The following is a 57,671-nucleotide window of genomic DNA, read 5'->3' as shown; positions in this document are numbered from 1 at the left end:
AGTATTTTGTTCCTAAAAAAAATAAAATTCAGATAAAAAACCAATTTTCTAAAAAAATGAGAACGACACAATTAAGAAACTAAGCAGGAAATGTTTCGTTGATTGAAAGAAAACGAAGGAGAAAATGACAAATTAAATAGAATTAAATATTATAAGATTCTATTTCAACATTTTGCTTTATTAATTTTGTTTGTTTTTTTAAATTCTATCGACTTGTTGCTAATTTCTTTAACGGTGTTGACGAAGACGCTATTTTCCGTTTATCATATAGATAATAAGTGTTTTTTTATGTGCTTATTAAATAGGGTATTTAGGAGGAGTACGCATGAAAAAGTTTAGGGTTTTTAGCGGATTGGTTTTACTGAGCAGCTTGTTACTAACATTGACTGCTTGTTCAGGCGGCGGTGAGTCGAAAAAAGAAGATAAAAAGGAAAATACAGCACAATCTTCTAAGGTTGAATTGAGTGTCGAAGGCGGTAGTTACATCATCCCTGATGGGGAAAAGGTTGATGATGAAACGGGCTTTTTGGCATTGGATATCAAAGTCAAAAACAAATCTAAGGACAAATTAGATGTTTCCTCTACTGATTTTGCTTTGTATGATGAAGATGGGAAAAAAGTTTCTTCGGAGCATGTTTATGACTCGAATGATAACTTTAAAGTAATGAGTAGTGAAAGTCTGTCTGAAGATAAGAGTTTTACGGAGCCGCTAGTTTTTGAAGTGAAAAAAGATGCGGAATATGAGCTGCACTATAAACCAATGTATTATTCAGATGAAGACAAAGATGAGGGTGTTGAGCTGAAGCTGAACACAAAGAAATACAATGATGATACAAAAGCTGTTCAGGCCTTGACAGGGCAGTATATCACAAAAGTCTTTTATGGTTCTGATGAAGTGAAAGAGGAAGAGAAGAAAGCTGCTGGAAAACTTGAATTGGCTAACGATGTGGACGCGGAAAGAAAAACCTTCAAAGAAGAGAGCATCAATAGTTTGAAGGACGAATTCTCTGACTACGAGCCATCAACAGCGGAACTGGACAAAGTCATTACACAGATCCAGCAGACAAATGCGGAAAAAGGCAAAGTGACCTATAGCTTTAAGGAATTCTTCCCTGAATCCGCGGTGATTTACGTTCGTCCGGAAATGGTATTTTTAGATGATGTTGATACAGAATCTATTACGGATAAATTCGTAGAGGAAAATGAGGGGAAATATACAGACTATACTAGTGTTCGTCGCGATGCTGAAAAATATTTGCTGCAGGAATTGCCAGCGAAAATCAATGAAGCACCGATTAATACTGATGACAATATGAACGGTGAAGGCTACCAAGTGAAGCTTGAGAAAAAAGACGGCAAGTGGGAAATCAACTCAGCGAATGAAAGCCGGAATTACTATTTTAAATCAATGAAAGCGGCCTTTAGAGGCGGGCTTGATGAATAGAAAGACTGGAACGCTGGCAGTTATTGCCATAATAGCCATAACTGTTTTTGGTTTCATCAGCTACTCCAGTTATAGAAACAGTGAAGAGGCAACGGTGGAGCGCCTTGCAACGGCACTTATTGAAAAGGATACTGAGACAGTAAAACAATACATGCCCAGCTATTCCAACAAAAAAAAGATTTCAAAAAATGCACGAACCGTCTTTTATCAGCAGGTAAAGAAGATGAAAAAAGAACAGGTTGTGAAGCTGCTGAAAAAGGAAGGGCATTTCACGATTGAAGAAGGCTCTTCCTTTAGAAAGCCGGCTCAGATCTATCCAACGGCTCGTTTTCTTGTCATTGAATTGCCTAAGGGCACAGAGCTTAGAGCCTCCATTCAAGGCCAAGAAGTCTCCGGTGACTATGTGGAAGACTGGAATAAATATACCTTCGGCCCTTTCTTGCCAGGCGAATACGATGTAGTCTATGAAATGGCACATCCAAAATTTGGTGCAAAAGAAGCCAAGGAAACAGTCGACCTGAATTCAGAGGATCAGCGGTTGACGGTTAAAGAAAATAGCTTGTATGAAGGGAATCAAGCCTTTCAAAAACATTTGCTAGCCTCAGCGGTCAACTATTTTGATTCCTTTAATCAAGGGATTCGTGACGGTCTGAACGTCTCACAACTGATAGCCTCCAAGGAGCATAAGGAAGAGATGAAGACGGGCTTTGATCAATTGAAGCCCTACTTAAAGAGCTTCGATCAGCAGTTTCAGAACATTAAGATTGATTGTGATTCGATCTCGGTAAACAACGGCCAAACGAAGGTTCAATTGGACTTGTACATTGATCTTAAACGTTCGATGCAATTGGTGGAGGAAGTCGGAATCGATGAAGCGCTGTTTTCAGATAGACAAAATGCGATTGCCAGCCTTGTTTATGAGGAAGAACAGAAAAAATGGCTGATCGATGAACTGGATTTTAACACCTACCAGCAAGACCCTGAGAAATGGGAGCATGTGAAAAGTTATCACTCGGAAAATGAACAAAATGCGCATTGGGATAAGGATGGCGCCGCCGAGGTTGTTTAAAAAGTAGAAACTGCGGGTGAACGACTGCCTGCAGTTTTTTAATTGCCTTCAGCAAGTTGAATGGAATCTTTTATTTTCAAGCAAAAACAACTATAATAAGACAAGATGCTTAACTAGAGAAGGGGAAAAAAAGTGCGCTTATTATTCATTGGGGATGTTGTTGGTTCGTTAGGTCGGCAAATGCTGAGCGATTATTTACCGCGATTGAAGAAGAAATACCATCCACAGTTGACGATCGTCAATGGCGAGAACGCGGCAGCTGGTCGTGGAATTACGGAAAAAATCTATAAGAAATTTTTGCAAGATGGTGTTGATGTTGTAACGATGGGGAACCATACGTGGGACAACAAAGCGATTTTTGAATTTATAACTGACGCGAAGAAAATGATCCGACCTGCGAACTTTCCAGAAGGTGCACCAGGGAAGGGCCATCTATATGTGAAGGTGAACGACCTAGAGCTTGCGATCATCAACCTGCAGGGACGTTCATTCATGACAGATCTAGACGATCCTTTTCGTATCGCGGATCAGTTGATCACTGAAGCACAGAAGCGTACGCCTTACATTTTTGTGGATTTCCATGGAGAAACAACGAGTGAAAAACAGGCGATGGGCTGGTTCGCAGATGGCCGTGTTTCGGCAGTCGTGGGCACCCATACCCATGTTCAAACCAATGATGCACGAATTTTACCTAAGGGAACAGCTTATCTGACAGATGTTGGAATGACTGGACCTTACGATGGTATTTTAGGAATGAAGAAAGAACCGATCATTGAAAAATTTTTAACCGCACTGCCGCATCGTTTTGAAGTGATCGAAGAAGGTCGAACAGTGTTATCGGCTTGCGTGATCGACATTGATAAGAACGGTCACGGACAAAAGATTGAAACAGTTTTAATCAACGAGGATCGTCCATTTAGAGAATAGAAGCAGAGGGATAAAATGAATCTAGCAAATGAAGCCGCCGTTGAAGCGGCTTTATCTCATTTAACCGCATTATTAGGGGAAAATGAAATAATTATCCGTTTTCAACAGCTGAAAAAACGAGTAGAAGAAAACGACACACTTCAGGAATTAGAAGAAGGCATCAAAGCTGCACAAAAAGATGCGGTACAGTTTGCCCACTACGGCAAACCCGAAGCAGAACGAGAAGCATTGAAGGAAGCGGATCGTCTGACTAAAGAATTCGATCAGCATCCATTAGTCATCGCATACCGCGAACAGCTATTTGAAGCAAACGACCTGCTGCAGCACTTGACCAATATGATCCAAAAAGAGGTCAATGCCGCGATAGAAGCAGATGAAGCAACAGAGGAGGGAGCGCAATAATGCCTCAAAAAACGAAAAATACGCCGATGATGGAACAATATTTGGCGATCAAGGAACAATATAAAGACGCATTTTTATTTTACCGTTTGGGAGATTTTTACGAGCTCTTTAATGAGGATGCGATCAAGGTTTCACAGCTATTGGAGCTTACACTAACCAGCCGAAATCGGAATGCGGAGGATCCGATTCCTATGTGCGGAGTCCCCCACCATTCAGCTCAAGGGTACATTGATACCTTGGTTGAACAAGGCTATAAAGTAGCCATTTGTGAGCAAATGGAGGATCCCAAACAAGCCAAAGGGATGGTCAAAAGAGAAGTCGTCCAGTTGATCACACCTGGAACGTTGATGGAAGGCAAGGGCATCGAAGCCAAAGCCAATAACTTTTTGACCGCAGTCACACAAGTTAAAGATAAATTTGGGTTTGCTTATGTCGATCTTTCGACAGGGGAGTTAAAAACTGCATTGTTACACGATGAAGAAGCGGTAATGAATGAAGCGACAGCTCTGCAAACGAAAGAGATTGTTTTAGGCAGCGAGATTCCAGAAGCGTTGCAGAAAAATTTGGCGGAACGCCTAGGCCTCGTCTTTTCACAGCAGGAAACGATCGAAGACAATGCTGAATTCAGCTTTTTAACCGCGGACATCACCGATGAGCTAGAAAAAGAAGCGACCGGCAAGCTGTTGACGTATCTATCTGTCACACAAAAACGCAGCTTAGGACATATTCAAAAAGCTGAGGAATATCAGCCGGAGCATTTTTTGAAGCTGGATTATTTCTCTAAAACCAACTTGGAATTGACTCGTTCGATCCGAACAGGGAAAAAACAAGGGACCTTACTGTGGCTCTTAGATGAAACGAAGACCGCGATGGGCGGACGTTTACTGAAGCAATGGATTGATCGTCCATTGATTCAAAAACGCCAGATCAATGCTCGTCAAGCGATGGTTTCTTCTTTATTGAACGCGTATTTTGAACGGATGGATCTGAATGAAGCACTGACGAAAGTGTATGATTTGGAGCGCTTAGCTGGTCGGGTTGCTTTTGGGAGCGTCAATGGACGTGATTTGATTCAATTGAAGACCTCGTTGATGCAGGTGCCACAGATTCGCCAATTGCTGACTGGGATCAATCAGGGAGAATGGAACGATCTGCTGGTTGATATGGAGCCTATGGATGATCTGGTCAATTTGATTGAAAAAGCGATCACCGATGATGCACCGCTGCAAATCACTGAAGGAAATGTCATCAAAGACGGGTACAACGAACAACTGGATCAATATCGGGAAGCCATGAAAAACGGCAAAACCTGGCTGGCAGAATTGGAAGCCCGCGAGCGTGAAGCAACAGGGATCAAGACCTTAAAAGTTGGCTATAACCGTGTGTTTGGCTACTATATCGAGATTACGAAGTCTAACTTGGCCAATCTAGAAGAAGGCAAATACGAGCGGAAACAAACTTTAGCGAATGCGGAACGCTTTATCACGCCAGAATTGAAGAAGCTAGAAACCTTGATTTTGGAAGCCGAAGAAAAATCGGTTGCGCTAGAATACAACCTTTTCCTAGAAGTACGAAATGAAGTCAAACAGGCGATTACACGTTTGCAAAAACTCGCGAAAAGCTTGAGTGCAACTGATGTGCTGCAAAGCTTTGCAACAGTCAGCGAGCGTTATCAATACGTGCAGCCGACAATGGAAGTCGGTACCCATAATTTGCAGATCAACGAAGGTCGTCATCCAGTTGTGGAGAAGGTCTTGGGGCATCAAGAATACATCCCAAACAGCGTCCACATGAATCCAGATGAATTGCTGCTATTGATTACTGGACCGAATATGTCTGGGAAAAGTACCTACATGCGACAATTAGCGTTGACAGTGATCATGGCGCAAATGGGCTGTTTTGTCCCTGCGGAAAGTGCGGAGCTGCCGATTTTCGATCAGATCTTTACCAGAATCGGAGCTAGTGATGATTTGATTGCGGGACAATCCACTTTCATGGTGGAAATGATGGAGGCGAATCAAGCGTTGCGTCATGCGACACCAAACAGTTTGATTCTGTTTGACGAATTGGGTCGTGGAACAGCAACTTACGACGGAATGGCCTTAGCACAGGCAATCATTGAATACATCCACAAAAATGTTAAGGCCAAGACGCTATTTTCAACCCACTATCATGAATTGACAGTCTTAGAAGAAACTTTGCCGCAGCTAAAAAATGTGCACGTGGGTGCTGTAGAGCAGAACGGCGAAGTTGTCTTCCTGCACAAATTAATGGATGGTCCCGCTGATAAAAGCTACGGGATTCACGTAGCCAAAATCGCTGGTATGCCTACCGACTTGCTTTCCCGTGCGGCAACGATTTTATCCGCTTTGGAAGCCGATACGCCGATACAGAAAAATATGGAAGTCGTTGAAGAAACGGAGCAACTCTCTTTGTTCAACGAAGTATCCACTGCTGAATTAGGAGTTGTGGATAGTATCAAGAAAGCCAATTTACTTGAAATGAATCCAATGGAGGCATTAAACTTCCTATACGAATTACAAAAACGGATTTAACACGAAGAAAGGACGGATACGATGGGGAAAATCCAAGAATTATCCGAACGCTTAGCCAATCAGATCGCGGCCGGAGAGGTTGTCGAACGTCCAGCCTCGGTCGTTAAGGAATTAGTCGAAAATGCTATTGATGCGAAGGCGACCCAAATCGATATTCTAATCGAAGAAGCCGGACTGAAAAAAATTCAGATCGTGGATAATGGTGAAGGCATCAGTCAAGACGATGTGGAAAATGCGTTTAAACGACACGCCACCAGCAAAATCCATAATCGGGATGACCTGTTCCGCATTCGAACATTGGGGTTCCGTGGAGAAGCCCTGCCCTCAATTGCCTCTGTTTCTGAAATGACCTTGGAGACAGCGACTGCTGATGAGACACAAGGGTCTTATCTGTTCTTGAAGGGTGGCAAAATTGAAGAGCAGCGTCCTACTTCATTACGAACGGGGACAAAGATCACCGTAGAAAACCTGTTTTTCAATACGCCGGCTCGGTTAAAATATGTTAAGACACTTCAAACCGAGCTTTCGAATATTGGTGACATTGTGAATCGGATGGCACTGAGTCATCCTCAGATTGCCTTTCGACTCGTTCATGATGGACACAAGATGTTAAGCACCAGCGGCAGTGGCGACTTGAAGCAAACGCTCGCTGGTATCTACGGGGTAGCGACAGCGAAGAAGATGCTAAAGGTCGAGGCGAAGGACTTAGATTTTACCCTCAATGGGTACGTCTCGCTGCCAGAGGTAACTCGGGCAAGTCGAAATTACTTATCCGTGATCATCAATGGTCGTTACATCAAGAACTATGCTCTGAATAAAGCGATCATCAACGGCTATCAATCAAAATTAATGGTAGGCCGTTATCCAATTGCGGTGCTGGAGATCACCATGGACCCGCTTTTGGTGGACGTGAATGTTCATCCAACCAAGCAGGAAGTTCGCTTATCGAAAGAAAAAGAACTAATGGACTTGATTAGTCGAGGGATTGCGGAGAGCCTGCGCCAGATTAATTTGATTCCAGATGTGGGTGAAAATCCAAGCTTCAAACGCAAAGTCGAAAAAATCCAAACCGAACAATTGGACCTGCCGCTAGAGGAACAGCCAAAGAAAAAAAGCGACTTGAACTACGATCCGAAGACCGGTATTTTCTATGTCGAACCTAAACAACCAGAAACAATTGAAACACCGGTACCTTTGAAGGAAGAAGTCGTGGAGAAGACGATGTCCGTGCCTCTGGAAAAAGAGCCAGAGAAGGCAGCAATCGTGGAAGAAACATCTGAACCGCTTGTGGAAGAGCCACCATCAGTTGAAGAAGAAAGCTGCGAAGAAACAGTGAGTGCCGATCATCCGGAGTTTGACTTAAGTACGCAATCCGGTGAAAAGGTGATTGAACAAGCGATTACGAAATTAGAGCAGGAGCAGCCGAAGGAACGTTTTCCGATGCTGGAATATTTTGGACAAATGCATGGAACGTATTTGTTCGCTCAAAGCAAAGACGGCTTGTACATCATCGATCAGCATGCGGCACAGGAGCGAATCAAATATGAGTATTTCCGTGAAAAAATCGGCGATGTTTCAGATGATCTGCAGGAACTGTTAGTTCCCTTTGTATTGGACTATCCCAACAATGACGCCATCAAACTGAAGGAGCAGACGGAACTTTTGCAGGAGGTTGGTATTTACTTAGAGGAGTTTGGCCCGAATAGTTTTATTGTCCGGGCACACCCAACCTGGTATCCCGCGGGACAGGAAGAAAGTATTATCCGAGAGATGATCGATATGCTATTGATTACCGGTTCGGTCAGTGTCAAAAAATTCCGTGAAGCGACTGCGATCATGATGAGTTGCAAGCGATCCATCAAGGCTAATCATCACTTGAATGAAGCCCAGGCACGAGTCTTGCTGACGGATTTGGCTCAATGTGAAAATCCTTTTAATTGTCCTCATGGTCGTCCTGTATTGATCCACTTTAACAATGGTGATATGGAACGGATGTTTAAACGAATTCAAGATCCACACTAGTTAGGAGCGCGAAAAATGACAGTTATATTAGCTTCACAGTCACCTAGGCGTCAAGAATTATTGCGTTGGTTGATTGATGATTTCAGTGTTCAGCCTGCGGACATCGACGAAGAGGTCAAAGATCAATATGCTCCCATCGACTATGTAATGGAAATGGCGCGACAAAAGGCGAAGGTCGTTGCGGATATACACTCAGAAGCATTAGTGATCGCCAGTGATACGGTAGTGGTATTGGGTGAACAGATCTTAGGAAAGCCCAAAAGTCGCGAAGAAGCCTTTGGCATGTTAAACAGTATGAGTGGCGGCAGCCACTTAGTCTATACTTCTGTAGTCATTCGCAAAGGGGACCAAGTGGAAGAAAAATTAACTTCCGCTAAAGTAACGTTTTACCTTTTGACAGAGGAAGAAATCAATCGTTATCTCGATAGCGATGACTACAAGGATAAGGCCGGTGCTTATGGTATCCAAAATGGCGCAGGCGTCTTCGTTGAAAAAATCGAAGGAGATTATTACAGCATCGTCGGTTTTCCAGTTGGCGCGGTCAATCAAATGCTGAAAAATTTTGACTATTAAGAGTTAGCTAACAACACTGAGCCTTTGCTTAGTGTTGTTTTTTTGCCAAGAGCAGAGACTGCGAATTCCTTAAGAGCTGAGCATATTCTTCGTATCTTTTTTTCAGCGGGTGTATGCTCAGCCTATTCAAAGGATTCGTGAAAGAGGGGAAAATAATGGAACAAGAAGAATTGAAAAAGAAGCTCTCGCCAATGGAATATGCAGTAACACAGGAAAATGCCACAGAACGTCCATTTTCTGGCAAATACGATGATTTTTATAAAAAAGGTATTTATGTTGATGTTGTTAGTGGTGAACCTTTATTCTCTTCTAGCGACAAGTATGATGCCGGCTGTGGATGGCCAGCCTTTAGCCGTCCAATCGAAAAACGTGGAGTGGCTGAGAAAGCTGATTTTTCTCACGGCATGCACCGAGTAGAGGTACGCAGCAAAGAAGCGGATTCTCACCTCGGACATGTATTCAATGATGGTCCACAGGATCAAGGCGGCTTACGCTACTGCATTAATTCCGCGGCATTACGCTTTATTCCGTTTGAAGAGATGGACGAAGCCGGCTATAGTCAATACAAAGAGCTCGTAAACTAAGATGTACCCAACCAAGGTACATCTTTTTTGCGAGTTCTGCTTTTCGCAGTTCAATCAGTTCAAAAAGAAATTTCTAAAAAGGTCTCAACCAATGGCTCGAACTGTCTAGCAGAATCGTATGCGAAGTGAAAATAAAGCACCTTTTTCCAAAAGAAAAAGACTTCCTCAAAAAGGAAGTAGCTGCGAGTTCTGTCTTTTGCAATGTTTAGAAAAATGATTTTCAGAAAATGTATAAAATTCTAACAAAACTTGGAGAGGACATATCCTTTTATTCGCTATACTAGAACTATCTTATTTTTAGAAAAGGCGATAGCGATGAAGATGTTTAAAGAGTTAAGTTTGTTATTACTCTATTCCGTGATTGGAGAAGGCGTAAGAATGTTTTTTCATTTACCCGTGCCGGGAAGTATTATCGGGATCTTACTGTTATTCCTTTCTTTCCAGACCAAACTTTTGAAACCAACGGCGATTGAGGATACAGCGAACTTTTTATTGAATCATTTGACGATTTTATTTGTGCCGGCTGGTGTCGGTTTAATGCAATATTATGGGGCGATCAAATATACTTGGCCGATTTTGCTTGGGGCAGTGGTGGTCTGTTCCCTCGTTTCTTTAGTAGCGGTTGGGAAAACAGCGGAATTTGTCGAAAAAATCACTCTAAGAAGCAGTGATGAAAAGACGCGTCTCATTGAAAAAGTTGAAAAAATGCGAGGTGAAGCAGATGATCTCAGCGCTGGCGAATAACCCGCTTTTCGGATTAGCCTTAACCTTGCTGATTTATATCCTGATGGAAAAGCTGTTGAGCAAAGTCAACATTCCTTTTATCAACCCGTTGATCGCAAGTGTTGTTCTCATTATTGTTTTACTAAAGCTAAGTGGGATCAGCTACAAGGCGTACAATATGGGAGGAAACTTATTCACGATGATGATCACACCAGCGACAGTAGCGTTGGCCTTGCCGCTGTATCAAAATTTCGACAAATTGAAGAAATATTTTCTACCAGTAATTTTAGGAACGCTGGTAGGTGTTGTTCTTAATTGCTTATTGAGTGTCGGGATTGGTCGTCTGTTTTCGTTAAAGCAGGGAATAATTGTTTCCTTGCTGCCAAAATCGGTAACGACAGCAATTTCCGTGGATCTTTCCAGTCAGATGGGAGGGATTTCGCCAGTAACATTAGCGATTGTTGTATCTACGGGTATTTTTGGTGCTTTGGTAGGAACAAAGGTCTTCCAGCTTTTCAATATCCAAAGCCCTGTGGCAAAGGGAATTGCTTTAGGCAGTACTTCCCATGCGATCGGGACAGGCCGAGCCATTGAGATTGGCGAATTGGAAGGAATTTTGGCTGGTTTATGCATTTGCGTTAATGGCTTAGTAACGGTGGCGCTGCTGCCGCTGTTGTTTCGTTTGTTTGAAGGTCTTTAGTACCTGCTCCTTGCGCTCTTTTGCTAAAATAGAGTGTGAAGGGGTTTTTTTATGTACATAAATGCGCTGGATTTACAAAATTACGAAAAAGAGATTTATTTTGGTGTCCGTTTACTGGAGCTGTTGAATGATGGAAAAACGCATAAAAAGAACGATCTGGCTGAGACAGTCGGTTTAGACAGCCGCAGCGTTCAACGATTGTTGGAAGAGTTGAGTAAGAACTATCGCCGATTCACTGAAACAGAGTTGCCGCTATTTGAAAGAACAGGCAATCAGTATCGCTTGTTGATTGCGGATCAAACGATGGAACAAAATCAATTTTTAGTAGATTTGATTCGTCATTCCTTGTCCTATCGTATATTACATTTATTGATTGCTGGAAAAGCACGAACGATCAAGGAGCTGAGCGAAAAGCTGTATCGCAGCGAGTCCACCATTCGTCGTAAGGTGAAGAATCTGCGTAAGGAGCTGACACCGCTGGATATAGCCATTGATCGAGGAGAGGTACTTTTTCGCGCACCAGAATCGGTCGTGCGAATGTATTTATCCGTTTATTATTGGCGTTTGTTCCGCGGAAAGGACTGGCCATTTGCACCATTGCAGCATGAATTAGTGAGCACTATCAGCACTGTCATTCAACAATTTTTTCAGGTGTCCTTGAATCCGATCAAAAGGCAGCGGTTGGAATATTTGGTCGCAGCTCATCTGCTGCGAGAGGTGCAAAAGCATTCCTTAGAAAAACATTCGGACAGTCAGAAAGCTTTGAACGATGACGCGCTATTCAAGGAGTTTTATTACCAAATAAAGCCAAGTATGCCTACCTATTTCCAAAATGAAAAAGCCATGGGCAACTTGTTTTTGCATTTACTCACACGGGAGGAATACTATCATGTTCCAGCGATTACGGAAAAGATCCATCAGTTATTATCCAAGGCGCCTTTTTGTGTAATGACCGAGGTTGACGCGATGTATCGTCAATTGGAAAAGAAAATCAATGATTCAGCTACCTGGAAAAATTTTCAGGCACTGCAAGCCGAAAATTATTTGATCAGTGGGCATCTTTACCATCGATTGTTTCCAATGATTCGCTTTAACATCAATGGAAAGGCCTTTTGGACGAATATCACCAAACAGCAGCCGCAGCTTGTCGCCTTTGTAACGGAAATTTTAGCGGACCAAGGCGGCAGTGAATCTATTCTGTTTGGTCGTTATCTTTCTGTCTTGCGTCGTTTGCCGGAATTGACGATCCACCCTGTTGTTCGAATCTTCTTACAGACCGATCTGCCGGAATTTGAAGAAACCATTTTAAAAGAAGACTTGCGGCGGTTTTTGGCCAATGATTTTCAAGTCGTTTTTGCAGAATCATTAGAAAATTGTGATTTATGTTTAACAACCAGTCTGCTTATTGAAGAGGAAATACCGACACTGGCGATTACTCAAGAATTGCGAATGAAGGATTATTTCTCATTACTACAGTTATTGCAAGGATTCGGCGGTAAGAGTTTTTAACCGCCGCTTTTTGTGCTAAAATAATGAGAACATATGTGCAGAAATTCTAGGTTTCCTTCGAACCTTTCAATTATGTTGAAAGGATAGGGGATAAATCAATACTTGATTTTATTAAACAGGAATTACTGTGGATTACAGGTATAGGAAACATTCCTTACTATCAGAAAGGATTAATTATGTACGAATATATTACAGGTCGATTGACCTTCATCAGTCCAAGCTATGTGGTATTGGATGTCAATGGCATCGGCTATCAAATCGCGTTAGGAAATCCTTATCGCTACAGCAGTAAAATGGAGCAGTCTGTGACAATCTATGTGCAGCAGATCATTCGCGAGGATGCACATTTATTATACGGTTTTGAAACCTTGGCGGAAAAAGAACTATTCTTACGTCTGCTTTCTGTTTCGGGGATCGGACCAAAAAGCGGATTAGCAATTATGGCAAATGAAGATCACCAAGGTCTGATTCAGGCTATCGAGGCTGGAGACGTGACTTATCTGACGAAATTCCCGGGAGTCGGCAAGAAGACGGCTCAGCAAATGGTCTTGGATCTAAAAGGCAAGCTGGCTGAGTTGGTGGATGATCCGATGTCCTTGTTCTATGAGGGCAATGATGATACTGCGCTGGCTGAAGCGATGGAAGCTCTGCAAGCCTTGGGCTACAGTCCAAAAGAGATCAAGAAAGTAGAAAAAGTACTGGAAAAAGAAACGCTGCAAAACACCGACGATTATTTGCGGGCAGCTTTGAAATTAATGATGAAGAAATAGGAGGACGACCTAGATGGATGAAGAACGTTTGCTTTCACCGGATGCGGATGAGAGTGATAAAAGTTTAGAAAAATCGTTGCGTCCTCGTTATCTTGCACAATATATCGGTCAGGATAAGGTTAAGCAAGAGCTTACGATCTATATCGAGGCGGCGAAGAATCGTCAGGAAGCGTTAGACCATGTTCTGCTTTACGGACCGCCTGGGTTAGGGAAAACGACGATGGCAATGGTAATCGCGAACGAAATGGATGTGCAGATTCGCTCTACCAGCGGTCCTGCAATTGAACGGCCGGGAGATTTAGTCGCGATTTTGAATGAGTTAGAACCGGGAGATGTACTATTTATCGATGAGATTCATCGATTGCCGCGAGTGGCGGAGGAAACCTTATATTCAGCGATGGAGGATTACTATGTTGATATTATGGTAGGGCAAGGGCCGACTGCTCATCCGGTTCATTTTCCGTTACCGCCATTTACTTTAGTAGGTGCAACGACACGTGCAGGAATGCTTTCTGCGCCATTGCGTGATCGCTTTGGGATCATTTCACATATGGAATATTATGAGGAAACAGATTTACGGGAGATTGTCTTGCGCTCGGCGGATATCTTCCAAACAGAGATTGTGGAAGAAGGAGCGGTTGAGATCGCTCGAAGATCACGGGGGACGCCTCGAATCGCTAACCGTTTGTTAAAACGGATTCGTGATTTTGCTCAAGTGCAATCAGACGGTGTGATCAATCAATCCATTGCGGATCAGGCACTACGTTTATTGCAGGTGGATGAAGCTGGATTAGATTACGTCGATCAGAAGCTTTTAAAAACAATGATCGAACTATATCATGGCGGCCCCATCGGTTTAAGCACTTTGGCAGTAAATATTGGGGAAGAACGTGAAACAGTAGAAGATATGTACGAACCGTATCTGATTCAAAAAGGATTTATCAAACGAACGCCGCGGGGCCGTATGGCAACACCGTTGGCTTATGAACATTTCAATTATCCTTATCAAGCATAGAAGGTGAAAAGATGGCGGAAGGAAAAGCGACCAAAGAAACATTTGTGCAATCACTAGTTGCATTGTGCCAAGAAAAAAAATACGACAAAATAACTGTTCAAGATATCAGTCAGATGGCCAGCTTAAACCGCCAAACATTTTATTATCACTTCAAGGACAAAAATGATCTGCTTCATTATGCATACTATCAACGAGGATTGCAGTATCTAGTTTCTGACGAGTTGGCCTTGACCAATTGGGAAGAATCCGTTCTGAAAATGTTAAAAGAAATGCAGGTTTGTCATCAGTTTTATTTGAATACCGTAACGGCAAATCCGGAAGTACTCACAAAAGAATTTAATGAATTGGCGCAACGCTTGTTCGTTCGTCTATTTGATGAGGTGGACCAAGAGGGAGAACTTTCTCCAACAGATAAAGAGTTTTATGCTCGCTTTTTAGCTCATGGCTGCGGTGGGATTTTGGTCGACTGGTTGCTGGCTGGAGCGGATCAGCCGCCAATCACAATTGCGGCGCAGCTGTTCCGTTTTGCTAAGGACATTGAGTTTTTTGCTTATCGATTATACGAAAAAGACTGGAATGAGCGTTAAGCTCAGTCCAGTCCGTTAACGATATGTTTGACAGGTTCTTGATTTTTGATGGCAATCGCATTTTTCGCGACGATTTCCGCCATTTGGTCTCGAGCTTCCACACTGGCATTGCCGATATGCGGAGTCAAGATGACATTAGAAAGCTCTTTCAAGCCTTCGGTGACCTTAGGCTCGAATTCATAGACGTCTAAAGCGGCGCCTGCAATTTGTTTGTCTTTTAGTGCTTGAAGCAAAGCTTCTTCATCAACTAACGGCCCGCGTGCTGCATTGATTAAAAAGGCACTGTCTTTCATTTGTTTAAAGGTTTCGCTAGTAACGAGATGACGGGTATCCTCTGTTAATGGGGCATGCAGGGTCAAAACGTCTGCTTGTTGAAATACTTCTTCTTGGGATACATAGGCTGCCTGCAATTTTTCCTCTAATTCAGAAGGTGAGGGATGACGTTGATTGTAAAGGATGTTCATCCCAAAAGCGTTCATCATTTGCGCCAATGCTTGACCGATTTGTCCCATACCGATGATTCCTAAAGTTTTGCCTTTCAGTTCATGGCCCAAGAAGAAAAGCGGTGCCCACCCATCAAAACCTTTGTCGTGCATCAAACGATCGCCCTCGACGATTCGACGAGACAAGGCGATGATTAGACCAGCAGTCAATTCTGCCGTTGCGTTGGTAGAGACTACCGGAGTATTTGTTACATAGATGTTCTTTTCTTTTGCATAAGCCGTATCGATGTTATTGTAGCCTGCTCCAAAGTTAGCGATCAGCTTTAAATGCGGGGCAGCATCGATGACTTCACGATCAACTTGAGTGGACAGCGGACAGATCAGTACGTCACAATCAGCGATATTTTCGATCAATTCCTTTTTCGAAATTAACCCGCTGCCTTCATAAACGTGATACTCAAGGGCCGCTTCTTTCAATAATGATGTGCCAAGCTCAGGTAGTTTGGCGGAAAGATAAATTTTACTCATTTCCAATCCCCCATTTCATTTCAATAAATTGACTATAGCACAGGAGGACGAACATGAAAAAGATTCTATTTGTTTGCATGGGAAATATTTGCCGTTCACCAATGGCAGAAGCCATTTTCCGTGATGCCTTTCAAAAAAAGCAAAATCAGCAGTTCCAAGTGGATTCCGCAGCGACCAGTCGTTGGGAAGTCGGCAACCCGCCTCATCGAGGAACTCAGAAAATATTGGCTCAGCATGATATCTCTATTAAGGGAATGCGCGCACGCCAAGTGACGGAACAAGATTTTTATGATGCAGATTACATTATCGGGATGGACCAAGAAAATGTTTATGATCTGGAATCGATGGCACCTGCTGGAACCGAAGAAAAGATTTATTTGTATTTAGATCGCGTTCCGGGACACGATGGGGAGAGCATACCAGACCCTTGGTATACAGGAAATTTTGAAGAAACTTATGATTTAATTCAAAAAGGTTTAAACGAATGGTTAACTTTTTTTGAAAAAGGCTAGATTCCTTGTTTTTTCCCGTGAATTTAAGTAAAATCATACTACACAACCATGCTCTTGATAGGAGGAAGCTGAATGTCTAAAAACGAGAAGCCCAAAAAGAATTTAATCAAGCTGTTTTCGAATTCATCGTATCGTTTCATCTCGGATTTTTTGAATGATTCTGCTGAAAAACGCGCTCAAGAGCAAGCAAATGAGAATATTTTTCTCAAACTGAAGATGGCGGCTCTACAGAATAGTTTAGTAGTCATTCAAGTTCAAGATGAAAAAGATGAAGAAAAATTCCAAACAATTTCAGGCTGGCTGCCAAAAGTAGTAACCAATGAATCAATTGTTATCCGCACACAAGAAAATCAGCTAGTGATGCTGACGATCGATCGAATCAAGAAGGTTACAACTCTATCGCCAAGCGGAGATCAAGAAAGTATTTCGCGTTAAAAGTAATTAATACCTTTACGAGTGGGCGGACATCTGCTATACTCTGGGTGTATCAAAATAGAATAATACTGTCGCAAAGGGGAGCCCTCGGGCTGAGATTGAGGTTACTCTAAACCCTAGTACCTGTTTCGGTTATTCGAGCGTAGGAATTGTGATGAAGTAAAGATATTTACTTCTCCTTTGTGGACTGTATGTTCAAAAGGAGGAGTTTTTTTATGTATAAGACAAGAATTTTAGTGGAAGGCACAGTGGTGGCGGCTTTGTCGCTAGTATTGTCGTTTATTCCCACAACCATCGGCAGCAGTTTTACAATTTCTTTAGGGATGATCCCCTTGACATTGTTTGCATTACGCAGAGGCTTGAAGCCGGCTTTGATGTCGGCGTTTATCTGGGGGATTTTGCATTTTCCAGCAAGTCAGGTTGTTTACCTAAGTGTGATACAGGTTTTGATTGAATACCCAATTGCTTTTACTTTTGCGGGATTTGCCGGCTTGTATGCAAAGAAGGTGCAACAAAGTTTAGCTGAACAAAATATGTGGAGCGTTCGAAAAAATATTATTCTAGCTTCTCTTGTTGGAACAGGGGCAAGATTCTTCTGGCATTTTATTGCAGGTGTGGTCTTCTGGGGCAGCTATGCCTTGTGGGGAATGAACCCGTGGATATTCTCACTAGTTATGAATGGGGTCAGTGGTTTAGCGACTGCAATCGTTACGGCAATTGTTGCAGTTCTCGTTGCAGAAAAGGCTCCGCAACTATATTTGCCGAAGGATACTAAGCTCATTCAAAAGCAAAGCCATCAATAAATAAGAAAAAGCATTTGTCTGTTTAAGGACAAATGCTTTTTTGAACACTATTAACGGAAAGAAAAGACAGGATCATCATTTTCGACCTCTAAAGCCCATACTTGTTTGGCTGTATCGTAAGTAATCTCTGCGATCTGTTGTTCTTTTTTATAATTTTTTGGACTACGTCGCCATCCCTTTTCATCAGATAAGAAAATAGGGATATGATAGATTTTATTTTTCAATTCTGACAGGTCAAGGCAGAAAATTGCGCCTTCTTGTAAAATTGGATATAATTCCTTCAACAGTTCTCCATCTAGGGGCGTGACCGAGGAGCCTTTTCGGAAGAAGGACCGACGATCATTGACTTTTTCTAAGACGATTCGAGTCAGTTTGCTAGCAAGGATGCGATAAAACTCATCTAAGTAACGGTAGTAGACACGCATGGTTTCGTTCCCTAGGTTGAAGTAAACAAAATTGTTTTGCAGTTTATAGAAAAAGGGAGAATGCAGATGTGTCCGCATGTGACCAAAATAGAGTAATTCTGAAATTTCTAATGGAGTCAGTTCTTTTAACATCGCTAAATCATTAAAATCGATCCACTTGGTTCCTTTCGAATGAGTGAATGTCTTAGTAGTAAAAAACTGTTGGACTTGTTCTGGACCATTAACGATCTTCAATCCTGTATGTGGCTCGTATTCACCAGCTTCTGCGACAGGGTCTAGCAATAACAAATGTTTAGGTTGGTGAACGATGCCATCGACAAAATCGTTGGGTGAAAAACCTTTTGAAAGCACAGCATTGCTTGTGGAATCGATATAAGCAAATAACGTATCTGGCACAAATTTTCACCCTTTCTAATAGTCGTCACAATCATTTTAACCCATTAATAAAAAAAAAGCTCGTATCTTTTATTTTAAAATTAGATTACAAAGGCCTTAAAAATTGCAACATTGAAGCACTTTTTTAACAATTAAAATCATTTTAATAAATAACAACTTTCTAATGTATTTATTTCTTTTTTTAATTTTTTCTCTATTAAGTGAAAGTAGTCTCACGAGATGGAACGGAGTATGATATGATTAGCAAGAGAATGCGGGAGGATTGAGATGAAGAAAAAAAGAAATTGGCTGATTAATATTTTTCTTTTCTTATTACTGTTAGTAGGACTGGCCTTGATTTTTAACAATCAAATTAAGTATTTTTTAATGCAATATAATGGCGACCGCTATGCTGTAGCGAAAATGGATCGTGCGGAGATTGATAAAAATATGGAAGAAGAAGCATCCTTTGATTTTGATGCTGTTCAGCCAGCCAGCACGGAAGCTGTCTTGCAGGCACAATTGGATAATAAACGGCTGCCAGTGATTGGCGGGATCGCTATTCCGTCGGTGGAGATCAACCTGCCGATTTTTAAAGGGCTATCCAATGAGGTTCTTTTATATGGGGCTGGAACATTGTCTCCTGATCAAAAAATGGGCGAAGGAAATTACGCTTTAGCCAGTCATCGTGCCGACCGTCCGGGGCTTTTGTTCACGCCGTTGGAAAGTGTCAAAGAGGGCGATCTGATCTATTTAACCGATTTACACAATATCTATACCTATAAGACGACACTCAAGGTTCGAGTACAGCCAACAGAAGTGAAGTATTTAGATGTTCACCCTGATAAGCAGCAAGTTACGCTGATTACTTGTGGTGAAATTGAAGGGGTAACGCGGATCATCGTCCAGGGGGATTTGGTAGCTATGACCCCGGTCAACAATGCCACAGATACGATGCGTAAGGCATTTGAAATGGAACAAAAAACGTATTGATCGACTAGTTAGTNAAACTTCAAGGCGCGCCTTGAAGTTTTTTGTTGCAGGAAAATTTCTGCTATACTAAAACAAACAGGTTGAGCTTTAGAGCTGCAGACTAAATCAGGGAGGAAGCGATGGACCTAAAACGAGTATACGTATCAGATTTATTAATGGTTTGGGAAAAATTTCAACAGGTACAATTGCTTTTTCCCTTTTATAGTTCCCATGGAGAAGCACGTTCAGAGTATCTAGAAGCTGTAAAAAAAGGGCGGGGCTATTGGCTTCAAAACAAATCTCAATGGTTGCTAATTGAGAAAATTGATGAGGACGATGGCTGGCGAATCAATAATTTGCTGATATCACGTGAGCTTGGCTGGGAGACAGCTTTTTTATTTTTGGAAAAGGCTGCTCGACAGCAGTTTAAGCGGGCGCTCTACATAAGCCTTGAAGCAAATATAATTTTGCAGCAATGGCTAGCGGCCAAAGGCTATCAATTAGAAGCGGGCGTTTGGAAAAAAGTGCTCGTCTATCATACAGGATTGGTGTTGGGTGGCGGTGGCGCCCGTGGAGCCTATCAAATTGGTGTCTGGAAGGCCCTGCTGGAAAAAGATATCCAGTTTGAGGTGATCACTGGGACTTCTGTTGGCGGGTTGAACGGAGCATTAATTGCGCAAGGCGATTATAATCAGGCACTCGCCTTGTGGGAAGAGATCGAAACGGATAAAGTTTTGGATATAACCTTCAAAGAAGTGGAGGTACTGGATTTTTCAGCGCAGGTGGATCAGTTGCGTACCTTTATTCGAACGTCTTTGCAACAGCGCGGCGTCTCATCAGAACCGCTTAGGAGCTTATTGGAAGAACGATTAGAGGCGCAAAAAATTCACTCAGGCTGTCCGTTTTATGTCGTCACGACTAAAGTTCCGGTTTTTCAAGAGGTGGTCGTGCCGATTCATAGATGTCCAGAGAATGAAATCATTGATTGGCTATTGGCATCTTCGGCCTTTTTTCCTATGATGGCGATGGCGAAAATCAAAGGGGAGCTTTATGTCGACGGCGGCTATCGTAATAATTTACCTGTAGACATTGCTTTACAAACACCAATAACGGAATTGATTGTAGTGGATGTGCACGGTCCAGGGTTGGATAAAAAGTATCGTTTGCCAGATGAGGTGGCTGAAGTGGTTTTGACGAGTCCTTGGAGTTTAGGAGACCTATTACTATTTCAAAGCGATCGCTCGTCAGAAAATATAGATTTAGGGTACCTAGAGGCTAAACGGATATTCGGTGAACTACAAGGGTATCGATACTTTTTCAGTTGTCACGCGGATTTTGAATCCATTACCAAAGCGTTTATCCGTTTTCTAAAAGATAAAATTGCAGTAGACAAGAAGGCAATCTATCTTGAGCTGCGGAAGTTTTTTGGTCAGGATGTGCCGTTAGAAATGCTGAGTTTAGCATTTTTAGAGTTTTTCGCCTATTGGGTGAATGTCTCGCCAGTAAAGGTTTATACGCCCGAAGAATTCATCGATATTATTCTGAAGCAGTTTGAAATGCCGATCAAGTTGAACGCGAATTATTCGGTTCAGGAGCAAATTGAAGATTTTATTGAAACCCACAATGTGTTTACAGATTATTATCAGGTACTACAGATTTATCAGCAAAAAGGATCGTTAGAAACAGCTTACCGTCGCTGGCCGATCCCGACTTTGCTGGCACTTTTCTTTAGATATATCCGTGAAGAAGCATGAGAATAGAAAGTTGGAGGAAGTACAATGGCAGAATTTAATTATGAAATCGTGGAAGAAATTGCCGTCTTATCAGAAAATCCGAAAGGCTGGCGTAAAGAGTTGAATCTCGTAAGCTGGAATGAGCGTCCACCAAAGTTTGATTTACGCGATTGGGCACCAGGCCATGAAAAAATGGGCAAGGGTGTCACATTGAGCAACGAAGAATTCGCTGTGTTAAAAGAAACCTTAAGCAAGATGTAGGGTGTGATTTTTTCCAAAGAAAGGGAACAAGCAAAATGAAAAGTATGACAGGCTATGGTCAGGCAGCTCAGGCGAACGAGGCTTATGAGCTGAATATTGAATTAAAAAGTGTTAATAATCGTTTTTTAGATTTGCAGATTCGAATGCCAAAAGAACTCAATCCTTTTGAAGCAGAGATTCGCAAAATCGCGAAGGGAAAAATTCAACGTGGTCGAGTGGATGTATTTATCAATTTAACGCCGTTAAAAAGCGGCAATAAGAAGGTTTCAGTCGATTGGGAGCTGCTGCAGCAATTAGTTACTGAGCTGCAAAGTGGTGGAAGAGAACATTTTGGCGTCGTAGATTTTCCAGTGGATCAGGTGTTGATTAAGGCGATGGAGCAACCGGATTTTGTCACACTGATCGATCAGCCGACAGAAGAGGATACCTTAGAAGAATTGGTCCGAACAGTAGCGAAGGAGGCTTTTACACAATTAGCTGTCAGTCGCGAACATGAGGGGGCAGGAATCAAAAAAGTGTTGTTGGATTATGACAACAAAGTTCAGTGCTTAGTGACCGAACTAAAAGGCTTTGTGACAGAGTATGAAGCAGATTTTCAACAACGCTATCAAGCAAAGCTAGAAGAGTACCTAGGCAATACAGTAGATCAAGATCGTTTGTTGACAGAATTAGCAATTTTACTAGAACGCGGCGACATTCATGAAGAGCTGGATCGTTTGACCATTCATCTGGAAAAGTTCGCGCAACTCTTAGAAACAACAGACCCAGTAGGACGAGAATTAGATTTCTTATTGCAGGAAATGAATCGTGAGGTCAACACGATCGGCTCAAAATCAAGTCCGATTCAAATTAAGGATATTGTCGTTCAATTAAAAACAATTCTAGAAAAAATTCGTGAACAGATTCAAAATGTTGAGTAGTTGCGTGAAATTTCATAAGAAATAGCAGACAGCTTGACGATACCCCTTGAAATATTCACAAAAAAAGTGCACAATAGGCGTTAGCTAAAAAGAGCATGAAAGGGCGTTAGTATGTCTGAACGAGGACTGTTGATTGTATTGTCAGGACCTTCCGGAGTAGGAAAAGGAACGGTCAGAAAAGCCATTTTTGAAAGAGATGATAATGAGTTTCAATACTCTGTCTCAATGACCACCCGTCCGATGCGTGAAGGGGAAGTCGACGGAGTTGATTATTATTTCCGTACCAAAGAAGAATTTGAAGCCATGATCGAAGCAGGCGAAATGCTGGAATATGCTGAGTATGTTGGCAATTACTATGGCACACCGCTGACTTATGTGAACCAAACATTGGACGAAGGCAAAGATGTCTTTTTAGAGATCGAAGTGCAAGGAGCCCAACAGGTAAAAGAAAAAGTCCCCGATGGTGTCTTTATTTTTCTAACACCGCCGGATTTGGCAGAATTAAAGGCCCGGATCGTCGGACGAGGTACCGATAGCCCTGAAGTAATCGAGAAACGGATGCGTGTCGCGCGTCAAGAAATCGAGATGATGGCTCTTTATGATTATGCAGTCGTTAACGATCAAGTACCAAAAGCTGTTGATCGTATCAAAGATATTATTGTCAGTGAACATTACCGAGTTGACCGAGTCATTGGAAAATATATAAAAATGTTAAAGGAGATATAAGCTTATGATGTTAAAACCTTCAATTGATACGTTGTTAGACCATGTGAATTCAAAATATTCTTTAGTAATTTTAGCCAGCAAACGCGCACATGAATTAGACGCAGGGGCACAACCGACTTTAGATTCATTTGAATCTGTAAAAAGCGTTGGACAGGCTTTGGAAGAAATTGACGCAGGAACGGTCATTAATGATCCACATCCAGAAATCAAACGGGAACGTTTGAAAATGGAAGAAGAGGAACGTCACCTGCAGCGTGAACGCGATCAACGTGACTTAGAAGCTCGTATTCGCAACGAACAAAACTAAGCGTAGAAACCTTTCTCGCTGATGAAGTGTAAATGGGATTGTACCAAATACTTTTGGCGCAGTCCCTTCTTTTTGTGTTAGAGTACCCTACATATTTTCGTAAACTTAGACGTACATATAGAATATTTAGTACACTATTCAAGAATGGAGGCGGAAAAATGAAATTAGCACAAGTAATCGTAGATGTGCCATCACTGCAGACAGATCAGCCGTTTAGCTACTTGATCCCGCCTCAATTAGCGGTAGAAGTCGGGATGCGTGTAGAGGTCGGCTTTGGCCCACGGCATGTCCAAGGATTTGTTGTTGGCTTTGAGCAGGCCACTGAACCTCTTCCAGACAATTTGAAGCCGATTATTCGCGTGTTAGATTTAGCGCCTGTGTTAAATAAAGAGTTATTGGCATTAGCTGATTACATGAAGGAAACCACCTTTGCATTTAAGGTGACTTGTTTGCAAACGATGCTTCCTAGTGTGATGAAGGCTGATTATCAAAAACGCTTATATCTCATAGATGATGCTCCAGCAGTTCAAGCTAAGTATTTTGGTGATACAGACTCGTTAACTTGGGAAGAAGCAGAAGCTCAAGGATGGCTGAAGGAGCTAGCCGACTTACGTGAGCAAGGTATCGTTGAATTGCGTTATGAAGTTCATACGAAAAACAAAATAAAAACGGAACGCTATATCAAACGAACCTTTGAACAAGCCTCCGTCAATCAGTTAAAGGCAGAGTTACGGAAAAACTCCTATAAACAAGAGCAACTGTTGGACTATCTAGCCGCTCTCACTGATGAAGCGCTGATTTCGGTCAAGCAAATGAAAGCGGAGGATTTTTCACTAGCCAATCTGAATCAAGCAGAGAAAAAAGGCTGGTTGGCCTTTGTCGCAGTTGAAAAATACCGTGACCCATATGCCGAAAGAGAGATCAAACAAACCTCAGCATTAGAACTGAACAACGAACAACGGGCTGCCTATGAAGCGATCAGTCAAAAAAGTACCGCGCAGGAGCATCAAGTTTTTCTTTTGGAAGGTGTGACTGGCAGTGGAAAAACCGAGGTTTACTTGCAGGTTATCCAAGACGTGTTGGCAAATGGACAGACGGCGATGATGCTAGTACCGGAGATTTCTTTGACGCCGCAGATAGCGACACGCTTCAAAGCTCGTTTCGGCAGTGAAGTGGCCGTTTTGCATAGTGGTTTGTCACAGGGAGAGAAATATGATGAATGGCGCAAGCTGGAACGTGGCGAAGCACATGTTGTCGTAGGTGCTCGTTCGGCTATCTTCGCCCCTCTTGAGAATCTTGGGGTGATCATTATTGATGAAGAGCATGAGACAAGCTATAAACAAGAGGAATCTCCTCGCTACCATGCAAGAGATTTAGCGATTTGGCGGGGGAAATACCATGGCTGTCCAGTTGTTTTAGGGAGCGCCACGCCTTCATTAGAGTCACGAGCAAGAGGGCAAAAGGGCGTTTATCACCTGCTGAAGCTGACAGAACGGGCCAATTCTCAAGCAAAATTACCGACTGTAGAAATTATTGATATGCGGGAAGAAATGCAGCGTCGCTTAAATTCTTCTTTTTCAGAAGTATTGGAAGAAAAATTACGAGATCGCTTAGCTAAAGGAGAACAAAGCGTCCTTTTGCTAAATCGTCGAGGCTACTCCTCGTTTGTTATGTGTCGGGATTGCGGGTTTGTCCTGCCTTGTCCAAATTGTGATATATCCTTAACGCTCCATATGGATTCGAAAACGATGCGCTGTCATTACTGCGGACATGAAGAAAGAATTCCTCATCATTGTCCAAATTGTGGCAAGGACAAGATTCGCTACTTCGGAACAGGTACAGAGAAAGTCCAAGAAGAGCTGGAGCAGCTAATACCGGAAGCACGTGTGTTGCGGATGGATGTCGATACGACGCGGCGGAAGGGTGCACATGAAAAAATATTGAACGCTTTTGGCAATAAGGAAGCGGATATTTTGTTAGGAACTCAGATGATTGCCAAAGGGTTGGATTTTCCTAACGTCACATTGGTTGGTGTGCTAAATGCGGATACCGCTTTAAACTTGCCTGATTTTCGTTCCAGTGAGCGAACCTTCCAATTGCTGACGCAGGTCAGTGGTCGTGCAGGTCGGGGAGACAAAGCTGGTGAGGTAGTTATTCAGACCTTCAACCCGGAGCATTACACTATCCAATTGGCGCAGCATCACGACTATGAAAGTTTTTTCCAGCAAGAAATGCGGATTCGGCATCAAACAGATTATCCACCTTATTACTATACAGTGAAAGTAACTGTATCCCATCAGGAAGAGATGCGAGCAGCACAAAAAGCCTTCCAGTTAGCAGAGCAAATTCGGACACAGTTAAGTCCGCAAAGCATCCTGTTAGGACCAACGCCGGGAGCTATTTTACGGATAAAGAATCGCTATTACTATCAATTAATCATTAAATATAAAAATGAACCTAAATTACAAGCGACCTTAGAAGATATTCTGCAAGTGAGTCAAAAAGATCAGCGGCAAGGCTTATTGATCGCAATTGACAATGAACCTATGTATTTTATTTAGGAAGCTACAACGAAGGAGGACGTTTAATGCGTTACCCAATTATTATTCACCCAGACGAGCGTTTATTGAAAAAGGCTGAACCAATTGAATACATTACGGATGAGATTGTTGCTTTATTAGACGACATGTATGAAACGATGGTGGCACACGATGGGATTGGACTTGCTGCTCCTCAAATTGGAAAAAATATACGAATCGCTGTCGTTGAAGTTGAAGAAGGCGATCGCTTTGATTTTATTAATCCTGAAATCATTGAAAGCAAAGGGACGAATATCGATGTCGAGGGTTGCTTGTCCATACCAGAAACATATGGAACGGTGGAACGAGCGGATGAGGTAACGGTGAGGTATTATGATCGTGAAGGTTCAGAGATGGAAGTAACAGCCTATGGCTATTTAGCTCGTACCTTTCAACATGAAATTGATCATTTAGATGGAAAACTGTTTATTGACCAAGTAATCGAAAAGATCGAACCAGAAGATTTAGAATGTTATATGGAGGAACATGCCGATGACTAAAATTGTATTTATGGGAACTCCGGCCTTTTCAGTGCCGATTTTAGAAAGCTTGATTGAAGCAGACTACGAGGTTGTTGCGGTCGTTACCCAACCAGATCGCCCAGTTGGACGAAAAAAAATCATTACGCCAACACCAGTAAAGGAAGCAGCATTAAAGCATGATCTCTTAGTTTTACAACCAGAAAAAATCAGCGGATCGCCGGAAATGGAAAAAATCAAAGAGCTAGCACCAGACTTATTGATTACCGCGGCTTTCGGACAATTCTTACCAGAAAAATTGTTGCAAGTACCTAGATTAGGCGCAATCAATGTCCATGCCTCACTATTGCCAAAATATCGTGGAGGGGCTCCAGTCCACTATGCAATCATGGAAGGTGAAGCTGAAACAGGTGTGACCATCATGGAAATGATCAAGAAAATGGATGCTGGCGGAATCTTCAGTCAGCAAAAAATCGCGATTACGAAACAAGATGATGTCGGTACTATGTTTGAAAAACTAAGCCAAGTCGGAAAAGAATTGCTTTTAGAAACACTGCCTAAAATAATTTCAGGTGAATTGAAACCAACGCCGCAAAATGAAGAAGAGGCGACTTTTTCTCCAAACATCAGCCGTGAACAAGAAGCGATCGACTGGCGGAAGACGGCTGAAGAAGTTGATAATCAGGTGCGGGGGATGCATCCATGGCCAGTGGCCTTTACAACCTATGAAGGGACTCGGTGGAAAATTTTTCATACAACCCCCTTGGAGGAAAACACGACAGCAGCTCCTGGAACCATTGTTTCTCGTACCAAAAAGGCTTTGCACATTGCTTGTGGAAACGGCACAGTAGTGGCAATAGATGAACTGCAGCCGGCTGGAAAAGCAAGACAAACGATCCAAGCCTTCTTAAACGGCAGTGGACAGGCTGTAGCCGAAGGGCAGCAGGTGGACTAGATGGCAAAGATTCCTAAAAAATTATTGCGTTCTGTTCGTTTTACAGCGCTTGAAGCAATTGAACGAATTAATCGTGGCGGTGCGTATTCAAATCTGCTGTTAAATGAATTGATCCAGAAAAATCAAGTGGATGGTAAGGATACAGCGTTACTGACGGAACTTGTCTATGGAACCATCAGTCGTCAGCTTTTATTGGCCTATGACATCGAACCGTTTATAAAAAAAGCGAAAAAAGTTGATCCATGGGTCAGAAGCTTGTTGCAACTGTCTGTCTACCAAATGCTCTACTTAGATCGGGTGCCTGATCATGCAATCATTAATGAGGCGGTCGAAATCGCGAAGGCTAAAGGCAATCCTGGAACAGGCAAATTTGTGAACGGTGTTCTGCGGTCTATCCAGCGGGAAGGCGTTCCATCCTTAGACTTGATTCAAGATCCGATCGAACGTTTAGCAACTGAAATCAGTCTGCCAAGATTTTTAACGGAAAAATTTGTGGCAGAGATCGGTGAAGAGGAAACACGCAAGCTAGGCTTATCCTTATTAGAGCCGAGTCGTGTCAGTGCCCGAATTGATTTGCGCTTTTTGACCCGGGCTGAAGCGATTGAGGCCTTGGAAGAAGATGGGATTGAAGCTCGTATCAGTGAACTAACTCCCTATGGAATCATTGCAGATAAAGGCTTTTTAGCCGGAAGCGAGCTGTTTCAAAATGGCTGGTTAACGATTCAAGATGAGAGCTCTATGCTAGTGGCTCAGGCGTTACAAGTAGCTCCGGGTCAAAAAGTTTTAGATGCTTGCGCAGCTCCTGGAGGAAAAACGACGCATATTGCTTCTTTGCTGCAGGAGGAAGGGTCTGTAACGGCCTTGGATATCCATGATCACAAGTTGAAATTGGTCAGAGAAAACGCGGAACGTTTACGTGTGTCCGATACTGTAGTGACAAAAAAGATGGACGCTCGGGAAGCATCAAAGAATTTTGCGCCAGAAAGCTTTGACCGTATTTTAGTGGATGCGCCTTGTTCAGGATTGGGCCTGATGCGTCGGAAACCAGATATCAAATACCAGAAAAAAACACAGGATTTTGTTCAATTACCCAAAATTCAACTAGAAATTTTAAAGAATTGCGCTCCCACGTTGAAATCTGGTGGAATTATGGTATACAGTACATGTACAATTGCTAAAGAAGAGAATCAAAAAGTGATCGCGGAATTTCTAGCGGCACACCCTGATTTTGAAAAAATTGAATTAGATCTAGAAACGAAATTAGAGCCGGCGATTCATGAGCAAATGTTGGTTTTATACCCAGAAATGTTTATGACAGATGGCTTCTTTATTTGTGCAATGCGAAAAAAATAGATAAACGAGGTGGACAAAAAGATGGAGATTCAATTTCAATCAGACATCGGCAAGCAGCGTAACATGAATCAAGACTATGCGAATGTTTTTACTAATCAAGCAGGAATGTATTTGGCGATATTAGCCGATGGCATGGGCGGTCATTTGGCTGGCGATGTAGCAAGTAAAATGGCTGTTGACGGTTTAGGCGCTGCTTGGTCGACCTCGACGATTGCACAGCCAGATGAAGCTGCGCAGTGGTTTTTAAAAGAGATACAAAATGTTAACGAGGCGATTTATCAAGAAGGCGTTGCTCATCCGGAAATGCAAGGGATGGGAACAACGATTGTTAGTACAGCTCTATTGGATGATAAATTTGTTTTAGCTCATGTCGGTGACAGTCGGGCATACTTGATCCAAAACAATCAGTTGCAGCAGTTGACGGATGACCATTCATTAGTGAATGAGCTGTTGAAATCTGGTGAAATCACAAAAGAGATGGCAGCCGTTCATCCGCAAAAAAATGTATTAACTCGTTCAGTGGGGATCGCTGGAACGATCAAAACGGATGTCTCAGAGCACGAGTGCCGCAAGGATGATTATTTACTACTGTGTTCAGACGGGCTGACTAATATGGTAAGTGAAGAAAATATTCTTGCAATCGTGGAAAGTGATCAAACATTGGAGGCAAAGACAAAGCAATTAATCAATGCCGCTAATGACGCCGGTGGTGCGGATAATATCACCGTCTTGCTGATCCACTTCGAAGGGGAGGCTCGTCCATGATTGAAATAGGCAAATTGGTCAATGGACGTTATAAAGTTATTGCTAATATCGGCAGTGGCGGTATGGCAAACGTCTTTTTGGCCCACGATTTAATTTTGGATCGTGATGTTGCCATCAAAATATTACGTTTCGACTTTCAAAATGATCAAACTGCCATTCGTCGTTTTCAGCGAGAAGCGCTGGCGGCGACAGAGATGGTTCATCCGAATATCGTAGGTGTCTACGATGTGGATGAAGAGAGCGGTATGCAGTATTTGGTCATGGAATACGTGAAGGGAATGGATCTGAAACGCTATATTCAAACGCGTTCACCGATCCCTTACGGAAAAATTGTAGATATCATGGAACAAATTCTATCTGCAGTCAGCTTGGCTCATGCCCACGGGATTATTCACCGTGACTTGAAGCCGCAAAATATTTTGATGGATCAGGCAGGCGTAGTAAAAATCGCGGATTTCGGTATTGCGATCGCCTTATCTGAAACCTCTCTGACCCAAACAAATTCTATGCTGGGTTCTGTACATTATCTTTCTCCAGAACAGGCCCGCGGCAGTATGGCGACCAAACAATCAGATATTTATGCTTTAGGGATTATTCTCTATGAGATGATTACCGGCAGTGTTCCCTTTGATGGGGAGTCTGCTGTCACAATCGCGTTAAAGCATTTTCAAGACGAGATGCCGTCGGTAAAGGGATTCGATCCAGAAGTCCCGCAAGCTTTGGAAAATATCGTGATGCATGCTACGGCGAAAGAGCCCGCTGACCGCTATAAAACCGCTGAGGAAATGGCGACCGATCTTTCAACTGCTTTGTCGGCAGAACGAGCAAACGAATTGCCTTGGCGGCCAACAGCAATGTTAGATGAAACAAAAGTGCTGACACCGATTCAACCAGAAGATATTCCGGCTGAAAAACCTAAGGAAGAACCGCCAGTACCAGAGGAAAAGCCGAAAAAGAAAAAAGGCAAGAAGCGCCTTATTGCGCTCTTTCTATTGTTGATGTTAGCAATCGGCGGGGGAGTTGGCTATCTCTTAACAAATTCAGCAGAAGTGTCCATTCCGCAAGTCGAAAATATGACGGAGGCAGAAGCAAGAACAGCCTTAAAAGCGGCCAAATTAACTGTTGATAGCAAAACAGATGAAGTGCCGAGTGATACGATCAAAAAAGGAAATGTTGTCAAAACGAGTCCTGAAGCGGGAACCATGATTAAGAAAAATCGTCCTGTGCGATTGTATATTAGTTCAGGGACGAAAAAGGTAACGTTGAAAGATTATAAAGGTGACATGATCGATGATGTAAGAGAAGAATTGGAAAAAATTGGATTTTTAGAGAAAAATATCCGCATTAAGCCAGTTAATGACGATACTGCTCCGGAAAATCAAATTTTATCGCAAGATCCAAAGGCAGGGACAAAAGTTGATCCAGAAGAAGACCAAATTACTCTGGAGGTTTCTGATGGACCTAAGACATTTAAAATCGAGGATTATTCTCAGATGACTTATGCGGCAGCTAAACAAAGTTTATTGCAGCTTGGTCTCACAGAGAGTCAAATCAATCGTGTCGATGTATCGAGTGAGACTGTTCCAGCAGAGGAAGTGGTCAGTCAAGACCCAGTTAGTGGAACGGCATTGACTGCAAAAGACACGATTACTTTAAAGGTCAGTTCTGGTTCAAGCTATGTTAAATTAGACGATCTTACAGGACAAGATAAGGCTTCAGCAGAAGCAGCAATATCAAATCTTGGATTGAAGTACTCTGAACAGCAGGAATACTCAGATGAGATTGAAGAAGGCAAAGTCACACGGACAGATCCTGGCGCAGGCTCAACATCATTAAAAGCTGGTGATACTGTAACAGTCTATATTTCTAGAGGTCCAGAAAATAAGGAGAATACATTTGATGTAACAATCTCAGCTAAATTTACAGGACCTGAAGATCAACAAGATACAATTACAGTAATGTTGAAGGATGCGAAAAATACGAATTCCACACAAGTATTGAATTTCAAATTAGATAAAAATACTCCCTCAACTGAGCAAACCGTATCTGTAACAACTACAGAAGGCGGTTCGGCTACAATCGAGGTCCAACGAAACGGCAAATCTGCTGTAACTAAGACCGTTCAAAAAGCTGAAACAATTACTGTACCTTAGAATTACAGAAAAACCTTTCCTGGAATAGTCAGGAAAGGTTTTTTAGGTCATTTGTACTGAAATTGGTTTTGAAGTATGCTACAATAAGACTGAATTTATGGACGTTGTTTTTTAGTTATTAGAGTAGCAGAGAGATTCTAATTGTTTGATACAAAAAAAAGGAGATGAGACGGATCGAGGGACAGATTCGTAAAGCCTTAAGTGGTTTTTATTATGTTGCAAGTGAAGGAAAGATTCATCAAACACGTGCACGAGGAAATTTCCGAAAAAAGAAACTGACACCTTTAGTTGGCGATGAAGTGGTTTTTAGCAGCGAAGAAAACAGCGAAGGCTATATTCTTGAATTATTGCCGCGAAAAAATGAGCTAGTTCGTCCGCCGGTGGCTAATGTTGATCAAGGCGTCGTTGTAACGAGTTTGGTAGAACCGAATTTTTCTTACAATTTACTGGATCGATTTTTAGTTACACTGGAAAATAAATATATTCATCCTATTATTTATTTATCTAAAACAGATTTGGTCGCTGACCAAGCTTTAGTTGAAGAGATTCGTGCAGTTTATGAACCGCTTGGCTACCCGGTTATTGACGGGGAACAAGATAAGCAAAAATTAACAGATCTGTTTGCGGATAAGCTGACGGTTTTCATGGGACAATCGGGTGCTGGCAAATCTACCTTACTAAATGATGTCTCGCCAGATCTGAATTTAGAGACAGGTGAAATATCTGAATCGTTAGGACGCGGCCGTCACACCACACGACACGTGGAGTTGTTAGATTTATTTGGCGGTCTAGTTGCGGATACACCTGGATTTAGTTCGATTGATTTCTTAGAAATTTCTGCTGAGGAGCTGCCAAAGGAATTTCCAGAATTTCGTGCCGCAGCACCAGAATGTCGTTTTCGCGAGTGCCGTCATGTAAAAGAGCCTGGATGTGAAGTTAAGCATCGCTTGGAGGAAGGAAAGATTGCTCAAACACGCTACGATAATTACTTGCAGTTTTTACAGGAAATCGAAAAGCGTCGACCGGTGTATAAAAAAAATAAATGATTTTATCATGAAGCAGGGTTTATATCGGAATTATTTTTAATAAATAAATGAAAACGGAAAAGGAGTACAGACTATGAAAATTGCCCCATCGATTTTAAGTGCCGACTTTGCACGATTAGGTGAAGAAGTAAAAATGGTGGAAGAAGCAGGTGTTGATTACATTCATATTGATGTGATGGATGGAAATTTTGTCCCAAATATTTCTTTTGGACAAGTCGTTGTAAGTGCGTTGCGACCAGTGACAAAATTACCGTTGGATGTCCACTTGATGATTGCTAATCCTGAAAATTATATTAATGATTTTGCTAAGGCAGGCGCGGATATCATTATGGCTCACGTGGAAGCTACACCGCACATCCATCGGGTGGTACAAATGATTAAAGCGGCAGGTGTAAAACCAGGCGTTGTGCTAAATCCAGGAACACCTGTTGAATCAATCAAGTATGTTTTAGGAGACGTAGATCAAATCCTCGTAATGACAGTGAATCCGGGATTCGGCGGACAATCCTTCATCGAGAGTCAAGTTGAGAAGATTGCGGAATTAGATCGTTTACGAAAAGAGCATGGCTATCATTATGAAATCGAAGTAGACGGCGGCATTCAGCCAGAATCGGCCAAAAAATGTGCCGCAGCAGGTGCAGATGTCTTTGTCGCGGGTTCATATATTTATGACGCAGAGAATCCACAAGAAAAAATCAATGCCTTACGGGCAGCGATCGATTAATGAATGTTTTACTTGTTGCAGGCGGTGACCCTAGTCACTGGCCTGCTTTTTCACAGCCATTTGATCAAATCATCGGTATTGACCGAGGCAACCTATTCCTTTTGCGTCGAGGAATAGTGCCGGATATGGCAATCGGAGATTTTGATTCTTTGACCGAAGACGAAAAAAAAGAAGTGTTTGAAGCAGTCGACGAAGTGTCGACTTCTCCAGCGGAAAAGGATGATACGGATACTCAACTCGCCTTAGTAAAGACCTTTGAACGGTTTCCGGAGGCGACTGTTACTTTGATTGGAGCAACTGGCGGACGCTTGGATCATCTGCTGGCAAACCTATGGTTAGGAGCGGAACCACGTTTTTCGCCTTTTTTATCTCAAATAAAGATCGCGGATAAAGGCAACCTCGTGAGCTATATAGCGCCAGGAAAGCACTGTATCAAAAAAGTTCCTGACATGGACTATTTGGCCTTCTGCTGCATGACTCCCGTTAGAGAGTTGTCTTTGAAAAATGTAAAATATGAGCTCTCGAAGGTAGATTTTTTACAGCCGACCAGTCTAGCGAGCAATGAGTTTCTAGTCGGAGATGCCGAAGTTCATTTTTCAGAAGGATTAATCGCTGTGATACAAAGTCGAGATGTTTAAACTAGAGCAGTTAAGAATCGTTTTTTTCAAAAATGATTCTGCTGCTTTTTTTGTTTTCAAGAGATACTAAAATTCTTTAAAATCAGCCGCCCGTGCTTTTTAATCCCTGCGTTTAGTGGTAAAATTCAATCTATATTATAGATAGCGTTCAGAGGTGCCTAAGTGAGAAAGTTCAATCCAAATAAGAATATTATTATCCTATTAATTGTTGTTATTATTGTTGTTGCAACAGTCTCGATTACAGCAGCAAATCGTGCAAAAGACAGTGATACGAACATCGTTCAATCAACTGTAAACGATACGATCAGTGTTTTTGATAAAGTAATTACTGCACCAGGACGTTGGCTTAGCAGCGGAGTTCAATCTGTCTCCAATTTGATCAACACCTATGATGAAAATGAGAAGCTGAAAAGTGAAGTCGATCAATACGATGAAGTAAAGCAGCAAACAAAGAATCAAGCGCAGGAAATTGAACGCCTAAAAGATGAGTTGGAACTGAATCAGACCTTAACCAGCTATGAAAAGGTTACAGCAAATGTTATCACGCGTTCCCCTGATACATGGCAGGATATGCTGATTGTAGATAAAGGCAGCAGTGATGGCGTTGAAGGCAACATGGCTGTTATGTCTCAAAAGGGTTTAATTGGTCGAGTGATGGAAGTGAATGCTCATTCATCTAAGATTCAATTATTAACGTCAGATAATAAAACAAGCAATCATTTTCCAGTAAAAATAAGTTCAGATAAAGGAAATTCCTTCGGTGTTTTGAAGAAGTATGATGTGAAAAGCCAACAGCTGATTGCTTCAGAAATTACTGAAGAAGAGAATATCAAAGAAGGCGATGTCGTTCAAACATCAGGTTTGGGTGGGAATTCTCCAGCGGATCTGGCTATAGGAACCGTTGCTAAGGTTAAATCAGATAGTTACGGATATCGCGAGGTTTATATAAAACCTTATGCTCAGATGTATGATATTTCAGTCGTAACGATCATCCAAAGAATGGCGGGAGCGACCGAATGATTAGACGGACAACCTTAAAATACATGACGCCATTCCTATTATTTTTCTTATTTTTACTAGATGCGCATATCACTCGTATCATCGCGTCACTAACGAATAATGTATACGTTGCGAATGCGCACTTAGCGTTACTAGTCTTAATGATTATTTCACGCGTTGTCAATGAACGTTTTTTGCTAGGGACAGCTTTAGTTCTAGGGATTTTGTATGACTTGTATTATATCGGTGTTATTGGGATTTATGCTGTAATTTTCCCTTTGCTAGTTATGCTGTTCTATCTTTTCAAAAAAACAATCCAACAAAATATTCTAACTCTTTTTTTTACAGTCGTAATTAGTGTAACGCTCTTTGAATTAATTAGCTTGCTGCTACAAACAGTGTTCGGTTTAACAGGGGTCAGCAGTGACTTTTTTGTCCCGAGATATTTGGGTCCAACCTTGCTTTTTAATATTCTAACTTTTGTAATTTTAATTTTCCCATTAGAGAAAATTTTGATTGGTCCACCAGAAGAAGAGCTTGGTATATAAAGGAAATCAATAATTTTTAATAGCACAAAAAAACAGAAGATTTTTTTCTTCTGTTTTTTTTTGCGCCCAATTTGTAACTAAAAAATAGTGAAATGAAATGTTTTTGTAACAAAGCTATTATGTGGATGACATACAGCTGTGGTAAACTCATGAATGTGTTAGAAAAAAGTCTAATAAAATTCAAAATAAAACATTAAGTAGTCGGAGGACATTAGAGTGAAAAAAAGTTTGTTATCAGCATTAATGGTATGTTCAGTAACATTAAGCGCATTAGCAGCTCCAGCCGCAGCTTCTGCCGATGAATTTGATAGTAAAATTGCTGACCAGGATGCAAAAATTTCAAGTTTACAAAACCAACAAACAGATGCACAATCACAAATCAGTGCATTGGAAGGCGAAGTTGCTTCAATCAACGAGAAAGCACAAGGCTTACTAAATGAACAAGCATCATTGAGACAAGAGTCTCAAGACTTGCAAAAACAAATCGAAACATTACAAAAACGTATCGAGAAACGTTCAGAAGCAATCAAAGAACAAGCACGTGATACTCAAGTAAAACAATCTTCAGGTACGAATGTTATTGACGTAGTATTAAACGCTGAATCATTCACTGATGCTGTTAGCCGTGTTCAAGCAATGACAACCATTGTTAAAGCAAACAATGATTTAGTTGAACAACAAAAAGCGGATAAAGCAGAAGTTGAACAAAAACAAGCTGAAAACAAAAAACAACAAGAACAAATCGCTGCTAACCAAGCAACATTGGAAAGCCAAAAAGGTGAGTTGATCACTAAACAAGCAGATTTAAATGTTCAAACAACGACTTTGGCTGCTGAACAAGCAACAGCTGAAGGCGAAAAAGCAAGCTTGAAAGAAAAACAAGAAGCTGCTATCAAAGAACAAGAACGTGTGCAAGAAGAAGCTCGCAAAGCTGCTGAAGCGCAAGAAGCTGCTAAGAAAGCAGATGCAGACGCTAAAGCAAAAGCAGATGCGGATGCTAAGGCAGAAGCTGATCGTAAAGCACAAGAAGAAGCTGCTGCAAGCACAACTACAACGGAAAGCTCAACTGTTGAGTCTTCATCTACAGTAGAATCTTCAACAACAGAACAACAAACACAATCAAGTGCGACAGAATCATCTTCAACAGCATCATCAAGTGAAGATAATTTCCAAGGTGGAGGAGCTACTCCTACACCATCGACTACTGAAGATTCAGGTTCTAGCAACCAAGGGTCAACATCATCTTCAACAAATAATAACCAAACACCATCAACGCCAACACCTGCACCGACTCCAACACCGGCTCCAGCACCATCTGGAAATACTGGCGGCGTTGTTGCTGAAGCAATGAAGTATATCGGCACTCCTTATGTATGGGGCGGTAAGACACCTGCAGGATTTGACTGCTCAGGTTTCACTTCATATGTATACCGTCAAGCGACTGGTCGTGAAATCGGCGGATGGACTGTTCCTCAAGAATCAGCTGGAACACGTATTTCTGTTGATCAAGCACAAGCTGGCGACTTATACTTCTGGGGCAGCCCTGGTGGTTCATACCACGTAGCAATTGCAATGGGCGGTGGACAATATATCCACGCACCACAACCTGGTGAAACAGTTACAGTAAGTTCTGTAAGTTACTATGCACCAAGCTTTGCAGTTCGTATGTAATCAAATTTAAGTATTCATGACCGGTACGAAGTTCTTCGTACCGGTTTTTTTAATGGAGGAAAAGAAATGCAAAAGCAATTGAAAAATGGGAATTTCTATATTGGTATCGCTCTTTTGATGATGGTGATTCTATTTGTTAGTTCTTCAATGACTTATCAGCAGCAAAGTCAAGTTTCACTAATTCAAAAACTACTTGCGAATGAGCCGCTGAAGGCTTTTTTTAGTCAGATTTCTTTTAACTATGCAGGTAGTGAAGTAAGTATATCTGCTAAAGGCTATGTTAAATTTGTTGAATTTTTTATTCGCAAGGCTGCACACTTTATGACTTACTTTGTTTTAGGCGGAAGTCTATACTTAGGATTATTACCTAAATTGAAACAAAAATCATCGGTCTTAGGTCTGTTTTTCGCTTGGCTGGCTGCTACTGGCTACGCCGCTACCGATGAATTCCATCAAATGCTGACTGGTGGACGGACGCCATTATTTCAAGATGTAATGCTAGATTCTTGTGGGGCCTTAACGGCGTGTCTTATCATTATCGCTTATAAGACTATTCGCAAGAAACGTTAATAGTGATAATTCTTGACGAAATACGTTTTCAGGCGGACAATAATAAGGATCAATAAATATTGGAGGAATGTACCATGTCAGGACATAGTAAATGGCACAATATTCAAGGGCGAAAAAATGCTCAAGATGCGAAACGAGGAAAAATCTTTCAAAAGATGTCACGAGAAATCTATATGGCAGCTAAAGCCGGAGGTCCTGACCCGAGTACGAATCCAGCACTACGATTAGTGATTGATAAAGCTAAATCGGCCAATATGCCAAATGATAATGTGGATCGTGCAATCAAAAAGGCAACATCGGCAGGCGAAGGCGAACACTATGATGAAATTACTTATGAAGGTTATGGACCTGGTGGCGTAGCCATTTTAGTCCATGCCCTAACGGATAACCGCAATCGAACAGCAACAAATGTACGAGTGGCATTTACCCGAAATGGGGGAAATCTAGGTGAGACTGGTTCAGTAAATTATATGTTTGATCGTAAGGGCTACATTGCTATTGAACGTGAGAACTTATCAGTGGATGAGGATACCATGTTTGAAGACGTACTTGAGGCGGGAGCAGAGGACATGGAGATTTTGCCAGAGGTCTTTGAAATCTATACCGCAGCTGAGGATTTTACCAATGTTCGTGATCAATTGGAAGCCGATGGCTTTACGTTGGCGCAAGCGGAATTAACGATGATCCCACAAACAACGGTTTCTTTAGACGATGAGCAAAAAGAGAAACTGGATCGTTTAGTTGAAAAGTTAGAAGATGATGACGATGTTTCCGAAGTCTTTACTTCGGCAGAATAGATAAAAAAGACAAAGAAAAAAACCAGCGAATTTCGCTGGTTTTTAGTTTGGTCTAAAAGACTAAAACAGGAGTACCGACTTCTACCATATCGAAAAGTTTTGCCATTACATCTGGTGGTGTATTCACACAACCGTGAGAGCCGCGAGTCTTCCATAGTTCGCCGCCATATGCAGGCTGCCAGTCAGAGTCGTGAAGACCAACACCTGTCCAATCGATCGGCATCCAATATTTAACAGGACTTGCATAGTCCGATCCGTCATCATTTTTTCCACGCAAGGTTTTGTTTGTTTCTTTCGACCAAACGTAGTCAACTCCGGCTGGTGTAGGTGAGCTTGGTTTACCACTGACAATGTCAGTTTCTAAAGCTACGTTACCATCTTTGTAATACCACATATGTTGATTTTGTAAATCTACTTCGATGTAGGTTTTATCAATTAATGGTTTATCTGCGGTTGTTGCCCCGGTAACGACAGGTGAACGAGTAAAGTCTTTACCTTCTAAAATTTGTTTTGTCAATGCTTCAACTTCTGCTGAGGTATTGATGGTCCAACTATAAGTACCTGATGGAACAGAAACTTTTCCACGTCGAGTACTGTTGAATTCAGTTGGTTTTGAGCTTGTGTTGTACTTTTCTCCTAAGCTGGTAACATAAGCAGTTACCTTATCTTTATCAAGAGACATGTTACCATTGTCGTCGACTAACCAGTCATTGATATCAGATGATGGAATTTGGAAGTTTTCTCCGTTGATACTATAGTTTGCTTTGATCTTTGCTACAGCATTCATTTTATCCATCGTCTTTTTCAGATCAGCATCATCTTTTGTGATGGTTGGTTTCGAAAGGTACTTATCAAAATCAATCGTGTGTTTGCCTTCTTTTGCAGCTTCCTTAAAGGCAGCTACGGCGGCATCAACGTCAATTGTATTCCCTTGTTTTTCTGGTGTAATCTCGAAGCCTTCGCTTGTTCGAGTCACCTTCGCATTTTCTGTTGCTGTCCGTGTTGTATTGGCTTGAGTCAATTCAGCACGAATGGCTTCTCCCACAGCATTTAATTTATTTTCATCTAAAGTATTGCCGTCAACATCTTTTGTATCTGCTGCGGAGACTAACTGCATACCCCAGCTAAAAGGATTTTGCTTTTTCTGCATCTCTTTTAAACCAGGTAAATAATTGTTTTGCCAACCTAGATCTTTGCGATTGATCTCTTTCCAATTTTTGTCGTCGATTTTTATTAGGAAGGGTGAATCTGACAGCTCGCGGGTAATTTTACGGTTTGCTTCGCTCACCGTTAAATTATTTATTTTCACTCCATTCACGACCGTGTTAGGAAGGAACCTTTGAGCATAATATGTACTGCGAATAGCGTATCCGCCAACTAAAACTACCAATAAACCTAATACAACAATCAAACCGATTCGCGTTCGGCCACGAGAATTTCTTCTTTCATTTCTTGTCATCGAAATAACTCCTCATTGCATTTCCTTTTATTTGGTCTTCATTAAACGATCGAAGCATTTCTATCAAAATAGTAGTCGATTTCAAAATGATATACCGAATATAAATATACCACAGAATCGTTTAAATACGAGTGATATGTTCTGAAATGTTAGCAAATATTAAAAAATCCGCAAAGAATATTCAAATTCTTTGCGGAGATGAAAAATCTATTTTCCTTCAGCTTCAAGATCAGCGAAAGCTTTGTCCATAACTTCTTTTAGTTCTTTTGCAGAAGCGTCCATACGATCTTTTTCAGCATCTGTTAACGGAATTTCAATGATGTTTTGGATACCTTTAGCATTGATAACAGCTGGTGCACCAATGTAAATGTCGTTTTGTCCGTATTGACCTTCTAAATATACAGATAATGGGAATACGGCACTTTCATCATTTAAAATAGCACGAGTAATACGAGCTAGGGCAACGGCGATACCATAGAAAGTTGCGCCTTTTTTCTCGATAATTTCATAAGCAGCGTCACGAACGCCGAAGAACAAGTTAACTAATGCTTCTTCATCAACTTCTGGATTGTCTTTTACCCATTCGTAGATTTGTAAGCCAGCAACGTTAGCATGTGACCATACAGGGAATTCTGAGTCACCATGTTCACCTAAGATATAAGCATGGACGTTGCGAGCATCAACGTCAACTAATTCAGCGATTGCTTGACGGAAGCGAGCTGTGTCCAATGAAGTACCTGAACCGATAACGCGTTCTTTAGGGAATCCAGAGAATTTCCAAGTAGAATAAGTTAAGATATCAACAGGGTTAGCTGCTACTAAGAAGATACCGTCGAACCCAGAGGCAACAACTTGCTCTACGATACTTTTGTTGATGCGCAAGTTTTTACCAACTAAGTCTAAACGAGTTTCACCTGGTTTTTGAGGAGCGCCTGCAGTGATGACAACTAAGTCAGCATCGTGACAGTCTTCGTAAGAAGCAGAATAAATTTTCTTAGGTGATGTAAAGGCTAATGCGTGTGATAAATCAATGGCATCTCCTTGTGTACGGTTGCTATCGATATCGATAATACCGATTTCTTGAGCGATATTTTGATTGACTAGAGCGAAGGCATAACTTGAACCTACTGCGCCGTCTCCGATTAACATTACTTTTTGATGGGTTTTACTAGCTGCTTTTGCAGTCATGTGTACCAATCCCTTCTTATATTTGTTTTTCCAGTGGAATGATAACACTAATTAATGAAACTTGTCACGTATTTTACTCATTAATAATACAGTTATTTTTGCTGTTTCAGAAGAAAACGCTTCATGTGTTAATGGCGTAGGAAGCTGATACTATAAACTTTTTTCAAAAATAACAGAAACTTATGAGAGACTTAAAGCGTTGAAAACGGTCACTACAGATGAGTTTGTGTTATACTGTATAAAGAAAAATTTGAACTGGGTAGTCATTTGACTATCCAGCATTTTGTCATGCAAATGAAAATCTAATAAATTTTAATATGAGAGAAATAGATATTTATAAAAAGAGGCGGAACAGTATGAAAATGATCGTAGGTTTGGGAAATCCAGGCAAGAAATACGAAAACACAAAGCACAATGTTGGATTTATGGTTGTAGATCAATTGGCAAAAGAACATGGAGCTGTTTTTAAGAAAAATACCTTCGAAGCAGAAGTGGCGGATTATTTTGTCAATGGAGAAAAGATTTTATTAGTCAAACCGCTCACCTTTATGAATGAATCAGGTCGTGCGGTTGGTCCGTTAATGACTTATTTTGGCATTTATTTAGAAGAGCTGGTGGTAATCGCGGATGATTTAGATATGGAGCTTGGAAAATTACGTTTGAGGCAAAAGGGCAGTGCAGGTGGACACAATGGGCTAAAAAGTATTATCTCTCACATCGGAACGCAAGAGTTTAATCGCATCAAGATCGGTATTGGTCGTCCAAACGGAAAGACGGTTGTGAATCACGTACTAAGTACTTTCGGAAAAGAAGAGATGCCTGTTATCGCAAATAGCGTGGCTCGAGCAACTGAAGCAGTGGATGATTATGTTTCAGGTAATGATTTCTTGCAAACAATGAATCGCTTTAATTAGAAAATTCATCGAGAATCATACGATTTTAGCAGGTTAGTAGGAACATGTAAGGAGTATAAAAATGAATTTGATTGAATTTGTTAATCAGCTGCCCTTGGTAAAAGAATGGCAGGCTAATTTAGATAAAAGAGCAAAACGTCAGTTAGTGATCGGTCTTTCTGGTTCGGCTAAAGCCTTGGTGATGGCTGCTGCACAGCAAGTAAGCAAAAAGCAAACAGTGATTGTCGTACCGAATCTTTACTATAGTAATCAATTAGCGGATGAACTGCGGAATATAGTGGAAGATGTCCATCTGTTTCCGGTTGATGAAGTGCTTTCGGCAGAAATGGCTTTTGCCTCACCAGAAGCACGAGCGGAACGTGTGTCCACTCTTCAAGCATTGTCTCAAGGTAAAAATGGGATTTATGTCGTACCCGTTGCGGCGTTGAGAAAATATTTACCAACTGTTGAAACATGGCAGGCGAATCAGCTTCATTGGAAAATAGGCAGCGAGGTTGATTTAGAAAATTTAGCTCAACGGTTAGTATTAATGGGCTATGAACGCCAGACAATGGTTGGAAAACCTGGTGAATTCAGTATGCGTGGAAGCATTGTTGATATTTATCCGTTGACGACGGAATATCCTGTGCGGGTAGAACTTTTTGATGTAGAAGTCGACTCGCTGCGCTATTTCGAACCAGAAACTCAACGATCTGTAGAAAACTTAAAGGATGTTTGGATTACTCCAACGACGGACTTAGTTTTTTCTGCCCAAGATTTGACCCAGGGTGCGCAAAATGTGAACCAGCTGTTGCAAAATCGCTTAGCAGTGACGAAAGAAAAAGAAGACTATAACTTTTTGAACGATTACTTTGGTCAGCTGATCTCCTCTTGGGAAGATGGAATACCAACAGAACAGGCGAAATATTATACAGATTTATTATATGAAGAAAAAGTTTCTTTGTTGGATCATTTCGCCAAGGATGCGCTGCTGTTTGTGGATGATTATCCACGTATGATGGAAACGCATCGTGAGATGGAACGAGAGGAAGCAGAGTGGCATACTCAAAAAATTGAAGAATTACGAGTTTTTTCTGAACAGACTTTTGGGATGAATGCCCATGAGCTAATCAAAAAATCTAAACTTGTGACAAGTTTCTTTTCGCTGTTTCAAAAGGGTATGGGGAATCTGCGTTTTGAAGCGATTCATAATTTTCAATACCGTTCTATGCAGCAGTTCTTCGGACAGATGCCACTATTAAAGACAGAGGTGGATCGTTGGCAGAAACAAGAACAAACCGTTCTATTTTTAGTCTCTGATCAAGAACGGCAAGAAAAATTAACGCAGGAATTTCATGATGTGGATATCAAGGCGGTTCAAACGACACCAGATAATTTACTGATAGGGAAAACCCAGATTGTCACTGGGACATTAACCAATGGGTTTGAAATGCCGCAAGATAAACTAGTCGTAGTGACCGAACGTGAAATATTTCAAAAGGTCACCAAAAAGCGCGCTCGTCGCCAGACGATCTCAAATGCTGAACGGTTGAAAAGTTACAATGAGTTAAAGCCTGGAGACTATGTTGTTCACGCAAATCATGGGATTGGTAAATATATTGGCATGGAAACGATCGAAATCGACGGGGTCCATCAAGATTATATGTCAATTTTGTACCAAAAAGATGATAAGCTATTCATTCCAGTCACACAGCTAAATTTGATTCAAAAATACGTTTCCTCTGAAGCGAAACCACCTAAGATCAATAAATTAGGTGGTAGTGAATGGACGAAAACTAAGAGCAAAGTTTCGAAAAAAATCGAAGATATAGCGGATGACTTAATCGAACTGTACGCTAAACGTGAAGCGGAACGCGGGTACGCATTCGGTCCAGATGATGAGTATCAAAAGGAATTTGAGGATGCTTTTCCATATAGTGAAACGGATGACCAGTTGCGAAGTGCAGCCGAAATTAAGCATGATATGGAAAGAGCTCGTCCCATGGATCGCTTATTGGTGGGGGATGTTGGATTTGGTAAAACAGAAGTAGCTTTACGAGCAGCCTTCAAAGCAATCAAAGAAAATAAACAAGTCGCTTTTCTTGTGCCGACGACAATTTTGGCTCAGCAGCATTATGACACGATGACTGAGCGTTTTGAAAACTTTCCTGTGAATGTGGCGATGCTGAGCCGTTTCCGAACCAAAAAACAGCAAAATGAAACGATCGAGCAAATTCGAACTGGACAGGTTGATATTGTTGTGGGAACCCATCGGCTTTTATCACAAGATTTGCAGTTCGCGGATTTAGGGTTACTAGTAATTGATGAAGAACAACGTTTTGGCGTGAAGCATAAAGAACGATTGAAACAATTGCGTTCTCAAGTAGATGTGTTGACGTTGACTGCGACACCGATTCCGCGAACGTTGCATATGTCGATGTTAGGCGTGCGGGATCTTTCAGTGATTGAAACCCCACCAGAAAATCGATATCCGATTCAAACGTATGTCATGGAGACGAATCCAGGAGCAATTCGAGAAGCCATCGAACGTGAAATGGCACGAGGCGGACAGGCCTTTTATCTATATAATCGAGTGGAGACTATCGAAAGAAAAGTAGAAGAGCTGCAGATGCTAGTACCAGATGCCAGAATTGGTTTTGCTCATGGACAAATGACAGAAGTTCAGTTGGAAAATACACTCATGGACTTTATTGATGGGCAATACGATATATTAGTTACCACGACGATTATTGAAACAGGTGTAGATATTCCGAATGTTAATACATTGTTTGTTGAAAACGCCGACTATATGGGGCTGTCTACCTTGTATCAATTGCGCGGTCGAGTCGGACGAAGCAATAGAATCGCTTATGCCTACTTCATGTATGAGCCGCAAAAAATCTTAAATGAAGTTAGCGAAAAACGTCTGCAGGCGATCAAAGATTTTACTGAGCTAGGCTCTGGTTTTAAAATAGCGATGCGAGATTTGTCTATTCGCGGAGCCGGTAATCTCTTAGGTGCACAGCAACATGGCTTCATCGACGCGGTCGGCTTTGATATGTATTCGCAAATGCTTTCTGAGGCAGTAGATCGTAAACAAGGAAAGAATACCCAAGTGGAACGAACCTCCGTAGAGATCAACTTAGGAATTGATGCGTACATTCCTGGAACTTATATCGAAGATGAGCGACAAAAGATTGAGATATACAAACGGATTCGTGAGTTAGAAAGTACAGAAATGCTGGATGAAGTGGAAGCTGATTTAGTGGATCGCTTTGGTGATTATCCTGATGAAGTAGCCAACCTGTTGAATATTGGGCAGATAAAAATGGACGGAGACCGTGCATTGGTTGAAAGTATTCAAAAACGGCAGCAGCAAATTATCATTACCTTAAGTAAGGTAGGAACGAAAGCTTATAAAGTCGAGCAGCTATTTGAAGCGTTAAGTGCAACAAAAACGAAAGCCACATTAGGTGTTGAAAAAGACAAAATGGTCATGAAGTTAGTGGTGGCGAAAACGATGGATGAAGCCGTTTGGTTACGAGAAGTTAGTTTGTTTGTTCGTGCATTACGTGAGCAAAAATACAAAGAATAGGCGGTGAAGGCATTGGCGAATAAAGAAATGCGAGTCATGATGCAAGGCGCCTTCGTCTTGACTGCTGCATCATTTATAGCGAAACTTTTAAGTGCCGTTTATCGAGTCCCTTATCAAAACTTCGCAGGTGATGAAGGATTTTATGTGTATCAGCAGGTTTATCCGATCTATGGTATTGCTATGACTCTAGCATTGTCAGGTCTGCCTCAATTTATCTCTAAATATGTGGCAGAACAAAAAGAGCCCCGAAAACAGCGCCAAGCGTTGGAGGAACTATTTCCTTTAATCAGCGGTTTTGGGCTCCTTCTATGGGCCGTGTGTTTTTTTTCCGCACAACCATTTGCAGATTGGATGGGGGATGGGAAATTGGCTCCCCTGATTCGTGTTGTTTCTTTTACCTTTGTAATCATGCCGTTTCTTTCGATTACACGTGGCGAGTTTCAAGGGAAATTATTGATGGTCCCCACTGCTGTTTCACAGGTGGTCGAACAGTTTATACGAGTAGCAGTCATTGTAATTGCTGCTTGGTCATTCAAACAGTTTGGCTGGACGGTCTATCGCACAGGAACGGTAGCAATGTCAGGCGCTTTAGTTGGCGGAATCGTTGCCGTGTTAGTACTGTGGTATTATCGACGAAAAATAATGGCAACAAGTATTGTGCGAAAGTTGCCAACCATAGGTGGAAAAACACTAGAACTCGGCAAGCGTTTGGTGCTTGAAGGCGGTTTGATGACGGTTTATAGCGGTTTATTGATTCTCTTTCAGCTGATTGATTCCTTCACTGTAAAAAAGGCGTTGGTTGATTTCGGATTAAGTGAACATGGAGCGAAGCTGGCCAAGGGTATTTACGATCGAGGACAACCGCTAGTACAATTAGGGTTGGTGGCGGCTTTGGCGCTCAGCTCAAGCTTTATACCATTATTGACAAGACATTTAGTCAATCGTGATCATGGAATGTTTGTTAAAACGAGTCAAATTTTTTTACGTTTAACGTGTGGAATCGCGGCGGCGGCTTCGATTGGTCTAGCAATGTTATTGCCATACGTAAACTATGCATTATTTAAGGACTATAAAGGAAACGGGACGCTAGTATTATTCGTGTTTTCAATCTTTTTGATGGCTATGGTGCAGGCGTATCAAAGCATCGCTCAAAGCCAAAATGAATACCGCAGTTCTTTGCAGGCTGCGGGTGTTGGGTTACTTCTAAAAATAGTAATTACTGGCGGGCTGACAAAACAATTTGGAACGATTGGTGCCAGCCTGTCTACGCTGTTAGGATTGATCGTGGCTTTGTTTATTCTGCATTTTTCATGTGATCGTGAGACAAGAGAATATGGGAGTCAACGTCACTTTATACGAAACCTTATGCTTTGTTTAGTAGGCATGGTATTCGTGTTATTATGTTATTATGGCGGTATCAGTGTTCTTTTTGGTATGGTTCAAAAAAGGAGTTTGGCACTGATTGTCGCAATTTTTGGAGTGTTGATTGGTGGCAGTGCTTTTTTGATTTTGGCGATTCAATTACGATTGTTAACTATTCGTGAGTGGCTGATGTTGCCATTCGGCAGTAAATTATTGAGAATAAATTGGAAAAGAGGGTAAGTTATGCGCTTAGATAAATTTTTGAAAATTTCACGGATCATTAAGCGTCGAACAGTGGCAAAAGAGGTCGCTGATAAAGGGCGGATACAAGTAAATGGAAAATTAGCAAAATCTTCAACAGATGTGAAAGTTGGCGATCAATTGCGAATTCAATTTGGGAACAAAGTCCTAGAGGTCGCGGTGGAAGAGCTGCATGAATCAACGAAAAAAGACGATGCAGCAAAAATGTATCGAATCATTAATGAGACTCGTGTGGAAAATAACGGGAATTAAGGATAATTCAAATAGACAATTATATCCTGAGTTGATATAATAGTAAAGAATTTCATGGTAAGGAGCGAGCAGGAATGAATGAAAACGACACGAAAAAAGTTGCTTCATTGGATACACCCTACGCAAAAGAGCAATATAGCAAGTTTCAAAAGCAACATCGTCAATTAATTTTCAAGCGTCGTCGTTTAGCAGCGTTATTCGCAATTGCAGCCTTTGTCGCTATTGTCATGGGAGTTCAGATATTTAACGAACAACGTCATTTAAGTGAACTGAAAGAGATCAAAGTTAAAACAGTCGCTGAGTCAGCGAAAGTTGATGATCGGGTAGATGGCTTGAAGCAAGATGTGAAATTGCTGAAAGACGATAACTATGTAGCGAAACTAGCTCGTAGTCGTTTCTATTATTCAAAGGATGGCGAATTGATTTTTGTTTTACCAGATTCGGCAAAAACATCTAGCAATGACAAAGAGTCCGCTGATGAAGTAATAAAGTCCGAAACTGCCAAATAAGTTTAGGAGCAGTTTTAAAATAAATTGGAAAAAAATTAGGAGGAACATTTTTTTTATGTCAATCGAAGTAGGAGCTAAGCTGCAAGGAAAAGTATCAGGGATCACCAATTTCGGTGCCTTTATCGACTTGGGAGAGGGTAAAACGGGCTTAGTCCATATCAGTGAAATATCTAATGGTTTTGTCAAAGACATTCATGATGTATTGACTGTCGGCGATGAAGTGACGGTTAAGGTTACTTCTGTGGGAGATGACGGAAAAGTCGGTCTTTCAATTCGAAAAGCTCAAGATCAACCACAACCAGAAAAGAAACCTTTCAAACGTGAGTTCCGTGATAACAATCGTCCGAAACCATCAGCTAAAGGCAAACCCCAAAATAGCGGCAAACAAGACTTCGATTCATTGATGAGTTCCTTTTTAAAGGATAGCGATGATCGCTTGTCATCGATTAAACGCAACACCGAAGGAAAACGCGGAGGCCGTGGCGGCCGTCGTAGTTAGATCAGAGAGGCTGAAATTCATTTAGGATTTCAGTCTTTTTTATTGTATAGTGTTTGCTTAAACTGAAAGTGAACAATAACTAGAATGAGGAGTTTAATATGGAGCAAGAATTTCTTCGTGCAAACCCTGAACTTAAGACCGACCAGAAAGTTCTGTTGGCTGTTTCAACTGGGGTTGACTCGATGGTGCTTTTGCATCTGGTCGAAAAATTGAATGTAACTATTGGTGTTATACATATAGATCATCAGCTGCGGCCAGAGTCGAAGATAGAGGCAGAATTCCTACAGTCTTATTGCAAGAGTCATCATTTGCCATTGTATACAAAGGTTTGGGAGCAGCCCGCGGAAAAAAATGTCGAGGCTGAAGCGAGGAAGGTTCGATATAATTTTTTTGAAGCAGTCATGAAACAAGAGAAGTATGACCTGCTATTAACGGCTCATCATGGTGATGATCAATTAGAAACCTTACTGATGCGCTTGACCCGTGGTGGATCTTTTACCGGACACAGCGGAATTGTCCGGAAGCAAAGTTTTGGCACAGGGGTTTTGCTGCGACCATTACTTGACTTTTCGAAGGAAGAAATCTATTCATATGCTGAAAAAGAGCAAGTGATTTATTTTGAAGATGCGACAAATCAGTCCTTGGACTATTTTCGAAACCGTATCCGAAACAACGTTATTCCGGAATTAAAAAAAGAAAACCCGAAAATTCTGTTACATGCGCAACAGTTTCATCAGCAACTGATTTGGGCCGGTCAGCTGATTGAAGAAGCGCTAAAAGAAAATTTAAGAAATATTGAATTTGACGGTCAACGCGGATCGTTTTCGTATGATGATATGCCATCTGAAACTAATGCTCGTTATTATTTTCTCTCGGCATTCTTCCAGAAAATGGAGGAACAAACTCAAATCATTGTCTCGCAACGCCAATTGTTTTCACTACTAGACCAAATGGGGCATCCGGTTAGTCAGTGGTCGATTGATATTGGAGAAGGTTGGCGATTTGTGCGTCGGTATCAACGATTTTACTTTGAGAAAAGCCCAGCGATCAATGACGAAATGTTTAGTTTAGATGAAAACGAACAGTTCGATCTTCCAGACAGTGGGAGGATTATCTTGAGGAAAAGCGAAAATGAGCCTAGAAATGATGCATACCAAGTGCCATTGCCATTAACAGTCAAGCTGCCTTTAAGAATTCGTCATCGACGAGCAGGGGACCGAATTCAGTTGACAGAAAGTCTTTCTAAACGAGTGAATCGTTATTTTATTGATAAAAAAATCCCGACGGATGAGAGGGATCGCGCATGGGTGGTGGAGGACGCTGCAGGAGAAATCGTAGCGCTTTTGCCTTTTGTTAATTCCTATTTGAGTATTACAACTGAAACTGATAGAATACACTACATACTTGACTATACGCCTCAAGTAGCGAAATGAAAGGAGTTTCTACATGCTAGCAAAAGATATTGAAAAAGTATTGATTACTAGAGAAGATATTCAAAAGCGCTGTGTGGAATTAGGCGCACAATTAACTACAGATTATACCGATAAAAATCCTTTGGTGGTTGGTATTTTAAAAGGAGCCGTTCCATTTATGGCTGACATTGTTCGTGAGATTGATGCACATTTAGAATTGGATTTCATGGATGTCTCAAGCTATGGCAATCAAACGGTCTCTTCAGGAGAAGTAAAAATCATCAAGGACTTAGATACGAACGTTGAAGGTCGTGACCTATTAATCGTAGAAGATATCATTGATAGTGGTCGTACTTTAGGATATTTAGTTGATTTATTTAAATACCGGAAGGCAAAATCAGTGAAAATCGTCACATTGTTAGATAAACCAGAGGGCCGCGTAGTGGATATTCATGCTGACTATGTTGGTTTTGATGTACCGAATGAGTTCGTAGTTGGCTACGGATTAGACTATGCAGAGGCGTATCGCAACCTGCCATACGTAGGTGTATTGAAGCCGGAAATTTATCAATCAAATTAGTGACCGAAAAAATCACAGTATGATATACTTAAAAGGTCAAAATTGATAAAACTTTTTTAACAAGCTAATAAGCTAACAAGTGCGAGGAGGACGCAGATGAACAAAAACAATAAGGGAGTAAAAAATGCTCTCTATTATATTCTCGTCATCTTGGCTATGGTCATGGTTGTTTATTTCCTTTTTGGAGATAACAAATCAGCTTCGCCAGATATCGAGTATTCAACGTTTACTGAACAGATGCAAGAAGGCAAAATTAAGAATCTTAAGATCCAGCCTGCTGGTGGTGTGTATAAAATCACTGGTGAGTACAAAGAGAAGCAAGAAGTTGCTAACTCTGGCGGACTAAGTATCATTGGTTCAACAGATTCTAAAACAACACATTTTTCAACCATTGTTTTGCCAAATGATTCGACTTTAAGTCAAGTCAATGATTTAGCAAAAGAAAACAAAGTCAAAACTGAGATTCAAGAAGAGTCAAGCAGCGGCATGTGGGTTACGCTATTAGTAAGCTTCTTACCGATCTTGATTATGATTTTCTTCTTCTACATGATGCTTGGACAACAAGGCGGTGGCGGCGGCGGTAATGGCCGTGTCATGAACTTTGGTAAATCCAAAGCTAAAGAGGCTGACAAAAAAGCGAACCGTGTACGTTTCTCTGATGTAGCCGGGGCAGAAGAAGAAAAACAAGAACTTGTTGAAGTCGTGGAATTCTTAAAAGACCCACGTCGTTTCGTAGAATTAGGTGCTCGTATTCCAGCGGGTGTCTTACTAGAAGGACCTCCGGGGACTGGTAAAACGTTACTTGCTAAAGCGGTAGCGGGTGAAGCCGGTGTTCCATTCTATTCGATTTCTGGTTCGGATTTCGTTGAAATGTTCGTTGGGGTCGGGGCTTCTCGTGTTCGTGATTTATTCGAAACAGCTAAGAAAAATGCACCAGCGATTATCTTTATCGATGAAATTGATGCAGTTGGTCGTCAACGTGGTGCTGGTATGGGAGGCGGTCACGATGAACGTGAACAAACCCTCAACCAATTGCTCGTTGAAATGGATGGATTTGATGGCAACGAAGGCGTTATTGTTATCGCTGCAACAAACCGTTCTGATGTTTTAGACCCAGCGTTATTACGTCCAGGTCGTTTTGACCGTCAAATTTTGGTTGGTCGTCCAGACGTTAAAGGTCGTGAAGCAATCTTACGCGTCCACTCTCGTAATAAACCGTTGGCAGACGACGTTGATTTGAAGGTTGTTGCGCAACAAACACCAGGCTTTGCTGGTGCGGATTTAGAAAATGTCTTGAATGAGGCGGCCTTAGTAGCTGCTCGTCGTAATAAGAAGAAAATTGATGCTTCAGACGTGGATGAAGCAGAAGATCGCGTTATTGCGGGACCTGCTAAGAAAGATCGTGTTATTAGTAAACATGAACGTGAAATGGTTGCTTACCATGAAGCGGGTCATACAATCATCGGGATGGTATTGAACCGTGCCCGTGTTGTCCATAAGGTAACGATTATCCCTCGTGGACGTGCTGGCGGTTATATGATTGCCTTGCCAAAAGAAGATCAAATGTTAATGTCTAAAGATGATATGTTTGAACAAATTGTTGGGTTATTAGGTGGTCGTACTGCTGAAGAAATCGTCTTTAATGCTCAAACAACAGGTGCTTCAAATGACTTCGAACAAGCGACAGCGTTAGCTCGCAGCATGGTAACTGAATACGGAATGAGTGACAAGCTTGGACCAGTTCAGTATGAAGGAAACCATCAAGTTTTTGTTGGTCGTGATTACGGACAAACAAAAGCTTACTCTGAACAAGTTGCCTTTGAGATTGATGAAGAAGTTCGCAGCATCTTAATGCAAGCTCATGAAAAAGCACGTGAGATTATTGAAACACATCGTGAACAGCATAAATTAATTGCTGAAAAATTATTAGAGTTTGAAACATTAGATGCGAAAGCAATCAAGTCATTGTTTGAAACAGGTAAAATGCCTGAAGGAAAAGACAGTCTTTATCCAAGTGAAAAAGCTCAAGCACAAACTTTTGAAGAAGCTAAACGCGCTTTGGAAGAAAAGGATGCGGAGAAACAAGCAGAGGATAAAGCACCTGAACATAAAGAGTCCGATGACGAAATTACACCAGACGATACAAACGATAATCAAGAATAAGGTGAAAACGGCATGTCCTCAGTGATGTGCCGTTTCTTTTTTATTAAGGAGGAAGAAGAATGCAAGGGAAGATTCTTATTGCTACAGTGAAAGATTTATCCGAATTGCAAACAATCAGTATCGAAACTTTTCGAGATACTTTCGCTACAGAAAATGATCCTACTGATTTACAAAAGTATTTGCTTGAAGCATACAATTTAAAAAAACTAGAAAAAGAAATGCTAAATTCTGATTCACGTTTCTTCTTTATCTATCTGAATAAATCTTTGGCTGGTTATATGAAAGTAAATACTGGAAAAGCACAAACAGAGATGTCAGATAGAAATGGATTGGAAGTTGAACGAATCTACATTCGAAAAAAATTCAAGCGGCAAGGGTTAGGTCGTCAATTATTAGAGTATGCGTTTGAACTTGCTTCCCAAGAAAAACGTGAGAATATTTGGTTGGGGGTGTGGGAAAAGAATCAGAACGCTTTGCAATTTTATCAAACATTCGGTTTTAAGAAAGTCGGCGCTCATCCTTTCAATGTTGGAAAGGATAAACAAACTGATCTAATCATGCTAAAGGAACTCTTATAATTTGCATAATCATTAGGAGCGCATACAATGAGGGCGAGAGGTGAGCGAAATGATGGAGAGCCAAAAAGCTGAGGAAATGATGGATCAAATCAGTCAAGCTTATGGGGATAAGGAAATCCAAGAACTTCCGGAAGTCCAGAAGTTTTTACTAGAAAATGCACAATTACTGGAAAAAACAGAAGCCTGTGGGCTGGTAGCAACTAAAATTTGTAAAGAGATTGCGCTTTATGCCTTTTCTCATCAATGTAGCTTTCCTAAGGCGTTAGGCGAATTGCATAGTCAATTGAAGCATGAAGCAATGAAATACGACGCTACAGCAATGGCGGCAATTTTATTACCCGTTTGGTTTTAGTGGGCAGGAAAGATAATCCCTGCTCATTTTTTTATGCTTATATGAATAAGTTATTAAGGTTTTCTATCAAGCATATATAGAGAAGTTGAAAAATATTGAAACACCTAGTATGATGCAATCACGAGTAAATTAGGAATGAGGAACAAATCGATGAGTGACTATTTAGTAAAAGCATTAGCATATGAAGGCTTTGTTCGGGCGTATGCAGTGAACGCAACAGAAACAATTGCTGAAGCGCAGCAACGTCATGATACATGGAATACATCTTCAGCAGCATTAGGACGTACAATGATCGGAGCTTTGATGTTAGGTGCCACATTAAAAGGCGAAGATAAAATGACTGTTAAAGTTGAAGGAAATGGACCTGCTGGAGCTATCGTTGTCGATAGCAATGGTAAAGGCGAAGTAAAGGGGTATATCAAGAATCCTCATATTAGCTTACCGCTAAATGAGATTGGGAAAATTGACGTAAGAGGTGCGGTAGGCACTGAGGGGATGTTTACTGTTATTAAAGATCTGGGTTTAAAAGAACCCTTCTCAGGACAGACTCCGATTGTATCTGGTGAAATTGGCGAAGATTTTACTTATTATCTGGCTGTATCCGAACAGATTCCATCGGCTGTTGGTGTCTCAGTATTGGTTGATACGGATGACTCTATAAAAACTGCTGGCGGGTTTATGATTCAGATTATGCCTGGAGCAAGCGAAGAAATAATTGATAAAATTGAGGAGCGTCTGAAGGAAACTGCCCGTATCTCATCACTTTTAGATGAAGGACAAACACCAGAAGAAATTCTGCAAACGTTGCTAGCAACAGATGATGTTGAATTCTTAGAAAATATGCCTGTTCAATTTAAATGTGACTGTTCTAAAGAAAAATTTGCATCAGCAATCATTACATTAGGTGCAGAGCAAATCCAAGAGCTGATTGATCAAGATCACGGTGCGGAAGCTGTGTGTGCATTTTGTAATAATAAATATGACTATAGTGAAGCAGATCTTTATGAATTGAAGCAAGAAATTTTGGGGGAATAATAGTGAAGCCGTTAAATGGTACGTGGAAAATCGGAAATGTTGAAGTGCCGAATCGGATTGTTGTTGCTCCAATGGCAGGAATTACAAATGCTGCTTTTCGTGTGACGGTAAAAGAATTCGGTGCAGGATTAGTTGTCTGTGAAATGATCAGTGACCAAGGAATCCATTTTAGAAATAAAAAAACGTTAGAGATGCTATACATCGATGAACGGGAGCATCCCTTAAGTGTTCAAATTTTTGGAGGAAATAAAGATTCGCTAGTAGAGGCGGCTCAGTTTGTCCAAGAAAATACGGAAGCAGATATCATAGATATCAATATGGGGTGTCCAGTAAATAAAGTGATCAAGGCAGAAGCTGGAGCAAAATGGCTGTTAGATCCTAATAAGGTGTATGAAATGGTTGACGCGGTTTCTTCTGCTGTAGACATTCCTGTGACAGTGAAAATGCGAATTGGCTGGGACCAGGATCATATCTTTGCTGTTGAAAATGCATTAGCTGCTCAAAGCGCGGGGGCCTCTGCAATTGCAATGCATGGTCGTACGCGTGTACAAATGTATGAGGGTCAAGCAGATTGGGACATTTTAAAGCTGGTTGCCAATCAATTAACCATTCCATTTATGGGAAATGGTGACGTACGAACCCCAGAAGATGCGAAACGGATGATTGAAGAAGTTGGAGTTGATGCGGTAATGATCGGTCGAGCCGCACTAGGAAATCCTTGGATGATTCATCAAACACAACATTATCTTGAGACAGGGGAATTGATTCCTGAACCTAGTGCAAGAGAAAAGATCGAGACAGCAAAACTTCATTTAGAACGATTAATTAATCTTAAAGGTGAAAAAATTGCCTGCCGTGAATTTCGTCAGCATGCAAGCTATTATTTGAAGGGAATTTCACGTTCAGCAAAAGTTAAAGTAGCAATCAATCAAACGGAAGATAAGCAAGTAATCGTTGATCTATTGGATAGTCTTGTAGAAAAGACCGAAGCAAGAGCGATAATTAGCTAAAAATCAAGCCGAATGAGGAATTCGGCTTGATTTTTTAGCTATTCATTGGCATTATAAGTAAGAGTAATTACATACTGAGGAGGAACATTCGTGACTGAGGAACAAACAAATTTGACAGAAATGAACGATCAAATGCGTGTTCGCCGCGAAAAAATGGAAAATCTTCGTGAAGAAGGAATTGATCCATTTGGCGCACGGTTTGAACGTACAACAAACTCAAAAGAATTGCATGAGACATACGATGGAAACACTAAAGAAGAGCTGCTGGAAATGGGATTAACCGCAAGTGTAGCTGGGCGGATGATGACTAAACGTGGAAAAGGAAAAGTCGGATTTGCTCATTTACAAGATCGTGAAGGCCAAATTCAAATCTATGTTCGTAAAGACGAAGTTGGTGAAGAACCTTACGCAATCTTCAAAAAGGGCGATCTAGGTGATTTCTTTGGTGTGACTGGTGAAATCATGAAGACGGATACGGGTGAAGTGTCTATTAAAGCAAAAGAAATCACGCTGCTTTCAAAAGCATTACGTCCGTTACCAGAAAAATATCATGGCTTAACAAATGTTGAACAACGCTATCGTCAACGTTATTTAGATTTAATTAGTAATCGTGAAAGCTTTGACCGTTTTACCAAACGTAGTCAAATTATTAGCCAAATTCGCCGTTACTTAGATGGATTGGGTTATATAGAAGTAGAAACACCTGTTTTGCATAATGAAGCGGGTGGTGCAACTGCACGTCCATTTATTACTCATCATAATGCACTAGACATGGATCTTTATTTGCGAATTGCACTAGAATTACATTTAAAACGTCTAATTGTCGGTGGAATGGAAAAAGTTTATGAAATCGGCCGTGTATTCCGTAACGAAGGAATTGATACTACTCATAACCCAGAATTTACTATGATGGAAGTATATACTGCATATCAAGATTACTTGGATGTAATGAATCTAACTGAAGGAATCATTCGAGATGTGGCGCAAAATGTACTTGGTGAAACCACGTTGACTTTTGACGGAAAAGAGATTGATTTGGGCTCTGAGTTCAGACGTGTTCATATGGTAGATGCAATCAAAGAACAAACAGGAGTAGATTTCTGGCCAGAAATGACGATTGAGGAGGCACGTTCGTTAGCGAAAGAACACCACGTTGAGATAAAAGATACGATGGAAATCGGTCATATCATCAATGAGTTCTTTGAAACTTTTGTGGAGGAAACACTTGAACAGCCAACATTTGTTTATGGTCATCCTGTAGAAGTATCACCGCTGGCGAAAAAGAATGCTGAAGATGGGCGTTTTACAGATCGTTTTGAGCTGTTTATCGTGGGTCGTGAATTTGCAAATGCCTTTACAGAATTAAATGACCCTATTGATCAAAGAGAACGTTTTGAAGCACAAGAAAAAGAACGTGAGCAAGGAAATGATGAAGCTCATGGTGTAGACGAAGATTTCTTGGAGGCTTTAGAATATGGAATGCCTCCAACAGGCGGCTTAGGAATAGGAATTGATCGTTTAGTTATGCTATTAACAGATGTTCAATCTATTCGAGATGTTTTACTATTTCCAACGATGCGTTAAAGAAACTTTTTAAGACGTTCAGTATAGCTGGACGTCTTTTTTTAAACTGTTCAAATGAATTATTAGAAAATGATGTCATCTTATCAGCCATAAAAACGATTAAATATTTTGTGAAAAGGTAATTTTCAATCAGCTTTCATGTTATTTGCGAACATTTACACCAACAGTAAAGAACATTGGTCAGCAATAAAAAAAACTTCAAAAAAGTCGCTATTTTTGATTGACCAGATAAGATTATGTTGGTATATTATTTTATGTTCCAAAGCGAGCGTGTGTCGCTCAAAAAAAATTAAAAATTGTTATTGACAGATGACTGACTTTCAGTTATTCTATCAAAGTCGC

At 41.2% G+C, this 57,671-nt stretch carries 55 protein-coding genes and 1 riboswitch; of the genes, 51 read left to right on the top strand and 4 right to left on the bottom strand.

Features of this window, described 5'->3' with window-relative positions:
• Window positions 1–325: 325 nt before the first annotated feature.
• The 14 genes from RV13_RS05225 to RV13_RS05160 all read left to right on the top strand — a co-directional run bounded on the left by RV13_RS05225 (window position 326) and on the right by RV13_RS05160 (window position 14,880).
• Window positions 326–1,444, top strand: a complete 1,119-nt coding sequence (locus RV13_RS05225) for a DUF4352 domain-containing protein (RefSeq protein WP_010745286.1) — start codon at window positions 326–328, stop codon at window positions 1,442–1,444.
• On the top strand, window positions 1,437–2,513 hold the full coding sequence (locus RV13_RS05220; RefSeq protein WP_010745287.1) for a zinc ribbon domain-containing protein: 1,077 nt from the start codon (window positions 1,437–1,439) through the stop codon (window positions 2,511–2,513). Before RV13_RS05225 ends, RV13_RS05220 begins: the two co-directional genes overlap by 8 nt.
• 132 nt (window positions 2,514–2,645) lie before the next feature.
• Window positions 2,646–3,440, top strand: a complete 795-nt coding sequence (locus RV13_RS05215) for a TIGR00282 family metallophosphoesterase (protein WP_010745288.1) — start codon at window positions 2,646–2,648, stop codon at window positions 3,438–3,440.
• 15 nt (window positions 3,441–3,455) lie between these two features.
• On the top strand, window positions 3,456–3,842 hold the full coding sequence (locus RV13_RS05210) for a YlbF family regulator (RefSeq protein ID WP_010745289.1): 387 nt from the start codon (window positions 3,456–3,458) through the stop codon (window positions 3,840–3,842).
• Window positions 3,842–6,397: a DNA mismatch repair protein MutS gene (gene mutS, locus RV13_RS05205; RefSeq protein ID WP_010745290.1), complete on the top strand. Its 2,556-nt coding sequence runs from the start codon at window positions 3,842–3,844 to the stop codon at window positions 6,395–6,397. The genes RV13_RS05210 and mutS overlap by 1 nt, the downstream gene beginning before the upstream one ends.
• Before the next feature lie 21 nt (window positions 6,398–6,418).
• Window positions 6,419–8,419, top strand: coding sequence for a DNA mismatch repair endonuclease MutL (mutL, locus tag RV13_RS05200; protein ID WP_010745291.1), 2,001 nt, complete (start codon window positions 6,419–6,421; stop codon window positions 8,417–8,419).
• Between the two features lie 15 nt (window positions 8,420–8,434).
• Window positions 8,435–8,992: a Maf family protein gene (locus tag RV13_RS05195; RefSeq protein ID WP_010745292.1), complete on the top strand. Its 558-nt coding sequence runs from the start codon at window positions 8,435–8,437 to the stop codon at window positions 8,990–8,992.
• Window positions 8,993–9,147: 155 nt separating this feature from the next.
• On the top strand, window positions 9,148–9,576 hold the full coding sequence (msrB, locus tag RV13_RS05190) for a peptide-methionine (R)-S-oxide reductase MsrB (protein WP_010745293.1): 429 nt from the start codon (window positions 9,148–9,150) through the stop codon (window positions 9,574–9,576).
• Between the two features lie 315 nt (window positions 9,577–9,891).
• On the top strand, window positions 9,892–10,320 hold the full coding sequence (locus tag RV13_RS05185) for a CidA/LrgA family protein (RefSeq protein ID WP_010745294.1): 429 nt from the start codon (window positions 9,892–9,894) through the stop codon (window positions 10,318–10,320).
• The gene (locus RV13_RS05180) at window positions 10,301–10,999 is read left to right on the top strand and encodes an LrgB family protein (RefSeq protein WP_371085610.1); all 699 of its coding nucleotides are present in this window, start codon (window positions 10,301–10,303) and stop codon (window positions 10,997–10,999) included. Before RV13_RS05185 ends, RV13_RS05180 begins: the two co-directional genes overlap by 20 nt.
• 51 nt (window positions 11,000–11,050) lie before the next feature.
• A complete protein-coding gene (locus tag RV13_RS05175; RefSeq protein ID WP_010745296.1) occupies window positions 11,051–12,508 on the top strand; it encodes a helix-turn-helix domain-containing protein in 1,458 nt (485 codons plus the stop codon).
• Window positions 12,509–12,684: 176 nt separating this feature from the next.
• Window positions 12,685–13,278: a Holliday junction branch migration protein RuvA gene (gene ruvA / locus RV13_RS05170; protein ID WP_010745297.1), complete on the top strand. Its 594-nt coding sequence runs from the start codon at window positions 12,685–12,687 to the stop codon at window positions 13,276–13,278.
• A gap of 13 nt (window positions 13,279–13,291) precedes the next feature.
• Window positions 13,292–14,293, top strand: coding sequence for a Holliday junction branch migration DNA helicase RuvB (ruvB, locus tag RV13_RS05165; RefSeq protein ID WP_010745298.1), 1,002 nt, complete (start codon window positions 13,292–13,294; stop codon window positions 14,291–14,293).
• A gap of 11 nt (window positions 14,294–14,304) precedes the next feature.
• Entirely contained in the window at window positions 14,305–14,880 is a 576-nt protein-coding gene (locus tag RV13_RS05160; protein ID WP_010745299.1) for a TetR/AcrR family transcriptional regulator, read from the top strand.
• A 2-nt stretch (window positions 14,881–14,882) separates the two neighbouring features.
• Here the strand turns inward: RV13_RS05160 and RV13_RS05155 are convergent, their stop codons facing one another.
• Entirely contained in the window at window positions 14,883–15,851 is a 969-nt protein-coding gene (locus tag RV13_RS05155; RefSeq protein ID WP_010745300.1) for a 2-hydroxyacid dehydrogenase family protein, read from the bottom strand.
• A 53-nt stretch (window positions 15,852–15,904) separates the two neighbouring features.
• On the opposite strand from RV13_RS05155, the gene RV13_RS05150 reads away from it, so the two are divergent.
• The 3 genes from RV13_RS05150 to thiT all read left to right on the top strand — a co-directional run bounded on the left by RV13_RS05150 (window position 15,905) and on the right by thiT (window position 17,601).
• Complete coding sequence (locus RV13_RS05150) at window positions 15,905–16,363, top strand: low molecular weight protein-tyrosine-phosphatase (protein WP_010745301.1); 459 nt, start codon at window positions 15,905–15,907, stop codon at window positions 16,361–16,363.
• 72 nt (window positions 16,364–16,435) lie between these two features.
• Entirely contained in the window at window positions 16,436–16,798 is a 363-nt protein-coding gene (locus RV13_RS05145; protein WP_010745302.1) for a hypothetical protein, read from the top strand.
• Window positions 16,799–16,865: 67 nt separating this feature from the next.
• A riboswitch (TPP riboswitch) is annotated at window positions 16,866–16,964 on the top strand.
• Window positions 16,965–17,013: 49 nt separating this feature from the next.
• Window positions 17,014–17,601 carry an energy-coupled thiamine transporter ThiT gene (gene thiT / locus RV13_RS05140; protein ID WP_010745303.1) on the top strand — a complete coding sequence of 196 codons (588 nt, stop codon included), beginning with the start codon at window positions 17,014–17,016 and terminating at the stop codon, window positions 17,599–17,601.
• 50 nt (window positions 17,602–17,651) lie between these two features.
• On the opposite strand, the gene RV13_RS05135 is transcribed toward thiT, so the two are convergent.
• Entirely contained in the window at window positions 17,652–18,422 is a 771-nt protein-coding gene (locus RV13_RS05135; RefSeq protein ID WP_010745304.1) for a hypothetical protein, read from the bottom strand.
• A gap of 267 nt (window positions 18,423–18,689) precedes the next feature.
• Here RV13_RS05135 and RV13_RS05130 point away from each other — a divergent pair, with 267 nt between their 5' ends.
• The 20 genes from RV13_RS05130 to RV13_RS05035 all read left to right on the top strand — a co-directional run bounded on the left by RV13_RS05130 (window position 18,690) and on the right by RV13_RS05035 (window position 38,597).
• Window positions 18,690–19,394, top strand: a complete 705-nt coding sequence (locus RV13_RS05130) for a class A sortase (protein WP_010745305.1) — start codon at window positions 18,690–18,692, stop codon at window positions 19,392–19,394.
• A gap of 119 nt (window positions 19,395–19,513) precedes the next feature.
• Window positions 19,514–21,127, top strand: coding sequence for a patatin-like phospholipase family protein (locus RV13_RS05125; protein ID WP_060789274.1), 1,614 nt, complete (start codon window positions 19,514–19,516; stop codon window positions 21,125–21,127).
• A gap of 24 nt (window positions 21,128–21,151) precedes the next feature.
• Window positions 21,152–21,367 (top strand): YdbC family protein, encoded by a 216-nt coding sequence (locus RV13_RS05120; protein WP_010745307.1) that lies wholly within the window; start codon window positions 21,152–21,154, stop codon window positions 21,365–21,367.
• A gap of 35 nt (window positions 21,368–21,402) precedes the next feature.
• Complete coding sequence (locus RV13_RS05115; RefSeq protein ID WP_010745308.1) at window positions 21,403–22,287, top strand: YicC/YloC family endoribonuclease; 885 nt, start codon at window positions 21,403–21,405, stop codon at window positions 22,285–22,287.
• Between the two features lie 111 nt (window positions 22,288–22,398).
• Window positions 22,399–23,013 carry a guanylate kinase gene (gene gmk, locus RV13_RS05110; protein WP_010745309.1) on the top strand — a complete coding sequence of 205 codons (615 nt, stop codon included), beginning with the start codon at window positions 22,399–22,401 and terminating at the stop codon, window positions 23,011–23,013.
• Window positions 23,014–23,017: 4 nt separating this feature from the next.
• On the top strand, window positions 23,018–23,320 hold the full coding sequence (gene rpoZ / locus RV13_RS05105; protein ID WP_010745310.1) for a DNA-directed RNA polymerase subunit omega: 303 nt from the start codon (window positions 23,018–23,020) through the stop codon (window positions 23,318–23,320).
• Between the two features lie 158 nt (window positions 23,321–23,478).
• Complete coding sequence (gene priA / locus RV13_RS05100; protein WP_060789273.1) at window positions 23,479–25,881, top strand: primosomal protein N'; 2,403 nt, start codon at window positions 23,479–23,481, stop codon at window positions 25,879–25,881.
• Between the two features lie 26 nt (window positions 25,882–25,907).
• Window positions 25,908–26,399, top strand: coding sequence for a peptide deformylase (gene def / locus RV13_RS05095; RefSeq protein WP_060789272.1), 492 nt, complete (start codon window positions 25,908–25,910; stop codon window positions 26,397–26,399).
• A complete protein-coding gene (gene fmt / locus RV13_RS05090; RefSeq protein ID WP_010745313.1) occupies window positions 26,392–27,333 on the top strand; it encodes a methionyl-tRNA formyltransferase in 942 nt (313 codons plus the stop codon). The genes def and fmt overlap by 8 nt, the downstream gene beginning before the upstream one ends.
• Window positions 27,334–28,686, top strand: coding sequence for a 16S rRNA (cytosine(967)-C(5))-methyltransferase RsmB (gene rsmB, locus RV13_RS05085; protein ID WP_010745314.1), 1,353 nt, complete (start codon window positions 27,334–27,336; stop codon window positions 28,684–28,686).
• Window positions 28,687–28,707: 21 nt separating this feature from the next.
• Window positions 28,708–29,451, top strand: a complete 744-nt coding sequence (locus RV13_RS05080) for a Stp1/IreP family PP2C-type Ser/Thr phosphatase (protein WP_010745315.1) — start codon at window positions 28,708–28,710, stop codon at window positions 29,449–29,451.
• Entirely contained in the window at window positions 29,448–31,604 is a 2,157-nt protein-coding gene (gene pknB, locus RV13_RS05075; protein WP_010745316.1) for a Stk1 family PASTA domain-containing Ser/Thr kinase, read from the top strand. Before RV13_RS05080 ends, pknB begins: the two co-directional genes overlap by 4 nt.
• A 164-nt stretch (window positions 31,605–31,768) precedes the next feature.
• Window positions 31,769–32,650, top strand: a complete 882-nt coding sequence (gene rsgA / locus RV13_RS05070; protein ID WP_010745317.1) for a ribosome small subunit-dependent GTPase A — start codon at window positions 31,769–31,771, stop codon at window positions 32,648–32,650.
• Between the two features lie 73 nt (window positions 32,651–32,723).
• A complete protein-coding gene (rpe, locus tag RV13_RS05065) occupies window positions 32,724–33,374 on the top strand; it encodes a ribulose-phosphate 3-epimerase (RefSeq protein WP_010745318.1) in 651 nt (216 codons plus the stop codon).
• Window positions 33,374–34,012, top strand: a complete 639-nt coding sequence (locus RV13_RS05060; protein ID WP_010745319.1) for a thiamine diphosphokinase — start codon at window positions 33,374–33,376, stop codon at window positions 34,010–34,012. Before rpe ends, RV13_RS05060 begins: the two co-directional genes overlap by 1 nt.
• Window positions 34,013–34,174: 162 nt before the next feature.
• Window positions 34,175–35,032: a rod shape-determining protein MreC gene (gene mreC, locus RV13_RS05055; protein WP_010745320.1), complete on the top strand. Its 858-nt coding sequence runs from the start codon at window positions 34,175–34,177 to the stop codon at window positions 35,030–35,032.
• Window positions 35,029–35,559, top strand: a complete 531-nt coding sequence (gene mreD / locus RV13_RS05050) for a rod shape-determining protein MreD (RefSeq protein WP_010745321.1) — start codon at window positions 35,029–35,031, stop codon at window positions 35,557–35,559. The genes mreC and mreD overlap by 4 nt, the downstream gene beginning before the upstream one ends.
• Before the next feature lie 216 nt (window positions 35,560–35,775).
• Window positions 35,776–37,230 (top strand): C40 family peptidase, encoded by a 1,455-nt coding sequence (locus RV13_RS05045; protein WP_010745322.1) that lies wholly within the window; start codon window positions 35,776–35,778, stop codon window positions 37,228–37,230.
• A gap of 66 nt (window positions 37,231–37,296) precedes the next feature.
• Window positions 37,297–37,800, top strand: a complete 504-nt coding sequence (locus RV13_RS05040; protein WP_010745323.1) for a VanZ family protein — start codon at window positions 37,297–37,299, stop codon at window positions 37,798–37,800.
• A gap of 74 nt (window positions 37,801–37,874) precedes the next feature.
• A complete protein-coding gene (locus RV13_RS05035) occupies window positions 37,875–38,597 on the top strand; it encodes a YebC/PmpR family DNA-binding transcriptional regulator (RefSeq protein WP_010745324.1) in 723 nt (240 codons plus the stop codon).
• 52 nt (window positions 38,598–38,649) lie between these two features.
• On the opposite strand, the gene RV13_RS05030 is transcribed toward RV13_RS05035, so the two are convergent.
• Together RV13_RS05030 and RV13_RS05025 are read right to left on the bottom strand one after the other, a co-directional pair.
• Window positions 38,650–40,056, bottom strand: a complete 1,407-nt coding sequence (locus RV13_RS05030; RefSeq protein ID WP_010745325.1) for a L,D-transpeptidase family protein — start codon at window positions 40,054–40,056, stop codon at window positions 38,650–38,652.
• 207 nt (window positions 40,057–40,263) lie between these two features.
• Window positions 40,264–41,244, bottom strand: a complete 981-nt coding sequence (locus tag RV13_RS05025; RefSeq protein WP_010745326.1) for an L-lactate dehydrogenase — start codon at window positions 41,242–41,244, stop codon at window positions 40,264–40,266.
• Window positions 41,245–41,600: 356 nt separating this feature from the next.
• Between RV13_RS05025 and pth the strand changes: the two genes are divergently transcribed.
• The 14 genes from pth (at window position 41,601) to lysS (ending at window position 57,329) form a co-directional block, all read left to right on the top strand.
• A complete protein-coding gene (gene pth, locus RV13_RS05020; protein WP_010745327.1) occupies window positions 41,601–42,158 on the top strand; it encodes an aminoacyl-tRNA hydrolase in 558 nt (185 codons plus the stop codon).
• Window positions 42,159–42,219: 61 nt separating this feature from the next.
• The gene (mfd, locus tag RV13_RS05015; RefSeq protein ID WP_060789271.1) at window positions 42,220–45,732 is read left to right on the top strand and encodes a transcription-repair coupling factor; all 3,513 of its coding nucleotides are present in this window, start codon (window positions 42,220–42,222) and stop codon (window positions 45,730–45,732) included.
• Window positions 45,733–45,771: 39 nt separating this feature from the next.
• Entirely contained in the window at window positions 45,772–47,334 is a 1,563-nt protein-coding gene (locus RV13_RS05010; protein WP_081630589.1) for a putative polysaccharide biosynthesis protein, read from the top strand.
• Between the two features lie 3 nt (window positions 47,335–47,337).
• Window positions 47,338–47,607: an RNA-binding S4 domain-containing protein gene (locus tag RV13_RS05005; protein ID WP_010745330.1), complete on the top strand. Its 270-nt coding sequence runs from the start codon at window positions 47,338–47,340 to the stop codon at window positions 47,605–47,607.
• A 74-nt stretch (window positions 47,608–47,681) separates the two neighbouring features.
• Window positions 47,682–48,116: an FtsB family cell division protein gene (locus tag RV13_RS05000; protein ID WP_010745331.1), complete on the top strand. Its 435-nt coding sequence runs from the start codon at window positions 47,682–47,684 to the stop codon at window positions 48,114–48,116.
• Window positions 48,117–48,171: 55 nt separating this feature from the next.
• Entirely contained in the window at window positions 48,172–48,615 is a 444-nt protein-coding gene (locus RV13_RS04995; protein ID WP_010745332.1) for a S1 domain-containing RNA-binding protein, read from the top strand.
• A gap of 98 nt (window positions 48,616–48,713) precedes the next feature.
• Window positions 48,714–50,048 carry a tRNA lysidine(34) synthetase TilS gene (gene tilS, locus RV13_RS04990; RefSeq protein WP_010745333.1) on the top strand — a complete coding sequence of 445 codons (1,335 nt, stop codon included), beginning with the start codon at window positions 48,714–48,716 and terminating at the stop codon, window positions 50,046–50,048.
• Window positions 50,049–50,061: 13 nt separating this feature from the next.
• Complete coding sequence (gene hpt / locus RV13_RS04985) at window positions 50,062–50,607, top strand: hypoxanthine phosphoribosyltransferase (protein ID WP_010745334.1); 546 nt, start codon at window positions 50,062–50,064, stop codon at window positions 50,605–50,607.
• A gap of 96 nt (window positions 50,608–50,703) precedes the next feature.
• Entirely contained in the window at window positions 50,704–52,770 is a 2,067-nt protein-coding gene (ftsH, locus tag RV13_RS04980) for an ATP-dependent zinc metalloprotease FtsH (protein WP_010745335.1), read from the top strand.
• A 59-nt stretch (window positions 52,771–52,829) separates the two neighbouring features.
• A complete protein-coding gene (locus tag RV13_RS04975) occupies window positions 52,830–53,348 on the top strand; it encodes a GNAT family N-acetyltransferase (protein ID WP_010745336.1) in 519 nt (172 codons plus the stop codon).
• A 49-nt stretch (window positions 53,349–53,397) separates the two neighbouring features.
• Window positions 53,398–53,700 carry a bacteriocin immunity family protein gene (locus tag RV13_RS04970; protein ID WP_010745337.1) on the top strand — a complete coding sequence of 101 codons (303 nt, stop codon included), beginning with the start codon at window positions 53,398–53,400 and terminating at the stop codon, window positions 53,698–53,700.
• Between the two features lie 150 nt (window positions 53,701–53,850).
• Window positions 53,851–54,735, top strand: coding sequence for an Hsp33 family molecular chaperone HslO (hslO, locus tag RV13_RS04965; protein WP_010745338.1), 885 nt, complete (start codon window positions 53,851–53,853; stop codon window positions 54,733–54,735).
• A 2-nt stretch (window positions 54,736–54,737) separates the two neighbouring features.
• A complete protein-coding gene (gene dusB / locus RV13_RS04960; protein WP_010745339.1) occupies window positions 54,738–55,745 on the top strand; it encodes a tRNA dihydrouridine synthase DusB in 1,008 nt (335 codons plus the stop codon).
• Window positions 55,746–55,865: 120 nt separating this feature from the next.
• A complete protein-coding gene (lysS, locus tag RV13_RS04955) occupies window positions 55,866–57,329 on the top strand; it encodes a lysine--tRNA ligase (RefSeq protein ID WP_143142287.1) in 1,464 nt (487 codons plus the stop codon).
• The last annotated feature ends 342 nt before the right edge of the window (window positions 57,330–57,671 follow it).

Source organism: Enterococcus raffinosus, from assembly GCF_001886185.1.
In the GTDB taxonomy this organism is placed as follows: Bacteria; Bacillota; Bacilli; order Lactobacillales; family Enterococcaceae; genus Enterococcus_A; species Enterococcus_A raffinosus.
Note: the sequence above shows the minus strand (reverse complement) of the source record. Positions and strands in the feature narration are given on the sequence as shown.

Excerpts from the sequence above, each read along its gene's own strand:
- RV13_RS05225 (WP_010745286.1), top strand. The coding sequence starts at position 326 with ATGAAAAAGTTTAGGGTTTTTAGCGGATTGGTTTTACTGAGCAGCTTG.
- RV13_RS05220 (WP_010745287.1), top strand. The coding sequence starts at position 1,437 with ATGAATAGAAAGACTGGAACGCTGGCAGTTATTGCCATAATAGCCATA.
- RV13_RS05210 (WP_010745289.1), top strand. The coding sequence starts at position 3,456 with ATGAATCTAGCAAATGAAGCCGCCGTTGAAGCGGCTTTATCTCATTTA.
- mutS (WP_010745290.1), top strand. The coding sequence starts at position 3,842 with ATGCCTCAAAAAACGAAAAATACGCCGATGATGGAACAATATTTGGCG.
- mutL (WP_010745291.1), top strand. The coding sequence starts at position 6,419 with ATGGGGAAAATCCAAGAATTATCCGAACGCTTAGCCAATCAGATCGCG.
- RV13_RS05195 (WP_010745292.1), top strand. The coding sequence starts at position 8,435 with ATGACAGTTATATTAGCTTCACAGTCACCTAGGCGTCAAGAATTATTG.
- msrB (WP_010745293.1), top strand. The coding sequence starts at position 9,148 with ATGGAACAAGAAGAATTGAAAAAGAAGCTCTCGCCAATGGAATATGCA.
- RV13_RS05185 (WP_010745294.1), top strand. The coding sequence starts at position 9,892 with ATGAAGATGTTTAAAGAGTTAAGTTTGTTATTACTCTATTCCGTGATT.
- RV13_RS05175 (WP_010745296.1), top strand. The coding sequence starts at position 11,051 with ATGTACATAAATGCGCTGGATTTACAAAATTACGAAAAAGAGATTTAT.
- ruvA (WP_010745297.1), top strand. The coding sequence starts at position 12,685 with ATGTACGAATATATTACAGGTCGATTGACCTTCATCAGTCCAAGCTAT.
- ruvB (WP_010745298.1), top strand. The coding sequence starts at position 13,292 with ATGGATGAAGAACGTTTGCTTTCACCGGATGCGGATGAGAGTGATAAA.
- RV13_RS05160 (WP_010745299.1), top strand. The coding sequence starts at position 14,305 with ATGGCGGAAGGAAAAGCGACCAAAGAAACATTTGTGCAATCACTAGTT.
- RV13_RS05155 (WP_010745300.1), bottom strand. The coding sequence starts at position 15,851 with ATGAGTAAAATTTATCTTTCCGCCAAACTACCTGAGCTTGGCACATCA.
- RV13_RS05150 (WP_010745301.1), top strand. The coding sequence starts at position 15,905 with ATGAAAAAGATTCTATTTGTTTGCATGGGAAATATTTGCCGTTCACCA.
- RV13_RS05145 (WP_010745302.1), top strand. The coding sequence starts at position 16,436 with ATGTCTAAAAACGAGAAGCCCAAAAAGAATTTAATCAAGCTGTTTTCG.
- thiT (WP_010745303.1), top strand. The coding sequence starts at position 17,014 with ATGTATAAGACAAGAATTTTAGTGGAAGGCACAGTGGTGGCGGCTTTG.
- RV13_RS05130 (WP_010745305.1), top strand. The coding sequence starts at position 18,690 with ATGAAGAAAAAAAGAAATTGGCTGATTAATATTTTTCTTTTCTTATTA.
- RV13_RS05125 (WP_060789274.1), top strand. The coding sequence starts at position 19,514 with ATGGACCTAAAACGAGTATACGTATCAGATTTATTAATGGTTTGGGAA.
- RV13_RS05120 (WP_010745307.1), top strand. The coding sequence starts at position 21,152 with ATGGCAGAATTTAATTATGAAATCGTGGAAGAAATTGCCGTCTTATCA.
- RV13_RS05115 (WP_010745308.1), top strand. The coding sequence starts at position 21,403 with ATGAAAAGTATGACAGGCTATGGTCAGGCAGCTCAGGCGAACGAGGCT.
- gmk (WP_010745309.1), top strand. The coding sequence starts at position 22,399 with ATGTCTGAACGAGGACTGTTGATTGTATTGTCAGGACCTTCCGGAGTA.
- rpoZ (WP_010745310.1), top strand. The coding sequence starts at position 23,018 with ATGATGTTAAAACCTTCAATTGATACGTTGTTAGACCATGTGAATTCA.
- priA (WP_060789273.1), top strand. The coding sequence starts at position 23,479 with ATGAAATTAGCACAAGTAATCGTAGATGTGCCATCACTGCAGACAGAT.
- def (WP_060789272.1), top strand. The coding sequence starts at position 25,908 with ATGCGTTACCCAATTATTATTCACCCAGACGAGCGTTTATTGAAAAAG.
- fmt (WP_010745313.1), top strand. The coding sequence starts at position 26,392 with ATGACTAAAATTGTATTTATGGGAACTCCGGCCTTTTCAGTGCCGATT.
- rsmB (WP_010745314.1), top strand. The coding sequence starts at position 27,334 with ATGGCAAAGATTCCTAAAAAATTATTGCGTTCTGTTCGTTTTACAGCG.
- RV13_RS05080 (WP_010745315.1), top strand. The coding sequence starts at position 28,708 with ATGGAGATTCAATTTCAATCAGACATCGGCAAGCAGCGTAACATGAAT.
- pknB (WP_010745316.1), top strand. The coding sequence starts at position 29,448 with ATGATTGAAATAGGCAAATTGGTCAATGGACGTTATAAAGTTATTGCT.
- rsgA (WP_010745317.1), top strand. The coding sequence starts at position 31,769 with ATGAGACGGATCGAGGGACAGATTCGTAAAGCCTTAAGTGGTTTTTAT.
- rpe (WP_010745318.1), top strand. The coding sequence starts at position 32,724 with ATGAAAATTGCCCCATCGATTTTAAGTGCCGACTTTGCACGATTAGGT.
- RV13_RS05060 (WP_010745319.1), top strand. The coding sequence starts at position 33,374 with ATGAATGTTTTACTTGTTGCAGGCGGTGACCCTAGTCACTGGCCTGCT.
- mreD (WP_010745321.1), top strand. The coding sequence starts at position 35,029 with ATGATTAGACGGACAACCTTAAAATACATGACGCCATTCCTATTATTT.
- RV13_RS05040 (WP_010745323.1), top strand. The coding sequence starts at position 37,297 with ATGCAAAAGCAATTGAAAAATGGGAATTTCTATATTGGTATCGCTCTT.
- RV13_RS05035 (WP_010745324.1), top strand. The coding sequence starts at position 37,875 with ATGTCAGGACATAGTAAATGGCACAATATTCAAGGGCGAAAAAATGCT.
- RV13_RS05030 (WP_010745325.1), bottom strand. The coding sequence starts at position 40,056 with ATGACAAGAAATGAAAGAAGAAATTCTCGTGGCCGAACGCGAATCGGT.
- RV13_RS05025 (WP_010745326.1), bottom strand. The coding sequence starts at position 41,244 with ATGACTGCAAAAGCAGCTAGTAAAACCCATCAAAAAGTAATGTTAATC.
- pth (WP_010745327.1), top strand. The coding sequence starts at position 41,601 with ATGAAAATGATCGTAGGTTTGGGAAATCCAGGCAAGAAATACGAAAAC.
- mfd (WP_060789271.1), top strand. The coding sequence starts at position 42,220 with ATGAATTTGATTGAATTTGTTAATCAGCTGCCCTTGGTAAAAGAATGG.
- RV13_RS05010 (WP_081630589.1), top strand. The coding sequence starts at position 45,772 with ATGCAAGGCGCCTTCGTCTTGACTGCTGCATCATTTATAGCGAAACTT.
- RV13_RS05005 (WP_010745330.1), top strand. The coding sequence starts at position 47,338 with ATGCGCTTAGATAAATTTTTGAAAATTTCACGGATCATTAAGCGTCGA.
- RV13_RS05000 (WP_010745331.1), top strand. The coding sequence starts at position 47,682 with ATGAATGAAAACGACACGAAAAAAGTTGCTTCATTGGATACACCCTAC.
- RV13_RS04995 (WP_010745332.1), top strand. The coding sequence starts at position 48,172 with ATGTCAATCGAAGTAGGAGCTAAGCTGCAAGGAAAAGTATCAGGGATC.
- tilS (WP_010745333.1), top strand. The coding sequence starts at position 48,714 with ATGGAGCAAGAATTTCTTCGTGCAAACCCTGAACTTAAGACCGACCAG.
- hpt (WP_010745334.1), top strand. The coding sequence starts at position 50,062 with ATGCTAGCAAAAGATATTGAAAAAGTATTGATTACTAGAGAAGATATT.
- ftsH (WP_010745335.1), top strand. The coding sequence starts at position 50,704 with ATGAACAAAAACAATAAGGGAGTAAAAAATGCTCTCTATTATATTCTC.
- RV13_RS04975 (WP_010745336.1), top strand. The coding sequence starts at position 52,830 with ATGCAAGGGAAGATTCTTATTGCTACAGTGAAAGATTTATCCGAATTG.
- RV13_RS04970 (WP_010745337.1), top strand. The coding sequence starts at position 53,398 with ATGATGGAGAGCCAAAAAGCTGAGGAAATGATGGATCAAATCAGTCAA.
- hslO (WP_010745338.1), top strand. The coding sequence starts at position 53,851 with ATGAGTGACTATTTAGTAAAAGCATTAGCATATGAAGGCTTTGTTCGG.
- lysS (WP_143142287.1), top strand. The coding sequence starts at position 55,866 with ATGAACGATCAAATGCGTGTTCGCCGCGAAAAAATGGAAAATCTTCGT.